General features: G+C 37.9%; 52 protein-coding genes (1 of these 52 cut by a window edge). 22 read left to right on the forward strand and 30 right to left on the reverse strand.

All coding sequences use genetic code 11. The features are described 5' to 3' along the window. From IC007_RS12820 to IC007_RS12835, 4 genes are all read left to right on the forward strand, one after another. Nucleotides 1–277, forward strand: partial view of a helical membrane plugin domain-containing protein gene (locus IC007_RS12820; protein ID WP_054845273.1) — the final stretch only. Its footprint begins 308 nt before the window's first position; 277 of the gene's 585 nt are visible here — the last part of the coding sequence; the start codon falls outside the window, past its left edge; its stop codon occupies nucleotides 275–277. Nucleotides 278–406: 129 nt separating this feature from the next. Then, complete coding sequence (locus tag IC007_RS12825; protein ID WP_054845274.1) at nucleotides 407–799, forward strand: universal stress protein; 393 nt, start codon at nucleotides 407–409, stop codon at nucleotides 797–799. A 54-nt stretch (nucleotides 800–853) separates the two neighbouring features. After that, on the forward strand, nucleotides 854–1819 hold the full coding sequence (locus IC007_RS12830; protein WP_149528873.1) for an ATP-binding cassette domain-containing protein: 966 nt from the start codon (nucleotides 854–856) through the stop codon (nucleotides 1817–1819). Then, on the forward strand, nucleotides 1816–2586 hold the full coding sequence (locus IC007_RS12835) for an ABC transporter permease (RefSeq protein ID WP_054845275.1): 771 nt from the start codon (nucleotides 1816–1818) through the stop codon (nucleotides 2584–2586). Before IC007_RS12830 ends, IC007_RS12835 begins: the two co-directional genes overlap by 4 nt. 118 nt (nucleotides 2587–2704) lie before the next feature. Here the strand turns inward: IC007_RS12835 and IC007_RS12840 are convergent, their stop codons facing one another. Continuing rightward, entirely contained in the window at nucleotides 2705–4765 is a 2061-nt protein-coding gene (locus IC007_RS12840; RefSeq protein ID WP_084739624.1) for a DUF1955 domain-containing protein, read from the reverse strand. A 304-nt stretch (nucleotides 4766–5069) separates the two neighbouring features. Here IC007_RS12840 and IC007_RS12845 point away from each other — a divergent pair, with 304 nt between their 5' ends. The 4 genes from IC007_RS12845 (at nucleotide 5070) to IC007_RS12860 (ending at nucleotide 7628) form a co-directional block, all read left to right on the forward strand. Next, nucleotides 5070–6389, forward strand: coding sequence for a hypothetical protein (locus tag IC007_RS12845; protein ID WP_149528874.1), 1320 nt, complete (start codon nucleotides 5070–5072; stop codon nucleotides 6387–6389). A gap of 76 nt (nucleotides 6390–6465) precedes the next feature. Continuing rightward, on the forward strand, nucleotides 6466–7005 hold the full coding sequence (locus IC007_RS12850) for a hypothetical protein (RefSeq protein WP_054845278.1): 540 nt from the start codon (nucleotides 6466–6468) through the stop codon (nucleotides 7003–7005). 51 nt (nucleotides 7006–7056) lie between these two features. Next, a complete protein-coding gene (locus IC007_RS12855) occupies nucleotides 7057–7365 on the forward strand; it encodes a hypothetical protein (protein WP_054845279.1) in 309 nt (102 codons plus the stop codon). 68 nt (nucleotides 7366–7433) lie between these two features. Next, nucleotides 7434–7628 carry a hypothetical protein gene (locus IC007_RS12860; RefSeq protein ID WP_054845280.1) on the forward strand — a complete coding sequence of 65 codons (195 nt, stop codon included), beginning with the start codon at nucleotides 7434–7436 and terminating at the stop codon, nucleotides 7626–7628. Nucleotides 7629–7677: 49 nt separating this feature from the next. Here the strand turns inward: IC007_RS12860 and IC007_RS12865 are convergent, their stop codons facing one another. From IC007_RS12865 to doxD, 5 genes are all read right to left on the reverse strand, one after another. Beyond that, nucleotides 7678–8571: a 2-hydroxyacid dehydrogenase gene (locus IC007_RS12865; RefSeq protein ID WP_054845281.1), complete on the reverse strand. Its 894-nt coding sequence runs from the start codon at nucleotides 8569–8571 to the stop codon at nucleotides 7678–7680. 53 nt (nucleotides 8572–8624) lie between these two features. Then, complete coding sequence (locus IC007_RS12870) at nucleotides 8625–9671, reverse strand: MFS transporter (RefSeq protein ID WP_054845282.1); 1047 nt, start codon at nucleotides 9669–9671, stop codon at nucleotides 8625–8627. A gap of 124 nt (nucleotides 9672–9795) precedes the next feature. After that, on the reverse strand, nucleotides 9796–10269 hold the full coding sequence (locus IC007_RS12875; RefSeq protein WP_054845283.1) for a DUF2299 family protein: 474 nt from the start codon (nucleotides 10267–10269) through the stop codon (nucleotides 9796–9798). A 31-nt stretch (nucleotides 10270–10300) separates the two neighbouring features. Further along, nucleotides 10301–10804 carry a TQO small subunit DoxA domain-containing protein gene (locus tag IC007_RS12880; protein ID WP_054845284.1) on the reverse strand — a complete coding sequence of 168 codons (504 nt, stop codon included), beginning with the start codon at nucleotides 10802–10804 and terminating at the stop codon, nucleotides 10301–10303. A 6-nt stretch (nucleotides 10805–10810) separates the two neighbouring features. Then, on the reverse strand, nucleotides 10811–11359 hold the full coding sequence (doxD, locus tag IC007_RS12885) for a thiosulfate:quinone oxidoreductase large subunit (RefSeq protein ID WP_054845285.1): 549 nt from the start codon (nucleotides 11357–11359) through the stop codon (nucleotides 10811–10813). Between the two features lie 224 nt (nucleotides 11360–11583). Here doxD and IC007_RS12890 point away from each other — a divergent pair, with 224 nt between their 5' ends. After that, nucleotides 11584–11913 carry a hypothetical protein gene (locus IC007_RS12890; RefSeq protein ID WP_054845286.1) on the forward strand — a complete coding sequence of 110 codons (330 nt, stop codon included), beginning with the start codon at nucleotides 11584–11586 and terminating at the stop codon, nucleotides 11911–11913. Nucleotides 11914–12123: 210 nt separating this feature from the next. After that, nucleotides 12124–13518: an APC family permease gene (locus IC007_RS12895; RefSeq protein WP_149528875.1), complete on the forward strand. Its 1395-nt coding sequence runs from the start codon at nucleotides 12124–12126 to the stop codon at nucleotides 13516–13518. A gap of 83 nt (nucleotides 13519–13601) precedes the next feature. On the opposite strand, the gene IC007_RS12900 is transcribed toward IC007_RS12895, so the two are convergent. After that, nucleotides 13602–14144 (reverse strand): hypothetical protein, encoded by a 543-nt coding sequence (locus tag IC007_RS12900; protein WP_054845287.1) that lies wholly within the window; start codon nucleotides 14142–14144, stop codon nucleotides 13602–13604. Nucleotides 14145–14175: 31 nt separating this feature from the next. Continuing rightward, nucleotides 14176–14724 carry a class I SAM-dependent methyltransferase gene (locus tag IC007_RS12905; RefSeq protein WP_054845288.1) on the reverse strand — a complete coding sequence of 183 codons (549 nt, stop codon included), beginning with the start codon at nucleotides 14722–14724 and terminating at the stop codon, nucleotides 14176–14178. Nucleotides 14725–15199: 475 nt separating this feature from the next. On the opposite strand from IC007_RS12905, the gene IC007_RS12910 reads away from it, so the two are divergent. Continuing rightward, complete coding sequence (locus tag IC007_RS12910) at nucleotides 15200–15925, forward strand: DUF929 domain-containing protein (RefSeq protein ID WP_149528876.1); 726 nt, start codon at nucleotides 15200–15202, stop codon at nucleotides 15923–15925. An 18-nt stretch (nucleotides 15926–15943) separates the two neighbouring features. Here IC007_RS12910 and IC007_RS12915 read toward each other — a convergent pair whose 3' ends face one another. The 3 genes from IC007_RS12915 to IC007_RS12925 all read right to left on the reverse strand — a co-directional run bounded on the left by IC007_RS12915 (nucleotide 15944) and on the right by IC007_RS12925 (nucleotide 18016). Then, complete coding sequence (locus IC007_RS12915; RefSeq protein ID WP_370685238.1) at nucleotides 15944–16321, reverse strand: PaaI family thioesterase; 378 nt, start codon at nucleotides 16319–16321, stop codon at nucleotides 15944–15946. A 73-nt stretch (nucleotides 16322–16394) separates the two neighbouring features. Beyond that, on the reverse strand, nucleotides 16395–16709 hold the full coding sequence (locus IC007_RS12920; protein WP_054845291.1) for a 4Fe-4S dicluster domain-containing protein: 315 nt from the start codon (nucleotides 16707–16709) through the stop codon (nucleotides 16395–16397). 164 nt (nucleotides 16710–16873) lie between these two features. Beyond that, nucleotides 16874–18016, reverse strand: coding sequence for an NRAMP family divalent metal transporter (locus IC007_RS12925; protein ID WP_054845292.1), 1143 nt, complete (start codon nucleotides 18014–18016; stop codon nucleotides 16874–16876). 131 nt (nucleotides 18017–18147) lie between these two features. Here IC007_RS12925 and IC007_RS12930 point away from each other — a divergent pair, with 131 nt between their 5' ends. After that, complete coding sequence (locus IC007_RS12930) at nucleotides 18148–19212, forward strand: DEAD/DEAH box helicase (RefSeq protein ID WP_149528877.1); 1065 nt, start codon at nucleotides 18148–18150, stop codon at nucleotides 19210–19212. A gap of 174 nt (nucleotides 19213–19386) precedes the next feature. On the opposite strand, the gene IC007_RS12935 is transcribed toward IC007_RS12930, so the two are convergent. Continuing rightward, nucleotides 19387–19983: a hypothetical protein gene (locus IC007_RS12935; protein WP_054845293.1), complete on the reverse strand. Its 597-nt coding sequence runs from the start codon at nucleotides 19981–19983 to the stop codon at nucleotides 19387–19389. 532 nt (nucleotides 19984–20515) lie between these two features. Here IC007_RS12935 and IC007_RS12940 point away from each other — a divergent pair. Then, nucleotides 20516–21385 (forward strand): DUF929 domain-containing protein, encoded by an 870-nt coding sequence (locus IC007_RS12940; protein WP_149528878.1) that lies wholly within the window; start codon nucleotides 20516–20518, stop codon nucleotides 21383–21385. Here IC007_RS12940 and IC007_RS12945 read toward each other — a convergent pair. After that, nucleotides 21366–22349, reverse strand: coding sequence for a hypothetical protein (locus IC007_RS12945; RefSeq protein ID WP_054845296.1), 984 nt, complete (start codon nucleotides 22347–22349; stop codon nucleotides 21366–21368). The two genes, IC007_RS12940 and IC007_RS12945, sit on opposite strands and share 20 nt — an antisense overlap. A gap of 218 nt (nucleotides 22350–22567) precedes the next feature. On the opposite strand from IC007_RS12945, the gene IC007_RS12950 reads away from it, so the two are divergent. From IC007_RS12950 to IC007_RS13960, 5 genes are all read left to right on the forward strand, one after another. Further along, entirely contained in the window at nucleotides 22568–23302 is a 735-nt protein-coding gene (locus IC007_RS12950) for a peroxiredoxin (RefSeq protein ID WP_232048938.1), read from the forward strand. Between the two features lie 173 nt (nucleotides 23303–23475). Next, a complete protein-coding gene (locus IC007_RS12955) occupies nucleotides 23476–24198 on the forward strand; it encodes an ABC transporter ATP-binding protein (RefSeq protein WP_054845297.1) in 723 nt (240 codons plus the stop codon). Then, nucleotides 24185–24487: a hypothetical protein gene (locus IC007_RS12960; protein ID WP_054845298.1), complete on the forward strand. Its 303-nt coding sequence runs from the start codon at nucleotides 24185–24187 to the stop codon at nucleotides 24485–24487. The genes IC007_RS12955 and IC007_RS12960 overlap by 14 nt, the downstream gene beginning before the upstream one ends. Before the next feature lie 105 nt (nucleotides 24488–24592). Then, complete coding sequence (locus IC007_RS12965; RefSeq protein WP_149528879.1) at nucleotides 24593–25060, forward strand: hypothetical protein; 468 nt, start codon at nucleotides 24593–24595, stop codon at nucleotides 25058–25060. A gap of 200 nt (nucleotides 25061–25260) precedes the next feature. Continuing rightward, a complete protein-coding gene (locus IC007_RS13960) occupies nucleotides 25261–25407 on the forward strand; it encodes a hypothetical protein (protein WP_162204973.1) in 147 nt (48 codons plus the stop codon). Nucleotides 25408–25520: 113 nt separating this feature from the next. Here the strand turns inward: IC007_RS13960 and IC007_RS12970 are convergent, their stop codons facing one another. The 4 genes from IC007_RS12970 to IC007_RS12985 form a co-directional block, all read right to left on the reverse strand. Next, nucleotides 25521–26177 carry a DUF3834 domain-containing protein gene (locus tag IC007_RS12970; RefSeq protein ID WP_054845300.1) on the reverse strand — a complete coding sequence of 219 codons (657 nt, stop codon included), beginning with the start codon at nucleotides 26175–26177 and terminating at the stop codon, nucleotides 25521–25523. A gap of 250 nt (nucleotides 26178–26427) precedes the next feature. Next, complete coding sequence (locus IC007_RS12975; RefSeq protein WP_149528880.1) at nucleotides 26428–26625, reverse strand: hypothetical protein; 198 nt, start codon at nucleotides 26623–26625, stop codon at nucleotides 26428–26430. Nucleotides 26626–26633: 8 nt separating this feature from the next. Continuing rightward, nucleotides 26634–26999 carry a CBS domain-containing protein gene (locus tag IC007_RS12980; protein ID WP_054845302.1) on the reverse strand — a complete coding sequence of 122 codons (366 nt, stop codon included), beginning with the start codon at nucleotides 26997–26999 and terminating at the stop codon, nucleotides 26634–26636. A gap of 140 nt (nucleotides 27000–27139) precedes the next feature. Then, a complete protein-coding gene (locus tag IC007_RS12985) occupies nucleotides 27140–27553 on the reverse strand; it encodes a hypothetical protein (RefSeq protein ID WP_054845303.1) in 414 nt (137 codons plus the stop codon). A 474-nt stretch (nucleotides 27554–28027) separates the two neighbouring features. On the opposite strand from IC007_RS12985, the gene IC007_RS12990 reads away from it, so the two are divergent. After that, complete coding sequence (locus IC007_RS12990) at nucleotides 28028–29278, forward strand: FAD-dependent oxidoreductase (protein WP_149528881.1); 1251 nt, start codon at nucleotides 28028–28030, stop codon at nucleotides 29276–29278. Between the two features lie 403 nt (nucleotides 29279–29681). Here the strand turns inward: IC007_RS12990 and IC007_RS12995 are convergent, their stop codons facing one another. The 5 genes from IC007_RS12995 to IC007_RS13015 all read right to left on the reverse strand — a co-directional run bounded on the left by IC007_RS12995 (nucleotide 29682) and on the right by IC007_RS13015 (nucleotide 36429). After that, entirely contained in the window at nucleotides 29682–30428 is a 747-nt protein-coding gene (locus IC007_RS12995; RefSeq protein WP_370685215.1) for a hypothetical protein, read from the reverse strand. A gap of 258 nt (nucleotides 30429–30686) precedes the next feature. After that, nucleotides 30687–32288 (reverse strand): APC family permease, encoded by a 1602-nt coding sequence (locus IC007_RS13000; protein WP_054845306.1) that lies wholly within the window; start codon nucleotides 32286–32288, stop codon nucleotides 30687–30689. 139 nt (nucleotides 32289–32427) lie between these two features. After that, the gene (sul7d, locus tag IC007_RS13005) at nucleotides 32428–32616 is read right to left on the reverse strand and encodes a Sul7d family chromatin protein (RefSeq protein WP_054838413.1); all 189 of its coding nucleotides are present in this window, start codon (nucleotides 32614–32616) and stop codon (nucleotides 32428–32430) included. A gap of 819 nt (nucleotides 32617–33435) precedes the next feature. After that, nucleotides 33436–33750 carry a hypothetical protein gene (locus IC007_RS13010; protein WP_232048939.1) on the reverse strand — a complete coding sequence of 105 codons (315 nt, stop codon included), beginning with the start codon at nucleotides 33748–33750 and terminating at the stop codon, nucleotides 33436–33438. Nucleotides 33751–33876: 126 nt separating this feature from the next. After that, the gene (locus IC007_RS13015; protein ID WP_054845307.1) at nucleotides 33877–36429 is read right to left on the reverse strand and encodes an MMPL family transporter; all 2553 of its coding nucleotides are present in this window, start codon (nucleotides 36427–36429) and stop codon (nucleotides 33877–33879) included. A gap of 228 nt (nucleotides 36430–36657) precedes the next feature. Between IC007_RS13015 and IC007_RS13020 the strand changes: the two genes are divergently transcribed. Next, nucleotides 36658–37770, forward strand: a complete 1113-nt coding sequence (locus tag IC007_RS13020) for an RsmB/NOP family class I SAM-dependent RNA methyltransferase (RefSeq protein WP_149528882.1) — start codon at nucleotides 36658–36660, stop codon at nucleotides 37768–37770. A gap of 148 nt (nucleotides 37771–37918) precedes the next feature. On the opposite strand, the gene IC007_RS13025 is transcribed toward IC007_RS13020, so the two are convergent. From IC007_RS13025 to IC007_RS13050, 6 genes are all read right to left on the reverse strand, one after another. Beyond that, nucleotides 37919–38320 carry a rhodanese-like domain-containing protein gene (locus IC007_RS13025; protein WP_054845308.1) on the reverse strand — a complete coding sequence of 134 codons (402 nt, stop codon included), beginning with the start codon at nucleotides 38318–38320 and terminating at the stop codon, nucleotides 37919–37921. A gap of 102 nt (nucleotides 38321–38422) precedes the next feature. Beyond that, nucleotides 38423–40612, reverse strand: coding sequence for a glyceraldehyde dehydrogenase subunit alpha (cutA, locus tag IC007_RS13030; RefSeq protein ID WP_149528883.1), 2190 nt, complete (start codon nucleotides 40610–40612; stop codon nucleotides 38423–38425). Between the two features lie 31 nt (nucleotides 40613–40643). Continuing rightward, nucleotides 40644–41015: a DUF2203 domain-containing protein gene (locus tag IC007_RS13035; RefSeq protein ID WP_054845309.1), complete on the reverse strand. Its 372-nt coding sequence runs from the start codon at nucleotides 41013–41015 to the stop codon at nucleotides 40644–40646. 37 nt (nucleotides 41016–41052) lie between these two features. Next, nucleotides 41053–41559 carry a hypothetical protein gene (locus tag IC007_RS13040; RefSeq protein WP_149528884.1) on the reverse strand — a complete coding sequence of 169 codons (507 nt, stop codon included), beginning with the start codon at nucleotides 41557–41559 and terminating at the stop codon, nucleotides 41053–41055. After that, nucleotides 41556–42317, reverse strand: a complete 762-nt coding sequence (locus tag IC007_RS13045; protein ID WP_149528885.1) for a hypothetical protein — start codon at nucleotides 42315–42317, stop codon at nucleotides 41556–41558. Before IC007_RS13045 ends, IC007_RS13040 begins: the two co-directional genes overlap by 4 nt. After that, entirely contained in the window at nucleotides 42265–43155 is an 891-nt protein-coding gene (locus tag IC007_RS13050; protein WP_232048940.1) for an ABC transporter ATP-binding protein, read from the reverse strand. The genes IC007_RS13045 and IC007_RS13050 overlap by 53 nt, the downstream gene beginning before the upstream one ends. Nucleotides 43156–43195: 40 nt before the next feature. On the opposite strand from IC007_RS13050, the gene IC007_RS13055 reads away from it, so the two are divergent. Then, nucleotides 43196–44479, forward strand: a complete 1284-nt coding sequence (locus tag IC007_RS13055) for a hypothetical protein (RefSeq protein ID WP_054845313.1) — start codon at nucleotides 43196–43198, stop codon at nucleotides 44477–44479. On the opposite strand, the gene IC007_RS13060 is transcribed toward IC007_RS13055, so the two are convergent. Further along, entirely contained in the window at nucleotides 44476–45288 is an 813-nt protein-coding gene (locus tag IC007_RS13060) for a hypothetical protein (RefSeq protein ID WP_054845314.1), read from the reverse strand. The two genes, IC007_RS13055 and IC007_RS13060, sit on opposite strands and share 4 nt — an antisense overlap. Nucleotides 45289–45638: 350 nt before the next feature. Then, entirely contained in the window at nucleotides 45639–46580 is a 942-nt protein-coding gene (gene rfbB, locus IC007_RS13065; protein WP_054845315.1) for a dTDP-glucose 4,6-dehydratase, read from the reverse strand. A gap of 213 nt (nucleotides 46581–46793) precedes the next feature. Here rfbB and IC007_RS13070 point away from each other — a divergent pair, with 213 nt between their 5' ends. After that, nucleotides 46794–47999, forward strand: coding sequence for an NADP-dependent isocitrate dehydrogenase (locus tag IC007_RS13070; RefSeq protein WP_054845316.1), 1206 nt, complete (start codon nucleotides 46794–46796; stop codon nucleotides 47997–47999). The last annotated feature ends 11 nt before the right edge of the window (nucleotides 48000–48010 follow it).

The raw sequence follows: 48010 nt of genomic DNA on the forward strand, positions 1-48010 counted from the left end.
GGACATGGTAAACGACGAGGCCATACAGAAGCTAGGAAACTATATTGGGACAGCTTTAGACTCATTGCCCAAGATAGATCAGTTTCTTTCAATCTCCTTCGACGAAATACCGATGGCGTTAATGAAGGGAATAACGAGCGAAGAGTTAAAAGAAGAGGTGAAAAAGAAGGAAAAGGTAACAAACAAGGATCTGATATCGCTTTTCAATGATCCTGCTACCAAGAAAGGCTTATGGGTATTCCTTTTAGCGATGAGAGAGATGGGAAAGAGGATTTAGCATTTTTCATTTCTAACCCAGAGAGGATGAGCTTTTTTATGAAACCTTTTCATTTTAAGCGTGTTTAATGTTAAATTGTTTTATGTTTACTTCTCTAATATTTTTAAGTTTACGCTCTAACTTAAGTTCATGAAGGTAGTTCTAGGTTTCGATGGTTCGGAACATTCAAAGAAAGCTCTAGGAATGGTTCTAACGCTCCTCAAAAAGGAGGATGAGCTTCACATAGTAAGCGTAATAAAGGAAGCCCCCAGGTCTCCAGAGCAAGTCATAATCGAAAGTGAGGAGAAAGCAAAGAATAGCCTAAACTCTTTGAAGGAAAGCATAAAGGAATTTCCCGTTTTCACTGAAGTTCTAGAGAGCAACGATGTAGCAGACTCAATCATTGAATATTGTAAGAAGATAAATTGCAACATGATAGTGACGGGCAGTAGAGGGCTTTCAGGAATAAAGAAGACCATACTTGGTAGCGTTTCATCTGAAATCATGAACAAATCCGATATTCCTGTCCTCGTCGTGAAGTAGTCCGCCGATATCGAAATCGAAAACTATAAAGGATTAGTTTGTATTTTTTAAAATATGGATGAGCAATCTATTCTAGTAGAGGAACTAGTGAAGAAATACGGAGACTTCACAGCGTTAGATCATATCTCGTTCGACGTAAGGGAGGGAGAAGTTTTCGGGCTGTTAGGACCCAACGGAGCAGGAAAGACGACCACTATAAAGATCATGACGGGCTTAACTTTGCCCACCTCAGGGAAGGTACTCGTATCTAACATTGATGTGACGAAGAAGCCGAACGAGGTGAAAAAGAAAATCGGGTGGATCTCAGCTGATGTGATAGTGGATGACGACTTGACGGCATGGGAGAACCTTGAGTTACAAGCTAAGTTAGAAGGTCTTAAGGAGTGGAAGGAAAGAGCTAAACAACTACTCGATTACTTTGGAATATTTGAATTTAAAGACAGACAACTAGGTAAATTCTCGACAGGGATGAGGAAAAAAGTGGAGATCTCAATGGCGTTGTTGCACTCGCCTGAGATAGTGTTCATGGATGAGCCGACCATAGGCCTTGACGTATCTACCAGGAAGTCCCTTTGGGACATAATTAGGAAAATAAACAAGGACTTCGGAGTTACCGTTCTCCTAACTACACATTACATGGAAGAGGCTGACATGTTATGCGAGAGGATAGCAATCATAAACAAAGGCAAGATAGTCGCTATAGGTTCCCCAGAGGAACTAAAGTCTAAATATGGAGGAGATGTGATAGAAGTACAGTTCTATGGGAGCGTCGACTACAAAATTTTCGAAAAGTACGGCCAAGTGATCGCTAAGGAAAACTCTATAAGGATTAAGGTTGGCAACGCCGAGGACGTTCTCGTCAGCATGCTGAAGGACCTTTCGCAGTTCAGAGTTAAGTCGTTGAGAATTGAAAAGGCATCCCTAGACACGGCTTTCCTCAACCTGACTGGGAGCACAATAGAAGAAGGAGATTTCGACGCTAGGAAGTTCTATGCAATGTTAAGGAGGTCGAGAAAATGATGGAGAAAGTAATTGCTCTCTACAAGAGGGAGCTAAAGAGGACTTTCAGGAGCAAATTCATGTGGCTTACCATCCTCATACAGCCTCTGATGTGGTTAGTGTTCTTCGGAAGTAGCTTCTCTGGTGCTCCAGCACAGTTCTTAGAGTCTTTCTTCCATACCAAGGACTATATTGCCTTCATACTACCTGGAGAACTGTCGATAAGCATGGTAACTGTGGGAATGTTCAGTTCCATGAGTTTCGTCCAAGACAAAAGATTCGGTTACCTACGGAGAGTTCTGGTAACACCGACAAGGAAGTCAGCTATTTTCCTAGCCAAAGTTATGGGCGGAATGACAAGAGGACTTCTTCAGATACCTGTCATGCTTCTAGCTAGCTTAGCTCTCGGAGTTACATTCAATCTAAGTGTAGTCGCACTAATAGAATGGATAATAGGGATGATCTTCCTTGGAATAGGATTCTCGTCACTTTATTCAATAATTACAATCAACTCGAGCGACTGGCAAGCCCCAGGCGTCATATCCAACTTGATAAACTTCCCGCTGATGTTTTCAAGTACTGCTCTGTTCCCTAGAGCATTCTTCCCCTCGTGGTTAAAGATAATAAGTGACGGTAACCCCATCACTTATGCTGCAGAAGTCGGAAGAGACGCTTTGGTTTACGGTGATCCACCCACGATAGATTACATGCTATTCCTTGTAATATTCGGAGTTGTTTTCTTGATTATAGGAACGATTGTAGCAGATAGATACTTAAAGGCAGAGTAAAACAGAGAAATTAGATGATTTAAGGGTCAGTCCTGAAAGATGAAGAAATGTTTTTATGATGATGTGGTTATTCTAGGAAAAATCTTCCTTTTTACTTTATTACCCAAAATAATTAAAACTAGTATGTAATACTCGTGAAGAAATCTCTAACTCTCTCTGCTGTAGGCCTGCTGTTTGGATCAGGTGAAGTCATTGACTTTATAAATTCTATTACTTTGGGTTCAACGACACCGTTAAGTAGAGAATAGTCCCTGCTAGAATATAATGAAGGCGAAAGCAGAGCTGTATCTCTGGTTTTCTCGAACTTTAACATCGAATCTATCATCTCCTTAGAGTTCAAGGGCTCACCTGTAAGGAGCTTAAATGCGGTAGCTCCAAGTGCATAGATGTCTGCAGTCTTTCTAATTCCACCAAAATATAGAGAATTAACCTGCTCCAGCGGTGCATAGTAAGGCGTATAGCTATTAGGCTTGCTTCCATCCCTTACTGCAGAACCCAAATCTGCCAATTTAGGCTTAGCCAGGTTATTTTTAATTTTATTGAAAGCTTCTAACCCGTATGGAGGAAGCTTTTCAGAAAATAGTATATTCTGAGGTTTCACGTCGCAATGTACATATCCTTCAGAATGGACTATCGAAAGCGCATCCGCTATCTTCGCAACTATAGAGTAAATTATAAGTTTCCAATAGTCTGAATTGACAAGGTTAGTAACCTTTCTTAAATCCTCTGACGATCCACCCTCCATTAATTCCATAGCTATCACTGGGGGCCTCTTTAGGTATACTTCTGCATTTCCTGACAATATTTCATTTATATCATTTTTATCGGCATAGACTCCAAATAACTTGACAATGTAATTAGACCGATCTGAAAGCTCACTAAGTTTTGCGGATTCCCCAAGCATATCTACAACGTTAGAAACCATCGAAAGTGTTGGTATTTTGAGGGCGTAATAACCCCCTGATTTATAGGACTTCAAAACGTAGCCTGTGCCTCCAGTACCTATGACATCTATAACTTTATACCCGTATATCTCTTCGTTCTTCCACGCTGCAGGATCCCAGTTAGATAAGCTGACCTTCTTAAATGAAGAAGTAGCATTCAGTTCTACGCAAGCTTGATTCACATTCTTTTGGCATGCTTTTTTCAGGTACTCTAGATATTTTTCTCTCTCTCCTATTTCATTGAATTCCCTCGCTATTAAGAAGAGCCAGTCTGGCGGAAAGTTAGGTAAGTCAGAGACTTGCTTAACCTCGTCAAACTTGTTTTTCTTTATCACCAATTTGGAAACTTCTTGAAATTCCTTAGCTTTCAACCCACTTACAAGACACCTCAGAAGAGGATTAATGCTACAGTTTGAGTTCACAACTAGGTTCAGTAGCTCTTTATCGTCGTATACGAAATTCGTGAACTCACAATTGCCTTTAGAAATAAGTTCACAGCTAAATTTAGCTAATTCCAACTTAGACATTTTGTTCCTATTCTTCTTAATTATTTCAATACTACCCTTGATATTCCCCTTGTTTAGCATTTCTATTGCCTTGTTAAATGGGCTCCTCTTTTTCCTTTGAGGAACAAGAGAAATAGCGGTAAGTAGCGCACCTCCGCCTACGTATTCATAGTTGATCAAGAAAGGTGAAATTTGAACTCCAAACATGATTAAAGGAATGCCTATAGCCATCAGGACGCTCCAGAGTTTCAGATTACCTTTATTAGTCAGAATAATGGAGAATATAGAAATTCCTAGTCCGAATAATGAGAATATAGAATGAAAAGAAAGATAGCTATAGATAAAGAAAACAGACAAGAAAAAGTCCAAGACGAAAAACATGGCGCTGAGCCTAGCTTTCTTGAAACCTAGCTGGAAAAGAGATAGGGACAACGCAAAAGAAATTAGCTTGTATACCAATAATGTAGGATAAAATATTGAAAATAATAGAGAGATAATCGCAAAAGGATATAACAGAGTTTTCAATAAATCTACTTTTCCGCTATATGCATAAGTCAGCATTACCATTGAAGCAAATAATAAAAGTAATGATATAATTAACGAGTATGAGTAAATTGTGCTTACATTTATTAACGATTGACCATACATAAGGCTGAACGATGAAACATATATCGATAGAGCCAAAGCAACTACTCCCAACACCGCCGATAGCACAAGTTTACCTTTCATATCAAAAATTGGAAAAGCTCTTTATATAAGGCTGATCCTAACTAAACTTGTAAAAAATATTAGTTTGGAAATATTAATAACTAGAACTATTGCATATTTGTTAACTATCTATTCTATTAAACAGTAGAAAATGCAGTTATTCACTAATAGACTAAAAAATTTCTTAAAAAAGAGGCTTAGCCCGAGTATAATTAAAATTATCAATTTAATACAATCTAATTCTTTTTAATTACATTTAACTATAATAACTTATCTACTGGTCATCTCACGTTAATCTTAAATCTTATTCATGTTCCTAATAATTATGGAATTTAGAAAGTTAGTGAGGCTTATAACACTATTTTCAATTCTAGTATTGATATCTTTTCCGTTTCAAATAACAACAGATCTGGGTTATAGCACAAACTCCGTGCCTACAATTCAGCATGAGGCTTATTATTCATCATCAGTTAGACATGTCTCAAATTTTACATATATACTTAAATATGTTGTTAATTCTTCATTTTATTCTGAAAAAATTGAGTTTATCCCAAAATATACGTATGAGCAATTCTACGTTAATGTAACATCACTTAGTAATGGTGGATTCATATTGAATTCCTCTCTTCCTAATATCTTTAAGGTAACATATAATCCAGATAACACGTGCTTTACTATATGGAATGGAAATATCACCAATAACTTAATGTGGCTATTTAGAGTACCAATGACGGGAATTGTCAGAATTTTTTATATAACTCCTGACGGGCAACAATTTATTTCTATAAATTTGACAAATATTAGGTTCGAGTCTTCATTTATATCGAAGTTTAATATGATAGATTATAAACCTGAAGTAATTTTCTTGAATACATCAAGAATTATAGTTCCTCAGCTATTAGTAGAATACAATAGAACTATAATAGAAATTCACGAGAACGTGACTAAATATCTATCCCTGGCTCCGTCCGTGATAAATGAGGGTGATAGTATCGCCCCTGTGCTCATATATAACTCGGCGAATATTTTCTTCTCTGAAATATTTGGGGTAAATGGAAAGCTTGTGATGGTTTCATTTCTACATAATCTAAATAACGGCACATTATTATACTGCTTCTCTGATGGAAAACTCTACCTAGGAACTAATGCATATTCAATAAACTACAACGGACAAAAAATTATCATGGTCTCTACAAGTTCAGGCGTGGAGTCTTTAATTCCTTTAAACATGAGTATTTCAGGAAATAATTTTGACATTGTAAAAATAAATAACCTTACAATATCTATCTATCCTAATGGGACTTATAATAAAATTAATATATTCCCTTTAATTGAATATAACTATAGCTTTATTATAAATAGTAATGGAGTTTTTAATGTAGAAGAATACGTTAGTCCTCATAACGGAATAGGTTACATAAAGGGAAACGTAACATTATACTATCAAAATATGACTCAAATAGTAAATACATACCATTACGACAACTTGACCTTAGTCCACGTCACTAAAGGAGAAATTCTAGTAGAGAAGAGCGGGGCCTCAGCTATATCTCATCTGTTACTGCAGAATATTCCCTTCCTCTTTATAGCCTTGTTAGTAGCTATAGGAATTTCAGTTGTGGCTTTCTTTACCTCAAAATCATGATACCACCGTCTATGGTAGCAAGTAGGAATTAAAACAGTGTCAAGAAATTTTTTAAAATAAGGTTCAATTCGCAATTATGGAGTACTTAATCTCAGTGTTGTTTTCACTCACAATAGGAATAGGACACGGTATAGAACCAGACCACGTATCCACTGCAAGGCTGTATAAAAAAGATTATAAAAAGATAATTAAATTTGCTATGTTTCATTCTGCTGGATATCTAATTATTGCAATCCCGCTGGTTTACCTAGCTTCACTCTTCGAAGAAGAGATTATAATATTAGCAGACGCGATAGGAATAATCTTTGGAGCTCTTCTCTTGGTAGAAACTATAACTGGAAGGGAGTTCGACATCGAACCTAAGTTCGCAGGAACGCTTCAAGGAAGCGTCGTTCTCACACCTTCCAAAATACTTACAATAATACTTGCCTTCAGCTCGGCATTCCCGTTTAACGTCTTGATATTGCTGGCTTTCGCTTTAGGATCTATGACTTCAATAATTGCACTAGGCCTACTTACGCTGATACCAGAAAGGTTCTCCTTTATCTTCAATATAGCAGTATCGGTGATCACAATAGCTTACATCCTTTATCAATTAATCACGACAATTACGTGATGGGAAAAAGTCCCTTTCTTTTATTATCTTGTTCCAAAGAATGATAATTACATGGTAAACTGTAATTCTTTCATCAGTAAGTTGCTTGAGCCATCATCTATGACGTTACTAGACGATGAAACGCTACTAAAAGGATTTCTTGAAAAAGCTAAACCTTGTGCTATTTACATAGGGACTTGTATATCTCTACATGAAGAATTTCACGTTCTAGAAAGGGAGTTCGAGGCTAAACTAATAGATACCAAAGAAGGGAAATACGGTGTTCTTGCAATTTATGATGGAATATTAGCAATTTTTTATAAAAATCAGAGTGACCAGATAGTATTCTTCGTTTTTAAAAACATACTTTACAGTAGATAACTAAAAAAATATAAGGAGAATTACAAAATAAAGGAAAGTATTTTAAGATTTCACGAAATCTTCTATTGATGGCATTCTCACCATTGCTCTTCGTTTCAATAATAATGACAGTAATAAGCGTGATAATGATTTTCCTTGGTCTATCTTATACCGTGCTGGACCTACTGGATGCTCCTGGATTTAAAGGCGTAAAATATGTGGGGATGGCGTTAGCTATACTGGGTATTTTCCTTGCTGTAGTGACATTTTATATAATCAGGTAATTAAAATATTTCTTTATATAGATATATCCTGTAAAGAGTTTTTATTTTATTATAAATAATCAGCTACTCTAACCTCATTTGATGCTCTCCCATCCCTCAAAAAGCTCTGCACGTTCCTAATTGCTATCTCCATTGCCCTCAGCATGACTTCCTCGTTTCCATAAGCTCCAGCAGTATGGAACGTACCAAAGAAGTTCTTAAGAGACCATAATGGTGAGGATAGGAAATCCTCTTTACCATCCTCTTTCCTCCAAAACACGTCTGTGGCGAACCTTATGTCGCTCCTCTGAGATAGAAGTTTAAACATATCTTCTTCATCTACAGTCTCTCCCCTTCCTACATTCACTATGATACAGTTATTCTTTACATTTCTCAATAAATTATAATTTAAAATATTCTTTGTCGAGTTATTTAAAGGAAGAGCGTCTACGATTATGTCTGCTTTTTCAACATAGTTATGCAAAGACTCCACGGAGTCAACAGTATCGAAGACGGACTTATCCTTAAACGATCTCGATAGTCCTATGTTGAACGTATGGAAAGCGTTCTTACCTATCCTGGCTGTTTCGATTCCTATTCCTCCTGCACCTAGGACTAATAGAGTCTTGTTACAAACCTGATATGCTATCAACCTTTCCTTAGAGTTCACCCCCTTCGCAGCACCCAGGATAAGTCCCCACGCATGCTCTGCTACAGGAATTGAATAGGCCCCTGCATTAGAAAATACTCTTGCCTCTTTTATCCTTTTGAAATCTAGGTCGTCAACACCAGCAGAGAAAGTCTGTATCACCTTCAAGTTTTTGCACTTGTCCAACAATTTATTTATCTGTTTTGGCCAACCCACTATTATCTCAGCTTCTTCTATGTCTTTTTCCGAGGGTTTATCGTTGATAGGAATGATTTCCTTTAGTTTGCCTGGCAATTCTTGCGTAGATATTATCATGAGAAATCAAAACAACTAAGCAATCAGCACTAAAAAAGATACACAACTATTCGTTAGGCTGCGACTATCACGTCTTTCTTTGAAATGTTAACTCTCCTATTCATTAGGAAAACTAAAAGTACGAACAAGATAGATGATATCGAAAGAATCAAAGACGACATTAATCTGTCATTAAACGCCAGAGATGTTAATTCAGGAAACAGGAGTCCTCCAAAAGATGCAAGGTTCATACTGGGTCCTATTTTAGAAGGTTCCACGTTTACCTTCCTAGCTAAAATAGGCAAGAGCGAATTCAGTCCTAAACCGAACATTGTGAAAACAGCTAAAAACCCTATGTTTAAAGTAAGATAGCCTAGTATAGCCGTAAGAATTATAACTGCATTAATTACGATTATACCTGATAATACTCTCTTAATTGTAGGAAATAGGAGATAAGCAAACAACGAAAGTGAATACCCTATCACGGTCTCCACGAATGCTTTACTCCCTAACATAGACGGAATTAACTGCATTAAATATGCAGGGACAAATCCTAGAAAGAATATTACAAACGCCTTCCATGAAAAAGATAAACTGCCAAGCTTATTAACGTGATATCTTTGGGTCTTCAGTGAAAGTAGGGACAGCGAGAGGATTCCAGGTAGGAACATGTAGGTCCCTAAGCCTAAGTATAGCAAAGCCGACAGAATCCATCCTATTGCCCATCCTCCCATAGTGAGTCCTATTACCTTTCTATTCTCACTAAGGCTAGCCAACTCTATCGATGCAGAAGTGGCTATTCCGAACATTACGCCTAGAGAAAACCTTGTAACTATCAGAAATGGATAGTTAATTAAAAATGAGTCTGCTAAAGATATAATGCTCATTATTATTAGCGCATTTATCATGCCTTTTTCTATTCCAAAAATTCCTGTAAACTTCGAATAAACAAAAGGAGTTAACATCCTTCCTAGAAATGGGACTCCTATCAGAATAATAGAGATCCAAGCAGGTAATTTTTCTAATTCAATGAAGAAAATGTAACCTAATAGGTAAAATGAGGAGAGAGAGTAAGATAAGATTGGAAGGAAAGCTCTGCTTCCGATGTTATACTTGTACATTCTGGTCTATACTTCATACATTACTATCTTTATTTAAATCTTAAGTCAACTAAGTTTAAACATTACTAAAAAAGCTTAAACTCTCCTTTTCTTAAAAAGATAAACTAAAGAAAAACCAACTTTTTTAAATGAAGTGCAGTCCTTTTCCCTGAGATGAAGGTTGCCCTAGCTTAGTTGTAAAACTAAGCATAATGAATATTCCTATGTTTCTGACCTTCACAAAGGTCTCCAGGAAATCGTTCTCATCTGCGACATCAAATATTGCTTTGGTTAACTGAATAACCTGAGGGACTTGTTGACCTAAAGGCAGAGTTGCTATGTCGACACCGTTAAGGAGAGCTTCCTTTTGGATGTTAAGAAGGAATTCTCCTCTTTCCTCAGGTTTCATGGAAGATAATTTTTGCAGGTGGTCTTCTGCAATTTGTATTCCCATAGCTATAATGTAAAAGTTACTGCTTTCCTTAAGTCTTATGACATCAACAACTGGACCTCCTTGAGGAGGAGATACAGATAAATGAAAGAACTCCTGAGCTTGAGTTGGTCTGAAAGTTTTCATATTTAGGGCTTCAAAAAGGAGCCTTACCTTATCGTCATTCATTAGAATAAGAAAGGAGAAAAAGAATTAATTTTTAACTTATAGTGAAAGATGATTTCGCTGCTGCTTTCATTGGGAGTGCAGGTGTTAGAAGATAAATGGTGTAATGCCCAGGGGATAGCATCACAGGAAGCTTCAGAAGAAATACAGCGTCAGTACCTAAGCACATGTAGAGACCACTATAGTCATTATAACCTACCGCTTTCTTCAGATCAAATGACGCTTTCGTTACATTGATCACTGAAGATGCGATACCACTGGTATTAAGAGTTAATTTCATTGTAGAGTTTTCAATTATTATCTCAGTAACTGATGCAGGATAAGCGTCGGGCCCATTCACGTCTGTTATATTGAGAGCAATGTATGTATGACCATCTTTATTGAAAGCGTCAACAGGAGAACAGAATTCAAACTTAGGCTTCTTTGAATCGTTAAATAGGGGACCGTAAACGTTTCCGTACGATATTTGACCTATTGCGAGAATAGCTACTACAACTATTATAGTAAATAGAATTGCACCTGCTTCGAAGGCTTTCATGATTAATCACCATAACCTAATGTACTTTAACAGAGGAGCGTTGATTATTGGTCTGTCCCCATACTTCTTGTAAAGTATCTCGTCGATTCCATATTTCCTCCCTGCTCCGGCTATCATTATCGATACTGCACCAGCGAGTAGTAAAGCTAAAATCTGCCATTCGTCTTCACATGTAGAACCTAACCATGCTGCAGGAGCTAAAGATAATGCCATTCCTCCCGCTATGAAACCAAAGAGCCTCGATAAGACCCCGAAGATCAATGCCAAACCTACTATTATTTCAAACGCGCTAAATATTGTCAAAAAAGTTGCTCCTAATGATGGGTCTTGCAAAAATGATAGCAGAGGACCCTTAAATATTCCTGCATGTGGTAGGAACGTCACTACCTTATTTAAAACAAATGAGGAAGAGCTTGGATCTAACTTTGCGGGCTTAAGTACGGCTTTTCTTAGCCCTCCATCTAACCACATCCAACCTACTGCGAAGCGCAAAGGAAGATAGGAGATCGTCTTTACATTCTCCAGATCCTCCTTTCCCTCTGTCTTACCGCTCAAACAGAATCACTAAAAATACTATGGATTACTAACTTAAAAAAGTTAACCAAATTTTTAGTTTTAATTCTATTACTAAAGAAAAAGTTAATATTATTAATGATTATAAAAATTAATATAAAGTTATCTTTAATTTTGTTATTATCGTTTTGATCGCCTTGTAAACGAGAACAAGATCATTATATTAAGGATTATAAAGGAACTAGAATAAAGATAGATGATTTTACATGACAAGTTTAAACGAAACGTTATGGGAGGTAATCAATAACCTGATTCCTCTATTTCAGGACGACGTTGATACTTTCTTGACCAAGGAAGGATACATTAGCGAAGAAGACAGAGGAAAATGGAATAATGCGGTTAGAATAATAAAAGAGGCCTATCGGAAATCATTCTCTTCAAACTCTGAGGCTATAGAAGATGTGAAAAAGGCATTAAATGAATTAGCTGGAATATCACCTAAGAAACCTCTTCCTCCAGAAATGAAAACTAGGTTTGAGGAAATTAGAACGTACCTCTCGTCTGTCATACCAAAGGAACTAAGCTCTACTCAATAGTTTCATCTCTCTATCTGTTTTTCATATTATGACCTTATTTTCAACAAACCTTTTTTGAAACTACCTTAAATTTGTAAAGAAGTTAAATATTCCTATAAGCTTGGTTAAAAGGTTTTTATGATGTGTGCTTAAAAGCTTTCATGGAAAAATCCCCCTTAATTTAGGATAGTTTTAAAAACAGATCGCAGAGAAAAGCTTATAGGGAGAAATATGACGCTCAGCAAAGCTGTCCTTTCTTTTAAGGAAACATATGGACAAGCAATGGCAGTTACTGCACCTTTAGGAAGTGTAGTTTCAACATCTACTGCAGCAATAGTTTATGCAGGGGATTCGGTAGTTTTCACCACGTTGCTTTCATTGCTTGCAAGTGCGCTGTGGATATATAATCTCACTCTGTACAGTAAGAAACTTGCCAGCGCGGGGGGCTTCTATACCTTTAATTTTAGCGCATGGAGAAGCAAAAAACTCTCCTTTCTTGAAGCACTCACTGAAGTATTTGCATATTCTATGTTGAATGCCGTAAATGCAATAACGACCTATCTCATCGTTAGTATCGGGCTTTCCATTATAGGTATATCAATTCCTCTTTGGGTAGGAGCAATTGTAATTGCAGTTTCAGTTATGTATCCTTCCTTGATATCATTGACTCACATAAAGAAGTTAATGTCGTATGTGATTACAGTCAGTGCAACAGCTGAGGCAGCACTCCTGATAGGAATTTTCATCCTTTCTCTCCATGGTGGATTCCATTATAACTATGTTATCCCTAAGGATGTAAACATGGGGAACTTGGCAACAGCATTCGTGCTAACCACAGTTAGCATTTCGGGGGCTGGTGCTGCTACCTATCTGGGAGAGGAAACAAAGGAACCTCTTAAAAACGTATCCAGGGGAATGTGGTTAGCTCTATTGATTGGAGGAATATCGATGTTCCTAGGCACTTATGCTTTAGTAGCTCTTTGGAACGGCTCGCTCACATCTCTTGCAAACTCCCCTCAACCCCTCCTTTATGAGATGATGACTTACGGTCCCCTATTCATGTTAATAGCCCTCGTACTTTCAATAAACAGTTTGTTAAGCTCCAACATAGGCACTACAATTGGAGCTTCAAGGGTTCTCTTTAATTTGGCAAGGGAAGACGCAGCACCTAAAATTTTCTTAAGAACTAACAAGAATGGAGAGCCAGTGATAGCAACTATAACTATAGCATTAATAACAACAGTTGTAACAATAGGAAGCGTATTTACCTTAGGTTTAGTCACTGCATTCACTGAAGTAAGTGCTGTTACTGGTATACTCTGGCTCTTAGGAAGGCTATTCGATGGAATAGGAGTGCCCGTATTATATTGGAGAATAAGAGAACTCAGTTTCATTTCCCTTATGATCCCTGTAGCTGCAACTGGGATAAATCTCTGGGGAGACATAACCTCTATCATTTCGATGGATCTAAATCAGGCTATAATCCTCGGAATTATCTTGATGATAACTTTAGTATGGTACGTAAAGAAGGCCAGATTTGGACGTCCTGGTAGACTAGTAGTAAACGAACAAAATGAGGTAATGGATGTAGATGAATACTTGAAAAGAAAAGTAAGTGCTAAATAAATCTTATCACTTTATTCTTACAGTTCTTATTAAAGAATTTTATATTTCTATAACTTACTTTTTTAATCGTCTTTTTTATCTTTTTATCTAACTAGAAAGTTCCAAAAAGCTATAGTTACAAGGAAACCTACAAAAGTTCCTGCAACTAATTGCCCCTTAGTATGCTTTTTTAGAAAGTATCTAGATAATATTACCAATAATCCAAAGGGAATAGCAAGAAGAACATCGTAGCCAAGAACTAGGTAAGCGTAAGTTATGAAGCCGGACATTGCTGTAGCATGAATGCTAATTTTCCATTTTAAAGAAATTACACCATCAATAAACGTAACCGCAGAAGTAGCTAAAATTCCTACTGAAGTTATAATATATCTAGAAATAATAAGAGATACTAAAAGATAAACTAGTGAAGACGCAAATAAGATTTTAGGTCTTATCTCACGCAAGTCAGAGTTTTTCCCACGATAAAGAAAATATGGAGTAAGAGAACCTGCAATGATAACTAATATAAAAATCAAGGCAGTTACTATAGCTCCATAGTTGTAAAAAGTTATTAAAGCGACCCAAATAGGTAGTTGAACTAATGGATGGCCGACAAGGGATAGGAACTCCCAGATCCTGTTCTTCACACCATGTACTGAGCTCGTAATCTTATAAGTTTCAACTCTTCACCCTTTCAAATAGAAGTCCAAAATGATAAGGACCCACTTCAAACCTTTCCTTTAGGACATAGTCTGGAAATCTACTAACGTAGTCTTCTTCGCTCATCCTCAAATAGTAAGGTGGTCCTTGTTCAGTTCTTGTATCTTTCTTCCAATCTACTATGAGAATTCTCGAGTTCCTTTTGCTTATTCTCTTTATTTCCTCATAGATTTCCTCCTTATTTTCCATATCATGAAAAGAATTCGCCATCAGGACTAAATCTATCGTATTGCTCGGGACTAGTTTTACGGATTCAAAGAATTGAACCTTGTCATTTTTGCAATTCCTTTTAGCTGTATCTAACATCAGTTGATTGTTATCTATACAGTAGACCTTCAAGGCTATTTTAATTAATCTAATACAATAGAAACCGGGACCACATCCAATATCTACAACTACGTCATTATTTTTTACGAATTTTGGTAAAAATAGATCCGGATCTTCGAACTGTTTACGTTTATCGCTCATAAGAAAGTCAATCATCTTCTCATAATTCTTGAGAACCATAGGTATATTTCGTACCTAAAGTTTTTAACCTTTTTTAAAATGTTGTAAAGACATCTGTAATTATTTTCCAACTATTTTACTTATATTACAGATTATCGCTAAAAGAAGTATAACAACATTAAGTAGATTATTTATATATATAAAATTATTAAAATTTTTCAAGGAAATTTAAGATACCTTATAAGGAAAGCTTTTATGGGAAATCTCCTAGATACCATAACATCATAAGAAATATTTCATATTTCTGCTTAAAATATATATAAGTGAATTAGAATCTATCTCATACATTATATATGAAAAGATAATGAGCAGGACTATCTAAGTCGATAATTTATCAATAACTTAAGTAATAAAGGATGTAAAAGATTATATTTCCATTTTAATAATTTAATTAATGATTCTTTATTTTAATGAATAATTTCATCCAGACTACCTACATTAATTTATAATAAGGAGTCAAGTCTCAAATGATTCTATGATAAAAAAGACCATCAGTTACATAGCAGCGATTCTGTTATCATTAGTTTTCTTCACACTCGTAGTACTTCCTTCTTTACTTCCTAATAATTTATTTCATTTCATAAAGGTGAGCAATAAAGGGTATAGTGAAAATGTTTCAATTTATTTGATAAGCTGGTACGGTTGTCCCTTCGGTGCCTCTCTTTCATGGCCACTTTATGACGTTTTAAGCCATTTTGGAAATGTTACTGTTGAAACACATTATTCAATATATGAATCTGATGTTGGAGGATATGTGCCTGGCCTATTGTTCCTGGGTTTCATTCCGAACTCAACTGTGTCATTTCATTATATCTATTTGTATAACCAATACCTAAACGCCAGTCCGGAAGGAACTCCGATGAAGAATCTAGTAAATGGTGGAATCGAGGAACTAAGGAACGAAGCGCCCGCATGGGTTTATCAGCTAATTTTAAAATATGATATAAATGATTCCGACATATTTACCGGATTTTCTATTGTGTCGCCGGCTTACATGGGGAATCCGCCACACATACCGACTACGCTTATAATAACAGGACCTAACGGAACTTGGATCCTTATAGGTTATCTAAATAGTCTTAACCCATCCTCCTTGGCGGTATCCTCAGAAGGGCAGATCAGCAAAAGCCACATGTTATCACTACCATCGGTAGAGGAATCGGCCTCTACCATCATGTCAATTATAAACTCCGTAGAGTAGAAAATGAGGATAAAAATCCTATTGTTTTGAGGTTATCTTCCTATCCCTTATGATATACCATGTTCCAAGGGATATAGCTCCAACTTTTCCATCTCTATCCGTCAACTCGATAAGAACAACTACCGCAGTCCTTCCTTTCCTCACAACCCTAGCCTTGCACTTGAAAGGTCCATTGAACATGGGCTCAAGGAAGTTGATTTTCATCTCCTGAGTTACTTGATCCAATCCATCGTTTACTGTGCTAACTGCCAACCCACCGGCTAAATCTATCGCAGTGGCCATTATACCTCCGTTCAAAACTCCTCCTCTCCTAGTTAACTCCTCCTTAAAGGGAAACTCTATTTCACTCTCTCCATTTTCCATCCTTAATATTTTAGCATTAAGAAGAGAAGAAATGTTTCTCTCCTTATCCTTGACGTCAGAAATCAAGACTGAACTTGAAAATAAGATGAAAATTACCTAAAAAAGGTTATGGAGGTTTCACATCTATTGCAGCGACAGGACATACGTTGACGCAGGCCATGCAAAATATACACGCTTGTTCATTTATTGGGTCTGCCTTCTTCTCTGAAGCTGGATGACCGGGAGTGTCAAGCCACTGAAACACGTTAACTGGGCAAGCGTTTATACATGAGCCATCTGCAATGCATAGATCGAAGTCCACACCCACTATATTCCCGTGAATTCCGAGCACCTTAGGATTTTCGACCGGACCAAAAACTTTATGCCCCTCATGGTCTCCTGCATCTGGCCTACTTGTCCTGTAGCTAGGATCTATTCCCATTTTTCACCATTAATAACAAGGGCTGTTTCTCTTAATAATCTAACCCCTATCATGTTCGGGATTTAAAGATACATTTAAAGAAATATTAATTGTAAATATTTTTATAGCAAAATATTAGAAAATTTAAACCACTTTGTAGAATTATTGCCTTATAAGGAAGAAATTTAGATCAGAGCTAATAAACCACCAAGAATTATTAATGATACTATAACCCAATACACAACCATTCCTCTCTTACTTGTAGCGTGTTCTCCCATTAAGTTCTTGTTAGATGCTATGAAACCCATCAGGACTATTGGAAAGACTAATGCTAAAACCTCAAATACCATCAAGTTGAGTACTACATTAATCAATGAATCTGAAATTATTGGTATGAGAGCCGCCGGGAGGGACTCCGCTAAGTAAACCTTGAACCAGTTTCTCCTACCTATTCCCAAAGCTTCCGTAACACCCCATGCACTTCCAAGTGATATAATTACAAGGGCAATAAACCCGGATAACACAAGTGCCATCCCAAATACCAATGGAGAATAGGGACCTGCTATAGAAGAGAGAGAACTGGAAATCACGGATGGGTCTTGGAAATTAGCGTTTTTCAGCCCAGTAGAGGCAACCTCTATAGCAACCATGAGAAGCTCTGAAACCAGAGCGCCTACGAAAGTCTCGATCCTCATTGCCTTCACATTATGTATCCTCTTCTCAGCCGTCGCAGATGCCTGATAAAAGAGCATGAACGGCATTACTACTGCACCTATGTTTGCTGCAGCGAGGAATATGAAGCTCTTGGAGGTAGAGAAGAGAAAAGGAGAGGAGTATGGGTCAAATCCTCTAAACAAGGCAGCAAGGATGTATATCGCTATCATTATAATGGAGCCTGCAATTAGATATTTCTCAACTCTCATGTATTCTCTTTTATAGACTAGGAAGAGGTGCAAGAGATAAGCTATAGGAACGGATACGAGGGGAGAAATCCCCACCATTTCCATACCTACAGCTATTCCAGTGTACTCTGCGGCGTAGCTTAGGAAGTCTATCGTCGCCATTGGCATTGCAGATAATAACGCTACTTTAGGTCCCATGTTTTCCCTCAAAATTTCAGCTAAACCCTTACCGGTAGCTATTCCTATTCTCCCTGAGACCTCCTGAACCATGTAAAGGGGAACTACAAGCAGTAGAAGAAACCAGATCAGTCCATATCCGTATTGAACTCCGTTCTGGGCTGCCGTAATCAGGCTGGCTGCGTCCATATCGGCTATCATGACAAGCCAAGCAGGACCCCAACTCCTGAAGACTCCTTTGATACTCACATTTTCATCTTACACTCAGAACTATTAAACTTTACGACTGGGCGTAAAAGTTAGAAAAATAAAGAAAAAAATAATAAAAAGGAAAAAGAAAAATTGCATAAGTTTAAAGTCGTGTGTCATTGAAGTTAATTATGATAAGTTTCGACGAAGGGATTAGAAGAGCGTTGACCGAGGCTGGTTACTCGAAGCTTACTCCCGTTCAGGAGAGAGCTGTTCCTCTTCTTCTTCAAAACAAAAGCGTTATAATTCAGGCTAAAACAGGATCCGGAAAAACTGCGTCCTATGTTCTTCCGTTATTACAATTACGCTATACCTCTCTCGTAGTAACTCCTACGAGAGAACTTGCAGGTCAGGTGTCTGAAGAGTTCAAGAAGCTTGGAAAACACATGAACATCAATGTGGCTACTATAATAGGTGGCGTAGGATACACTTCCCAGTTAAATGAGTTGAGAAATGCCAATGTTGTGGTAGGTACCCCTGGAAGGCTTCTCGATCTATGGACTAAGGACAAAATCGATTTCTCCTCCTTTGAAGGGGTAGTAGTAGATGAAGTGGACAGGATGTTCGACATGGGGTTCGTTGAGGACGTAAGAATGATTCTAGGGCATACGTCCCCTAAGGTTTTCGGGTTCTTCTCAGCTACTGTTCCGCCAGAGGTAGAAAGCTTAGCCAGAGAGTTTGCAAAATGTGCTGAATTGATAAAGTTAGATGAGTACAAGCCGGTGGAGCAAGTGGAGCAAAGGTTTGTTGAAACTAGAAACGACTGGACTGACAAGGTCACCAAGCTGAAAGATCTGATAAGGAATAATAGAGGAAAAATCATAGTTTTCACCAGAACCAAGGAGAGGGCTAGAATGCTCCACAGCTCCCTCTGGGATTTGGGATACAGAGCCTCAGTTATGTACGGAGATTTACCTCAATCGAAGAGGGAACAGAACCTCAGGCTATTCAGAGAAGGAAAGAGAAATATTCTAGTATCTACTGACCTAGCTTCACGTGGAATAGATGTAATAGATGTAGATCTAGTGATAAATTTTGATGCTCCCCGCGACCTGGAAACTTACATTCATAGAGTTGGGAGGACTGGAAGGATGGGACGTAACGGGATAGCTCTGACATTTTACACCGGTAGAGAAAGGTCTATAGTAAGCAGAATGAAAGAACTCGCTAACAAGTTAGAGAAAGAAACAGCTTAATTTATCTAAGTTATAGTTGTAAAATCCTTTTATTATTTTCATTTTTTATGTGATAAATTCAAAATGTCATAAAATCAAATCGCTAATTTACATGAGATGTTTTAGACGTTATCAACATTGGAACTTGTGCCTGAAGGATTGCTATTCTCAAATGTCTTAACTAACTCACTTTCTTTACTGCGTGAAGCACACTCTCGTTCCTTCTTTTTCCTCTATTTTTTTACAACTTAACCTCTTTAAATTCACGAAGGATTGAAGCTTCTTCTTAAGTGCTTGGTCTATGTAAAGACATGTGTACGAGGTAATCATGTACCATACACCCTGCCTTACCTGAACTGTAATTAGTCTGGGCGAGAGTTCCAAGAGACCGTCAACTATCTTCTCGAAGTTATAGCCAGTGCCTACTACTCTTATCTCTTTGATTACGGAATCACCTGACACTCCATCTACATCTATCCCATCCACATAAAGCGTTATAACCGAACCCAACTTGAGGACTGAGGAGAATTCCTTTGGAGATACCTCTATCTTATACTTGCTCAGATAAGACAACCATCTGTCAAGTTTCCTTCCCCTCAATTTTGACCTAATTGCTCCCTGAAGGCTCATGGACGATACAAGATCGTTCATGTTCACAGTTATGTAGTCTGCGTCCCTGAAGATCATGCTTCCGCTACATTTGTTCTCAGTTATCATGTCCCCGCAAATGTATGTATATTCTTGTAATGGAGGAATCAGCATGTCTTCAGGCTCACCGACTCTCAAATCCATAGACTAAAAGAAACTAATCGATTTATATTTCTGCACCATAAAACTAGACTCTATACTAATATTAATATAAAGAATAAAAAATACCTATCCTTATAGGTACGAGGAGAGTTCCTTTTCACCGAATGAGCGCCTCTTGGGTTACAACTTATAAATAAGATCTATCAGCAAATTAAAATATTAAATGCATCCTATACAGCAAGTATGGTAGTGTTCAATTAAATCCATTATAGGTCTTTAAGTAAACTTAAATCTTAAATTATTTATAAATGAAAGACTTTTAGTCATCATTTGTCAGAACTCGGCAAAAACATCACAGATCAGCAATGAATATATATTGAGCCTTGATTAGGTAAAAAATCGCACGTTTTATCGTTACCCGCCCTGAAATCAAGAGGGAACTATATATTCCAAGACAGCTTTTCCTTTTTATAAATTAACATAATTATAGATGTTAAAGAGAAAAACCCATTAATTCAAAGTATCTTTGGATTGTGTGATACACATTTATAACTAGAATGTAACAATCTATTCAATGGCTAAAAGGAAGAACAATGTTAAGACTAAGAACAAAAAACAAGATAGTAAGCTGATTTACATACCGTTCATAGTTTTAGGTGTACTAATTGTAGCTCTAATAGGGTTCACTTCGTTCAGCCATCCAGTGTTTTCGCCCTCAAGTTCATTTTCCAGTTCTCCTGCTCCCTTCAAGTTCTTTCAAGTAAATACTCAGAACTACGCTGGGAACGATTCCGTCCAAGTATTTTTCATTAGCTGGTACGGGTGTCCTTATGGGGCAACAGATTCGTGGGCTCTATATAAGACACTTTCTCAATACGGGAATATACAAGCAACACCAGGTCATTCTATAAGCGAACCTAACATTCCTTACATTCCCTCCCTTTGGTTCACAAGTTTCAAGCCTAATTCTAGCGTATATTTCCATTACCTTTACATGTATAATGAATACCTGAACGCTACTCCTTCTGGGATTCCAATAAATCCAGAAAATGGTAGCGCAGTTATAGTTGGGCTTCAAGAAATCAAAGACAACCTGAGCTATGCTCCTTGGATTTATAACATTATTGAGCAATACGAGGTAGACACTCCACTTGTGAGCAGCTCATCTGGGCTTAATGATTCCATTGCCTATTCAACATCAGCCCCTCACATAGCTACTATGATAATAATAACTGGTCCCGGTGGAACTTATGCATTAATAGGTTATCCAACACCAGCTATGAATCCGGACGAGATAGGACAAAACAGTGCATCCGCAGCCCAAAACTATTCAGAAAACTTACTATCTCAGTTAAAAAACAATGACATTACAGACAGTAACGTGAACACAATGATAAACGAAGGCAGCCAAGTCTTCAACTATATCATTTCAAAGGCTCAATAACCTTGTAACGCTCTTTATCCTCTACTACCTTCACCAAAGACTTCAGAGAGTCCGACATACAGTCTTCTTTACATTTATCAATACTGGGAACTCCCTTGTCAAATAGAAGAACTATTTGTGAGAACTTTCCAATGTTATCCTGAACTAGAATTTCTGCATTTCTAGTATTCCATATAACTGGAAGTGCTTCAAACTCATGATACATAGACTTCTTGTAGAAATCTGAGTTCATCCAGGATTCCTTTATTGAAGAACCGTTTCCATATTTGTTTTGTCCAGTGAAAAGCGGTACTAGAAGCACGTCGGCGCTCTCAACTTGGTTTTTAACATTTCTTCCATTCTTGTCCCTTATTCTTTCAAACATTAGAGACATGTAATGTTTGCCTATGTCCTCGTCATACACGTTATCTTTATCGTATTTAGAATGGAACTCCGAGTTAGCCCAAGAATACGCCTCCACTATCTCGTCCTTATGTTCATAGATCTGATCGTAAAATGGATATTCAGTTACCATGGAAAGTGCAGGAGAAGCTACAAATACCTTCTTGTCCTTAAGTGAAGGTAATTCAAAATATTTATGAGAAATCAGAGGATCTGCCCCTATCCCCGCTACGTATCCATAACTTTCATGGGTAAATGAATAATATGATACCCTATAGTGATTTAGGAAGATTGAATCAGGATACCAACCCTTAAAATATGATAGAGCTTCAGAAGCGGATTCAGATATCGCTTCCTCTATACGAGAAAAAGCGTCCTTAGTGTTGTCGAAATCTCCATCCAGCTCTCCATAAGGCACAAATATTGGCTCTCCCCATTTCGGTATTGCATATCTCATCCCATAACCTTTAGCTATGTCAGGCATAGAACAGTCGATTATAGTTTTTATTGCAGTTTTCATATTTTTGTTCAGTGAATCTATATGATATATTACTTTCTTGCTTCGCTTAAAGAGAAAACTCATGTCTGAAAAAAGCTCTCTCCGCAAAAAAAGTTACCTAAGATTTCCGTGTCAAGATATATCAGACTAGTAGCCTTCATCACGATTCAGTTTCTGGCGGCATCTTCATTGAACTATTCGAAGTTAGAGTCCCTTTTAAATATACCTTATAATTTAGAGTAACTACTAGTTAAATTTAGATCCTAAATAGAGTTAAACTTAAATTAGAAGAAAGATAACGTATGATAGAGATAGAAATGTCATATCAAATAGATCATATACCTTTAATCGGTGAGGAATTTCCCCACCTAGAAGTAGAAACTACTCAAGGAAAGAAAGTCCTTCCTGACGACTATAAAGGAAAGTGGTTTCTTCTCTTCTCCCATCCAGGAGACTTCACGCCCGTTTGCACGACCGAATTTATAGCTTTCGCGAAGAGATCGGAAGACTTTAAAAAAGCGGACGTGGAATTGATAGGGCTTAGTGTAGACAGCACTATAAGTCACATAAAATGGATTGAATGGATTAAAGAGAAGGTCGGAGTCGAGGTACCTTTTCCAGTTATCGCAGACCCAATGGGATATGTATCGAAAAGGCTAGGAATGATTCACGCCCAGTCAGCTACGTCAACTGTAAGGGCAGTGTTCCTAGTGGACGATAAATCCAAGGTAAGGCTCATAATGTACTATCCACTAGAGTTGGGTAGAAATATAGATGAACTTTTGAGAGCAATAAAGGGACTTCAGATGGTCGATAAGTACAAGGTCGCAATTCCAGCGAATTGGCCTAACAACGAGGTAATTGGAGACAATTTCCTTGTCCCTCCTCCAAGAAATATAGCTGACATTGGAAAGAGGTTACAGGAATACAAAGGGCTGGACTGGTGGTTTACCTATAAGGAATCTCCCAAGGAAGACGCCGAGGAAGCCAGGAAATACTTGGAGAGAGTAGCTAAGGCTATACCTAAAGGCCAGTAGGACGGCATTCTCCTAGACTCTCTTATCTCAAATATTTTCCTTTTTTAATTGAAAATAGGAGATTATTTCTCTAAATTTAATAGATAGATTTTCTCTAAAATATTTATAATGTAATCACCTTTTAATAAAAAAATAACGAAAGACACTTAAACTAATATGAGCTAATTTCCTTAATGAGTAGTGAAGTTTGCATTGAAGTTTCCAACGTGATCAAAAGATATGGGGCTGTGACAGCGTTATCTGGGCTAACATTTTCTATACCTTGTGGTCAGAAATTTGCCCTTTTAGGACCTAATGGAGCTGGAAAATCTACTACGTTAAAGCTACTAATGGGTTTTCTAAAACCAGATTCGGGATCCGTTAAAATAAAGGGAATGCCACCTTACGACGTAGAAGTAAGGAAGATAACTGGATATTTACCTGAAAATGCGCAACCCTATAGAACAATGTCTGTAAAAGACAATATACAATACGTTGCAGCGTTAAGAGGAATAGACGTCACTCAAGCTTTGGAGATAGTAGAACTTCTCGACCTGAAGAAGTACTGGAACTATAAAGTATCCCAACTGTCGCAAGGGAATATGCAAAAGCTCTCTATAGTTCTGGCAATAATGCATAGACCTAGCATATTACTCATGGATGAGCCTTTAAATTACCTCGATATTCCAACTCAAGAAGCAGTAATAGAAATTCTTTCAAAGACGGCTTCTACCATGCTTGTATCAACTCACATAATGAGCGTAGCAGGAAGACTAACTGATAACATTATCATGATAAATGGAGGTCAGGTAGTATGGAAAGGAACGTTTAGCGATATAAGAGAAATGGGTAGAGAAGATGAACCTATAGAAAGCATAGTAGCTAAGCTAATGAGGGAGATGCATGGAACTGGTTGAAATAGCAAAGAAACTTAAAGAGTTAGGAACTGAGTATGAAGAGAATCTAGACTTGCTTCTCAATGAACTAAACAAACATGTTACTACAGAGTGCGTGGCGCTAGACATGGAAGACTCCCTCTTTCCCATTTACTCCATTTCCAATGTTAAGGCTGAAGCTATACTAGCTTTACCGTATAAATGTATGGGAAGGATTGGGTTCCTTATAATTAACGAAAGAGGTCTTTTCTTCGAAGATATGCAAGGACAAAGTAAGTTACTCAAAGGTTTTAAAGATGAAAAAATTTAGTAATAAGAAACGATAATCTCTATTGTGCTACCTTTCACTCAGGATAAGAAAAAAGAGGGATTATTCAGCATAGCTTTACCTTTGTTCTCTTGGTGGATTCCGATCATGGGACCTATAATAACGGGATTCTTAATAGGTCTGAATTTAGACAGGAAAAAAGCCTTGAAGTTCAGCATAATAGATTCTATAATAGGCTCTTTGGTTACTACTTCGATCTATTATCTTCTAAAGGAATTTGGAGTCATAAGCAACCTTTTCCTCGTAGCGGTTATAATATTCAATGTATTAGGTTCTATCTTATGTATTAGTGTCTCACTTTTTATCAGCAGAAACATGACTAGAACTATAGTTACGAACAACAGATTAGAGGCAGATTTCTATGTTAAAAGTCTTGATGAAATAGAAGAGAAATTGAAAAATTACCTAGATCCAGCACAGTGTACTCCACCAAAATACGGACTCTCAGAAAATAAGATAGAAATCATGAGAAAATGCGGAAATATGAGTCTTAACTATGAAGTTACTGAAGATAGCCCCAACTTATACAAGGTTCACCTTGTGATCTCCACGTAGCGAAATACCCCGACCTCACGGGCAAGGCTTCCTGCTTCATAGCTCCACCTTGCTCGTAGCTTGAGACTACTGGTAGTGGGAGGAGGTCTACAATGATCGTTCCGACCCTGACTTGAACATTATCTATGTCCCAGACTATAGGACTGCTGGTTGAAACGTAGACATATCACATCAACCCTCGCTTTAATCAAGGCGTCTAGATGGCACTTGCTCCATCGATGGCTGTCGCCAGTATTGATTGCGAACCGATATTTAAACCTATACGAAGGGACTATCTATCTCCATTCTCGCCGATGATGTCTTCCGCCTCCTTTGAACCCACCATTAAGGTGAAGTTTCTTTTATAACGAATGCTCTCTCTATGTTCCTATAGAGAACATAAGTTAAAATGAATTTATCATAAAGAGATAATCTTTATAACTTTATCTGAAAACTATATTCTAAAAAAGAAGAATTCTCTTTAAATTACAGAGGATATTAACTGTTTAAAAGCCATAAAGTCCTTGGGCTTCTCTACTGTTAAGATTGAGTTAGTCATAGTTCCTTTGATAAATGACGGGTCTACTTTCATTGGTAGCTTTGAAGCTACTCTATTTGCAGCTTCCTCAGGGTTCCTCTTAAATTCTTCAATTCCTTTCATATAAGCACTTAAAATCATTTCTTCATTTCTATTTAAATGAACACCGCAACTACCCGGTACTTCAGGTAAAAGCTCTTCAAAAGGTATACCTTTTCCTACAGCAGATGAAACTACTGCAGAATCAACCTGATTTGACTTTAAAAGTTTCATTATTTCACTTTGATCATCTACATATACTATTTCAATGTTTTTACCAGCTTTTGTAATATAAGATCTTAGTAATACATCGGCCGCGCTTCCCTTTCTCCATACCACCATTTTATTACCTAAAGAGGGAAAAACCTGCATCAGACCTTTAACAAGTACTCTATCTATCCTAAGTCCTCTTCTTACTAAGGAAACTGTAGAATCGAAAACTGCATCTGCCTCTCCCTCTTTTCCGAAGTCAACTTTTATTCTTCCATCTCCAGCCGCTAATAAAGGATACACTACTGGACCTGGAGCTGCTATTACATGTGCATGAAATGTGGAACTCATAGATCATTTCTATAACTAAACATTTTTAAGTTTAACTGTTAGAAGGTAAAACAGCTTTAATCTACTACATCTCCTGTCCATGAATATTTGCATGCTTTCCTTTGATTTTTCCATTTTTATCATATATTTTTAAAAACTGCAATTAATCTTATAGTATGAATGGTTTCTTCTTATTACTCTAAAGTCAGAAATCACTTTCATACACTCAATGAAAATATAAGCCGACAATAGCGAAAAGAATATTTTTCTGTCAATTCCTAATTTCTTTAAGATACTTAAGAAGATTAACTTCAAATTCAGTCTTTCTTCCTAAAAATCTCATAAAGCCTTCCTCTGTAATTTTACCCGATAGAAACAATGAGATTGCTGTATAGAGCCTTTCTATGCTACAAGGATAAGCAGAAAGATCCAACTTTTTAATGACATCTTCTGCCTTATTCTCTGGCATATATACCACTAAATCTGAATTATAGCTTTTGCTATATCTCTTATAGAGATTATCCCTACTACCTTTCCCTTATCAGTAACAGGTAAGTGTCTAATCCCTTTATCAATCATTAGTCTAGCTGCATCTTGAAGGTCTGCTGATGCATCTATACCTATTACGTCTTTTGTCATGTAATCAGCTACGGTGGAATTTAGATTCCCATCTGCAGCAGCTCTGGTTATATCCCTTTCAGTTAAGATTCCTATCATCCTTCCTTTTTCGTCAACAACCGCCAATGCACTGATATTTAAAAGGGACATGTCCTTAGCTGAATCAACTAGGAGATCGCTCGGTTTAGCTACGATTACCTTTCTACTAATGTAATGCTGATCCATAATTATAATATAGCTTCCACATTTAAAAGAATAGCTTTTCTTCTAAACATGCTTTATGCATTCATACTAGAAGTGAAAACTCTCTCATTTTTATTTAGCAAAAAGTAACATTAGTATTTGATTCTGGCATGAAGAAGCATTCACTCTGGCTCTGCGTCCCTGTTCTCAGATAAAATAAATTTCTTATTAGATGATTTTATCGAATTACCATCAAATATAAACATTAGTTGATCCAATTTAGGTTTTAAAGGTCTGTTTGTAACTACTATAAGAGGAAATTTCTTTAATTCTTGATTTAACGAAACCAAGCTATTAACGTGAAGAGAAAGTTTCTTCTTATCGGATAGTTTCCTTAGGAACTTCACGTTTTCTATGACATCAGTTACATTATAGAAAGTATGAACTATTTTATGTTCCACTTCCACTAGGCTCTCATCATCCATTATGAAAACAACGTCTAGAGCTCCGAACTTTTCGAACATCTTAACTAGAAACGATTTCAGAACATCATCATCAATGGTGGAATTTAGGTCAATTGCTATCAATGGTTTCATAGTTAAGAGGTCTGTTGTCTGTTTATAAACTTTTGCGTGGCTTTGCTTAAAAGAAAATAATTTATTTTAATAAAAAAATAATTTTTATCTTCTTTTTATACTAAGAAAACTGAGTATCTTTAGTATCAATTAAAATAAAAATAGATAAAAAAGCTTTATAATTAAAATTATAACTTCAAGGCTTCAAAACAAATGGAATGAAATTCGAATCTAAGTGAAGAAGAAAACAATTTCTTATCTACAGTGAGTCCATGCTAATTCTTTTTAACACTAAAAATTTTACAAATATAATACTAACATTTCGAAAGATTATCAAATTAGGCCTTATTCCTCTATCTAAAAATTCTCTACTAGATTAATTTAATAAATTTTTAATATTTCCCAATACAGTTTAGATCATTATTTATAGAAAATTACATTACTTTGTTTAAATGGGACGTGTTACATATATATCTGGTCACCGTATTAAATCACATGATAACAGTTATAGGAGGAGGGCCGGCGGGCATATATGCTTCCATAGAGGCAGCTAAGAGAGGAGCTAAAGTTACCTTAATTGAAAGAGAAGATAGGCTCGGAGGTACGTGTACGCTTTACGGGTGTATTCCAACTAAGTCTATGCTTTATCCTTTGAATATAAGGAACTCCATAGACAAAATTGGAGGAAGCGCTTCTATTTCCACCGATACTCTTCAACAACTTGCGAAAGGATCAATAGAGAGACTAAGTAAGGGAATTGAATCCATACTGGAAAGTATGGACATTAACGTGGTCCATGGAAAAGGTTTTCTGAGATCTGGAAAGGTTAACATAAACAACGAAAGTGTAGACTCTGACGCAGTGATAATAACAACTGGTACAGAACGAAAAAGAGAAGAAGGGTTAATTTATAGTGAAGATTTACATGAAGTAGATCTTTCCTTTAGAAGCATAGGCATAATAGGAGGAGACGTTGGAGGATTGGAATCTGCATGGATGCTGAAAGAACTAGGAAAGGAGGTGTACTTGATAGACAGGTCTCCTTTTCTATTAAGTTACCTAGACAACGACATGAGATCTTCCATTACAAATTTCTTTAAGAAAATAGGTATAAAAGTTATTCTAAATACTGAAGTTAAAGAAATAGCCAAAAAAGGAGAATCGTTTTCTCTTTCATTAAGTGATGGAAGTACAATTAGCGTAGAAAGAGTATTGAAGAGCTTCGGAAGATATCCTGCTACTGAAGGAATAGATCTACCAAAAGAGAGATATATCAAAGTTGACGATTACCTCAGGACTGGAGTAAACAATATTTATGCTGCAGGTGACGTGATTGGAACTCATACGGCTCACTCAGCAATTCACGCAGGGAAAATAGCAGGGTCTAACGCTACAGGGAGCAAGCTTCTATTTAATAGAGAAGCGATCCCCCATGTAGTTTACACCAAACCAGAAATAGCTTATACTGGGATAATGGAAGGTAATTGTGTAAAATTGCAAGCCGCATCCAATGGAAGGGAAATAATAGAAAGGGAAACTCAGGGTTTCCTAAAGCTATGTTCTTCAAATGATAGGTTGATATCAGCAGAAGCTTTCATGGAAGGGGCTGAATACGTAATATCAATAGCGTCATTGATGATTAGAATGCATCTTACCTTACCTCAGCTTATGGACTTCATACCTCCTCATCCATCAACTTTTGAACTTCTTAAAGACGGCATAGAGCTGTTAGCAAACAAGAAATGACTCTATTTTTTATCTTAATGGGTTTAGGGGCGCAAGACCCTAGTGTGAGGATGGATAGCCCTTTGCAGTGAAGGTTGACGCAAGAGTCATATGCGTATTCAATGAAAGTCATAAGACGGGGCAAGTGTCACCGGGACTCCTCTAAGCAAGGGTCTGTATGATATGCCTTTGTCATTAGTGGTCTTCAAGGCACGTGGAATGTTCACTCAAGGTCAGGGTCGGAACGACCCGTAGTGCAAAGCTCCGCCCTATGCCAGCCCTTGGTAAGATGAAGCTAGGAAGCAGGAAGCCACGTCCGCTAGGGCGAGGCAGTTCACCATAAAGCAATTAGAGATCCTAGTCATTCTAATCTATCGCTATAATTATTATTTCTCTCTATATACTAGAGGTGTCTTACAGTCATTTACTGGTTTTGCATAAAGTTAGTATTAACGTCTTCAGGTTCCTCGTACCATTTGACCTTTTCTCCGACCTTTGATCTCATCTTCCACTTCATAGACTTCGGGTGTTTTTCTACATGTTCCATGATCTCATCTAACTTTTTACTTATAGAGCTAAAATAATCTGGATAGCTACTTGAAGCGTACTTTTTGACATTATCTACATTTATAGAAAATGTCTTGTAAAAACCCCAATCATCAGATAAAAGTTTCGCTATATAGTTAACATTCAGCGTATGTTCATCATCTTTATCTCCAATGTTAACATCGTGTAGAAGTGCAAGGATGTCCTTATAATCATTTTCAGTAATTTTAACAATTTGCATTTTACTCAAAAGTAAATCTGAGGTAGGAATAGTATATTTCATCACATTTAGTCTATTCTTTAATATTATTTTATGGCACATATTAAATTCGTCCAAGAATATATCTATTGTAGTCTCCAAAACAGGATCGTAGAACATAAGCCTTACACTACCGTGGAGAGCATTAAATCTCTTGTTAGGTGTCATACCTATTTTCTCTAGTGCTGAGGATATCTTTGAGCTTTGATTCGAAATACCGAAGTAGTCTGCATCCTTATATTGACGGGAGAAGATCTTAGATCCTTCCTCTGCAATTATAGCAATTGCGGCTCCTCCTATAAGCCTAAGTGTAACCCCTTCGCTTTCGCATTTATCTATGACTTCCTTCGCTCGCCCTAAAAGCACCTCCCTTTGAACTGCTATCTCATTTCACCTTGTTATTGTTAGTCAGCAAGGTTTTTATTTTTATTATGTTATAGACTAAACATTATACAGCTAAATCATGTGAAGCTTCTAGGAAATAAAGAAATTTTTCGCTAATTTCTGTAGATTCACAGAAAAATCTTACATGAACTTTTGATGTGGATTGAAAAGGAGAATAAGGAGAAGAAAACTGAATAGAAATAAAATAGAAATAAAAGGAGAAGAAAAGGAACAACATTCCTACTCTGGTGGAATCTCCTCGAAGAGTTTACTCATATCGATTCCTACTCTCTTTTTAGTGTAGAACTTTGCTAGGGCGTAGATTAGAACTCCAGAGCCATAGATCGCAACTAGAGATCCTATTGTAGGAAGATTGATAGGTAAAAGGAATTGATTCCCCCAAGTTATTGATAATGTGTACATTAGGAAGGCAAAAGTCAGGAAACCTACAATAGATATTACAGGCAAACCCATGATCTTCCTCTGGAATGGAACTGCATTTTCATAGACTCTCTTTTTCAGATATGGCATCAATGCAGTAGATAGAGCAAAAACTGCATATCCTATCTGGAATATCACAGTCACATCTACAGTCGAGATGAGAGGAAGATAAGCATACATAATCACTCCAGCCAAACCTATTATGGAAACTAAAATGGTAGCCTTCAGCGGTATGTGATACCTTTCGTTAACGTCTGCCATCCATTCAGGGAATATTCTGTCAAATGACCAAGCGAACATATACCTCGTTAACGCGACTACAAGCGGTGGGTTACTATAGAAGTTAGGAAGCCACAATGCTATGAACATAATCACGTAAATGAAAACGTTGTGATCCACAATTAGAGCAAAGAACGGAGTGAAAGGTCCTATGTCCTGAAACTTAGAGTAAACTGGATCGGAGACTCCGTTGCAATCAATATAAGACCATGAAGTGAGAAACTTTTGACCGAATGCATGGGTATTAAGGAAAGCGAAAAGAGCATAGTAAACTCCTACTAACGCTATCGTTACTATAATCGAGTAGAATACATTCTTCCTCACATTCTTCATTTCACCACTCCATGATGCAGGTAAATTGTACCAGGAATAATAATACCACACAACTGGAAGAGCTAGAAGAGTAGCAGAAAGAGGAGAGAAAAATGAAAGACCATTAGCTTCGGCGTCAGATATGACCTCTGAATATGCGTTTGGATAACCTGATACAGAGCTAAGACTGCTCGCGAATGAAGAAGGAGTTATAGTAGCTAAGCCTACGAACATTATTATCGTTGCTAAGATAGAAATGAACCCACCGTAGACTATAAACTTCCAGTGGTTTTTACCTATTGAGGCTATGACACTGCTAAATACAACAATTATTAGACCTAAAGATACTTCTCCTATTTTACTATTGAAGAAATTGCCTAGAGCAAGAAAAGATGAACTGTGATAATATATTCCTAGTCCAGCGAACAAGTAAGCGAACCATTGTGCACCATAAAAGCTGTATATTCCTAGAGATAGAGCGAAAGCTATCCAGAGACCCCAGTAGTTTACAAAGCCTATGGCAGGGTGTGTAGCTCTACTGTTGAATACATAATCTCCTCCTGCTCTGGGCATTGATACAGAAGAGATAAAAAATAATGATGCCATAGCTAGAGTAGGTAGCAAAGAGATAGCAAATGAGAGCGGCAAATTAGCTCCGGGGGAGAGGAACATCCATTCTATTATTAGAATTGGAACCCCTCCTGTCACTAAACCAAAGGTGGCCAGAGATGAGGACCATGGGCTTACTTCTCTGACTAGACCTGATGATTGTCTTATGAAAAGATTTTTAGAGGGAGTATTTTGGGCCATTCCGCCAAAACTTAAACAATTACTTATCGCTTATAAAGTGAACTCACTCTTCTTTACTAGAATCTTTAAGCTCAGAATAAGAAAAAAGAGCGAAATACAAAAAAGTTGTTAAAAAGAAAAGTTATATAGCTTAAAAATTTCACTTTTTGTCTAGCATATTCTGAAGCTCTTTTGGAGCGTCCTTCTCGGATACTGCTCCTCTTCCAGTTTTTCCTCCGCCTTCATCGTAAGTGAAGCTTATCATTTTGCCTACTTTCCATACTTTCTTTATTTTTGAAGTATCTACCTCTTTCTCTTCTCCCTTATACTTGAACTTTACCATTACCATATTGCTTTCCCTAAATAAGGGTTAAGACACTATCATTAATAAACCTTACGATAGTTACGTAAGTAATACTTATGTTAATTCTTCAAGGTGTACTACAGATAACTCTATAATTCTTTCAATTTAAGTATAGTTCCATTAGCGGTCAAAGTCAGCTAGATGTGGAGATTCAAAGGGAGCAAGATTAATGTGTAGGAAACCTTAGGGAAACCTAAAGAAGGAACGTGAACAGTCATTAAGGCTATTAAAAACTAATTCTTAAACTGCTGATATATACGTGATTATTCTTATGATGCTTCATGGTTTAGCTATCGCCAATAAGGGTGAAACCCAGGATGTTTCCAACTTAGAAGATTGAATATGAGACCGAAGGTCCAACCGAGGATAATAGAGCAGAAGCATGCCGCGTTGATCATTACGTTAACGCATCTAGATAGATCTTACTAAGTTGGTGACTGCTATGCGGAGAAGACACTGCTAAATTCTTGGTGTATCTCTTCAATTTATTTCAAATAAGTAACACAGTATAAGAAAAGAGTTTTTAATAACTAACGTCCCCAGTATCTTGAAGACCACCACGATGATGTCATGGTAGTCCATGCATATAACCCGGCTGAGTATTACTTCCTTGGCCTAAACCAGGAAAGGACTTTGACCTCACAGACTCGTCTAAACTGCCAAAATTATTTTTAAATGAGAAACTTTTACCATTCCACAACTCTTTCGCCCTTTAAACCACGTTAAGACAAGTCTGATAGCGGGATCAAAACATTAATTAAAATATCATAATATGAGAGGGATTGTCTATATAATTTAACAAAATTAGCTTATTAACTGCTTAGCTTCAACGTGATGAGATAAAACGTGCTTGTAAAAATCTTCTGCAGATGAAAAACGTTCCCCACATTTACATATGTAACGGTTCTTAGAATATTTGTCTAAATAGTTTCTACATTCGAAATATAGCTTTTCCAAGGAATTATTCAAATCCCTCTTACTCCTCTTGGAAAGTAAGTCGATATCCTTATCTTTCACGGCGTTGAGAAAAGGATAATATGAGATTCTTTTAGATGTGCTTCCATGTATATTTTTACCTTTCATAAGTTTATTTAGAGCCTCAACCATTGTCATTGCCATCTACTATATTGATTAGGAATTGACGAATTTAAATATTTATTCAAAAACAGTTGTTTGCTAGAAAGATTACGTTAAAGGATTAGATAGGCTGAGGAAAGAGAATTTTATAAGGTTAAAAACAAGTATTTATTCTTTACTTTTTATCTTTGATTTAATTATCTTTGATAGAATAGCGGGATATACACTGAGCCTAATGATAAATGTATCTATTAGAGCTGCTAGTGCTATGGCTGCCCCTAGTTCCGAAATGATAGAGATGGGGTCTGTTACTAATACGCCAAAAGACGCGGCTAATATTACTCCCAACGCAGTCACTGCCCCAGCTGATAGAGTTATACCTCTAATTATTGATTCGCTTCCCTTCTTTTCTTCCTCTCTTATTCTGCTTAAGATGAAAACGCTGTAATCACTGCCTAGTCCCATCATTAGAACGTAAACTATCAAAGGTATGAAAAATATGACTCCAGTAGAGGTATTAATACCATATGCAATATAAACTATTGAGAGTGAAGAAACTATAGTTAAAATAATAGTCAGGATCATTCCTAATCCTATCCTAAACGAACGCATGAATAGTGATAATACCACAAAGAGTACTAGAGGAAGGGCTATTACAATTCCTTCATAATATGGCATTAAATAGCTTTCCAAGTCCATATATGTTGAGGTAGTCCCGCCTATATATCCAATATTAGATACCTCTTTTTCTATGTTTGAAACTAGAGAGAAAGCTTGTTTGCTGTCTGATGGATAGTTCATGATAACAGTTATTAATGCTGTCTTGTTGTCCGTTCCTATATTTTCTTTCATTAGTTCCCTCACCTCCTGGTTATAGGTACCATTGAAATTACTCGGAACCGGTCCAAAGACTTGCTTAACGCCTTTCATATGGGAGATGTTGTTCTCTAGATTCGAAATTCTCATAAGAAATGAAGTGTTAAAATTGTAATTAGAATGGATGACTATTAAGATTGGATTAATGAATGAGTGACCGAATGCATCATCTATAACGTTTAAACCCTGAACTGCAGGATAATCTGGAAGTGCTGAGGTATCATTGAAGTTCATTGGTATGGAAAGAACAAACAAACTCGCTGCAATGCCAACGATTAACACACCTACTAAGATACCGTTTGAGTGCCTCAATGAAAACCTTGATACCTTTTCTATGACTTTATTTGACGATTTAGCTTTAACATGTGAAGGCCAGAAAGTCCTCTTTCCAAGCTTCATGTAAATTAATGGGAGAAGGGTCACTGCAATGAGCAGTGTAAGCGGAATCGTTGGAGTTATAACTAGACCCCATGTCCTTAAATATGGGACGAAGACGAAGGATGAGAAAACCGCAGTTACCGCAGTGCCTGATATAAGTATAGCCCTACCTGAAGTAGAGACGGAAATACTCATGGCTTCTGCTGATGATTTGCCGTTTTGAAGTTCCTCCTTAAAACGCGACATGAGGAAAACACTGTAGTCTGCTCCTATACCCATGATCACTGAAATGAGGGGTTCCACTATCTCGAAGTTCACGCTTCCCTTTAAGATGCCCACAATCGAGATTACTCCGAAACCCATCAGGACTGAGAGTGCTATTAAGGACAGACTGATAAGGGGAGCAACTATGGATCTGAAGTATATGCCTATCACTACAAGAAGGGCAATGAAAACTAGCGCGAAAGTCGTTCCCTGTCTTGATCCCTCAGATGAAGAGAGCTCCTGTATTATAGGAGCTGTACCCGTGACATAAAACTTACCGTGAAAGACGCTACCTATAGCGCTCTGTACCTCGTTCGATATAATTCCGTCAGGATAGGTCCCGTTCTTAAACGAGAAACCCGGAGAGTAACTGGTGTAGACGAAGACTACGCTTACGTTATGAGCTACGTATTGGGAGATCAGAGACGAAGGAGGAGTAATAACTTCATAAAGTAGTGGATCGTTTGCGTTGATAGGTTTAAAAATAAGGAAGCATACGTCCTTCTCTGATATACCAGTCTCCTTTGATACAGAAGCCGCGATAGATGAAATGTTAGTATAATCGCTAGAATTAAGATATTTCAGTGCTACAAGTCCTATTGGGTTCACATTTTTCAAAGACCCCTTAAACGCTAAAGTGTAGGAAAGGGTAACGTTTCCTGTGGACTTGTATTCTGTCACAAAAAGCTTAGCAAAAGAAGAGTAAAACTCAGTGAAATTTACTGTATAGTTAGATACTTTCACTTCCTCTGGGAGTCCCTTAGAGGCTTTCAGTAGTGAAGTTTGGGAATTATTACTTTCAATATAATATTTTATAAAGTGCGACGGAAAATAATATAAGGCATAAGCTGAATCGTTAAGCAGATCCCCTGTTTGATTTGCGATTTTACCTAAAGCCGTAGCGTAGTCTATGTAAACGTTAGCTACACTGGTTGCGTTCTCCACACCTTTAACCTGAAGAATCTTTTGAGATACTATATAGTTATCAAAAGGAGTAGCGTTAATTAAAGCTATATCAATAGAGTTGTTTGCTGAACCGGAAGGAAAATTCTTGTTCAGCAAGTCCTGAGCTTTCACGGACTGGAAATATGATGGAAGAGTGTAATTTTGATTGTACGATAAGTGGTTAGATGACTGAGACGCTAAAACTAAAGACAGCGAAATGACAATTACCCATATCAACACTCTTGCCTTAGCATGCATATTTATCAAACGAATTACAAGACTTAAAAACTGCCATTCTAAATTTCTTTAGCAGGAAACTCAAATTTATAGAGAAATTTAAAAATATTTCACTTTTCTAGAAAAGACCTAAAGACTCTATAGTTACAAAGTCTTCGATGTCGGTTAAACTTGTAAACTGATCCGCTATAATTATGCTGTATGTATGTATGCTCATAATAGATAATCTGTTTTTGAGGTTTTTAAAAAATGGCCATTATATGGAATAGACAGTTGTCTATATTCGTCGAGGCTTTCAAATTGATAGAAAGTGGTAGCTCTACCGAGAACGCCTTTGATACAGCCTTTAGAAGAATGGGTAACAAGATAGATAGAAAGAGGGCATACAAGTTGTTCCTCCTTACACTGAACCAGATAAATTACGTAATGGAGATGTATCCATGCAGGGATCTGTATGAGGTTTTCTCCCTTGCGATGACCTTAGTAAAACAAGGAAACTTCAAGTTGACTCCTTATCACTTCCCAACATGGATTAGAGAGAGACTTGTTCCTCTCCTGGGCGAGACAGGTATAATTGAACTCCATAAAAAAAGCGAATGGATTAGAGTTAATACACTAAAAGGGGATGCTACCGAAACAATAAATTCGTTAAAAAGAAAGGGCATAATCTTAGAGGAGAAGGAATTTCCGATGTATAAAGTGGCCAGTAGTACATTCCCTATTTCAAAGACCCAGGAGTTTAGAGACGGACTAGTGATACCACACGACATGTCCAGCTATTTGGTTGTTAAGGCTTTGAATCCCAAACCCTATGAAAGGATTTTGGAAGTGGGAGGTGCGCCAGGGATCAAGACATCAATTATACAGCAACTTACTAAAAACAAGAGCGAAGTGACATCCATTGATGTGTCTACAAGACGAGTTGCTACACAAAAAGAGCTTCTCAAGAAGTGGAGTGTATCTAATGTAGAGTTGATAATAGCTGACGGGGAGAACATACCCGTAAGAAAGGCTGATAAGATACTTATAGATGCACCTTGTAGTAACAGTGGAACCTTTGCTTCAGATCCCGCTGTTTTCCTGAGATTAAACAGAACAGAGTTAAAGAACCTCATAAAGATACAAGATAAAATCCTTGACAAGGCGTTAAGCTACGGCGTCCCAACCGTCTTTTCCACTTGTTCTCTATTTCCAGAGGAAGGAGAAAAACACGCAGAGAAATACTTGAACTTGATTTCAAAGATAGACTGGGGAGAGTCTTTCTACGGTTACAAGAAATCTAAAGTTTACATGCACGTAGTTAGAACTTACCCTCATATACATGAATCGGATGGATTCTTCATCTCCAGATTTAATTTCTAGAATAGGTCCTTAATAAAATTATTATACTACAAACATTCAAATTACAACATTAGATTTCCTGATCGTTTGTTATGTACTCCATTAGAAGAGATTCTAACTACAAAATTGTTGGAGTTATTCAATAAAGCAGAATCTCTATATGTTTAATTTAGAGCCTTTCTTTAAGAAGCTTTCTCCATAACTTACCGTTATCATCAACACCGCTCTCTACTTCATAGCCCATTGACATCCAATATTCCATACCACCCTGCAATACGTAGGCCTTCTTCTTGTATAGATGTGGCATTCCATAGGTCGCGTATCTAGCTCTGTTACCGTGCTCACAGACTACTCCTACTTCATGGTCTTCAAAAAGATCCTTGAGGTACTCTAAGTAGTCTAATGGAACTAATAGGGAGCCAGGTATGTGGTGATCTTCATATTCTTCAGGAGTCCTCACATCTATCAGCTTAATTTTCCCTTGTTTCCACATCTTTCTTATCACTGAGGGAGGCAACTCAAGCACGTTTTTCACGAAAGGAGTAGTGTACTGCTCTATTACTTCTACCATTTTTGTTTCACATTAAACAATGTTAAACCAGTATAAAAATTCTTTTATTGCGTTAGAAATCTATTAATTACTTCTAGAATATTTATTTTTTATAAAAAATAGTTAATAAATGTTATCCATCTTCACCGGTATAGAGGTTATTCTCTTCCCTACTGCCCTCTCTAAGGCCCTTACTACTGCAGGAGGAGTTCCTATTGTTGCTCCCTCTCCTATTCCCTTAGCAGGTAAGGGCGCGCTAGACATACCTACTTCTACGAAGTCCCACTTTATGTTGAAAGTCTCCATTGAAGTAGGAATCCCATATTCTGCGAAACTTCCCGTAATTAGGTTACCGTTTTCATCGTAGACCATCTCCTCCATCACAGACTCCCCCCATCCTTGAATCACACCTCCTCTAACTTGCCCTTCAGCTAAGAGAGGATTGACAACTTTCCCTATGTCGTCTACTGCGTAGTAGTCAAGTACCTTGGGTTTGCCCGTCTCATCTACAGCTACTAGAGCAACGTGGGAACCGTAAGGGTGCGTCAGGTCATCCATTCCAAAATATGCAGTTGATTCCAGTCTTGGCTCTTCCTTGTAGACCCATGGACCACCCAAGTTTTCCGTTACTTTGCTGGCTATCTCTTTGAGCGAAATCTGTTTACCCGTCTTTGGATTTACGACCTTCCCGTTAGTGTATTCCAGCTCCTGTACGTCAGACTTGAGAAATTGAGCTGCGAGCTTCTTTGCACGTTCTTTGACTTTCCTTGAGGCCAGGAGTGCAGCGTTTCCAGCTAACGTCAAACTTCTGCTACCATAGGTACCAAAGGCTTCTCCTATTATCGCGGTATCTCCCCATATTACATCTACGTCCTCTATAGGTACGCCAAGTTCATCTGCAACTATCTGAGCTACTGCAGTACCATCACCCTGACCGTGAGGTGCTGCACCTATAACGACAAGTATCTTACCGTCTCCTCTTACCCTGACTGAGGCGCTCTCCCAGGGTCCGAAGTTGTTCTCTTCGACGTAAAATGATAGTCCTACCCCTGCCCTAATACCTTTCATTCTAAGCTCCTCTGCCTTCCTCTCAAATTCTCTGTATACATGCTCAGATTTTTGAAGCAAGGAGATGAAATCTCCGCTCTCAAAGTTTATTCCCAATGGGTTTTTGTAAGGTAAAGAGGTAACTAAATTCTTCTTTCTGAAATCTATCGGATCCATTTTTACTTCGTCTGACAATATATCCATTATACGTTCAATTACGAAGGTAGCTTCTGGTCTTCCGGCTCCTCTATATTGATCCAAAGGAGTTTTGTTAGTGTAAACGCCGTAAACGTTGACCTTCACGTTAGCTATTTTATAAGCGGCGGGAAGCATCGTTGCAGCTATATCTGCTAAATAAGTGGAGTGTGACGCTGCTCCCATGTCCAAAATTAGATCATCAATGATAGCTGTTATCGAGCCGTCTTTCTTAGCTCCTGCCTTAACGTGATGTATTTGGCCTCTACCATGATACGTGGATTTCATGTCTTCGCTCCTAGTAGCTATCCATTTCACAGGTCTCTTGGTCACTATGCTCGCATATGCAGTTATGAAGTCCTCAGCGTAAGGGAAGAGCTTTGACCCAAAGGCTCCACCCGTATCTGCCTGAATTACCCTTATGTCATTTACTTTGTCCCCCAGAACTGAAAGAAGAAACTTCCTCATGTAGTGAGGGGATTGAGTTGAAGCATAGACGGTCAAACTACCCTGTTGATAAACTGACAGAATTCCCCTTGGCTCCATTGCGCCGGGGTAAACTCTGGAAATCTCTATCTTTTCGTCTATCACGACGTCTGAATCCTTTATTGCGTTCTCTGGGTCTCCAGCAGAGTAGACTTTCTTGTATCCAACATTGTCCTTGTCCTCTATCGCTCTGATCTCGTTCTTAAGTGATGTTTCTGGGTCTAGAACAGAAGGTAATTCCTCGTAGTCTACTTGTATTAACTCTGCTGCATCTGCTGCAGTATACCTATCCTTAGCTATTATAACAGCTAAAGGTTGTCCTGTATAGAGTATCTCGTCCTTAGCCATGGGAAAGTTTCTGGGTCTATTATCCAGCTTGAAATTCAACCCCGTAATTACTCCCTCTACTCCTGGAAAGTTCAGAGCGTCTCTCACGTCTATCTTAGTCAGCCTAGCGTGCGAAACGTTACTCCTTAAAATGAAGATATCTAATGTACCAGGAAAAGCTAGATCATCAACATATTTCCCTTCTCCAGTTAAAAATTTCAGGTCTTCTTTTCTCTTTAACCTTTGACCTACGTACACATATTATGGTTGAATACAATGAATATAAACCCTATAGCAGGCTCAAAATGTCGTCACTTTTTGTTATTCTTTTCCTTCCAGCGAAGCCCTCGTCCACGTAATGCCAGAAAGAGATATCGTCCTCACTAGTTAACCAACACAAGTATGCAGGCTTTCCGTTTATTATTGCTGGGAAATCGACTAAGCCTATAGTCGGATCCCTGACCAATATTCCTCTCCTAGAGATATCGTCGATTATACCTTTTGTCGCTACAGTATAGAGAGTTATAGCGTCTTTCTCTCCCTTCATTAGAGCGTCCTCTGCCATATACTTAACTCCATTAAGTTCTTCCATTTTCTTCCTTAACCAACTCATCATTGATCTAGCAGTTTGTAAATCATAATAGGGAAACTGGTACTCCATATAATAGTCAATATGTCTATACACCTATTTAAAGAAGCTATAGTTTAATTCCTTTCTTAAGAATGTTAAGAAGCTCAATGATTATCCCTACAACTATCAAAACTATACCTCCGAACGTCCACTGTTCACCGTAAAGGGTAGTCTTCACACCGGAGAAAATTAGCTTCGCGGTGACGTTACTGGTCACGTTAACCGGGACTAGTCTAGTAGTAGAGTTATCACACTTCGTAGGTGGCAAAGTAGAGTTCACGAACTTCACATGAGAGCTTTCCTTCAACACTGATATCTGATAATTGCCCTCGCTTAAAGGAATAAATGCTGGCACAGTAAAATTTTCTGTTCTACCATCATGTTCAACCGAGACCTCAGCTGTTCCTTTATATGATATTGAGAGCTCAGGGTTTATCATCAAAGGACTAACGTCAATTGAGTATGATCTGGAGAAAGATATGTTCTGCTCGTAGTGATGAGTAATTGAAACCGAGGACAAGGAGGCCAGCACTATTCCTATGCTGAGCAACAGAAGTCCTACCCTTATTATCAAACTTGGTACCTCTTAAATAAAATGAGAGAAACAATAATAAAAATTATTCCCAGTGTTAAGTCTATAAGTGAACCGAAGGAGGACATGTTCAGAAGAGATCCGTTGCCAGTAACGTAATACCCCAACAACGAAACGTAGGGATTCATGGCAGACGTAACATACTCCCCCAAGATATTCCTTGAGAGTATCAACTCGTAGCCACCCAAACCTCCGAATATGAACAAGGAACCTAGCACGAAGACTGACACCAAGGCAGTAGCTCCAGGAGATCGTATCTTCAGCGTTGCCATGAGTATGAAAGAAGTGGAGAAGAGGTACCCAGCCGAAAACACTTCGATTATTGCCAACGCAACACCGCTTAAATTAACCCCGAGACTGACCAGATAGAAAAGTGTAGTAAGTACCCAGATTATATATGGGATTCCTATATCGTTGAGGAGGAAAATCAGGAAAAGTTGAGTCCTTCTCACGGGCATCATCAAGAAGGAAACTATTGAGTTATTGAAAATGTGATCCCCAAGGACGAAGATTATGTTCCTCAAAGCTAATGCAAATGCTAAAGTCTCAGATACGTTTATGACGGGAATTCCTGCAAGCACCAAAGCGAAGGGTTTGAAATCTCCTTGTGCAAGAAAGGCTGGAAAGAACACATTAGTCGCTATCATGACAGGGATTATGAGTTGGAGGGTCGGATCCCTATATCTCTCATTGAAGATTATCTTGAAAGTTCCTTCCAGTCCTTTCGAGGAAAGCATCATCTAAAGAAGACCTTCTTATCATAATAATCTTTACTTTAGCTTCATCTATCGCATTAACGATACTCTTAATGTCACCTTTGACTTCTATATAAGCTCCTGAAATTCTAGCCTCATAATTACTCAAAGCCCTCAAGGCCTCTTGAGGCTTGTCTACCAAGATCACAAGTTTATCCTCTTTCTCTTCCCCTAGAAAGGCGTTCACAGAGGAAGAAGCCACGATCCTTCCTCTATCGATCATCACGACGTGGGTGATCACTCTCTCAAGTTCGCTCAATATATGTGATGAAATGAAGAATGTTATTCCTTTCTTCTTGTTCAAGTTCGTTATTATTGAGTTAAACTCGTTTCGAGCAGTAGGATCTAGGTTTGCAGTGGGTTCATCAGCTATTATCAACTCAGGGTCGTTCAAGAGTGCAGACGCTAATTGGACTTTCTGTTTATACCCTGCTGAGAGTTCTGCAAGCTTTCTCTTCCTGAACCTCTCTAAATTGAATTCGTTCATGATTTCTTCTGGGTCTACCCTCTGGTAAAGGGATGCTATATCGTAAAGGAAGTCTTCCACAGTGTTCAGTTGCGGAAAATACAGCTTATCGAAAACTATGCTAATTCTTTCCCTGATCTTCGGATTATCCCAAGGGTTCATGCCTAGGACAGCGACTTTCCCCTTATTAGCTTTCAATAAACCTGAAAGAATCTTTATGGTAGTTGTCTTACCTGAGCCGTTTGGGCCTATGAAACCAGTTATTGACCCCTTTTCTACGCTAAAAGAAATATTGTTGAGTGCTATTGATCGTTTAAAACTTTTCGTTAACCCAAAAACTTCTATAACACTTGACAACGATACTCCTTTTATCTAATTTAAATTTAAATGTTTTCTGATGAAGTACTTACTGGCAGAATTAGAGAGAAAACTGAGGAATGCCCAAGGCGGACTAGTGATAGTTCCAATAGTGGATGAAATATATGAGAAGTTAAAGGACTACAGAGAACTAGTGGTACTAGCTAATTATTATAGAAATATAGAAAATCCTAGAAATACAGTTGTAATTAATGCAATAGCCACTTCTAACCTTCTCAGAAATATGAAAAGGATCGTCCTATGGGAACCTTCGGAGGAATACATGAGGAAGATGAAGATTTCTTTCACAATTACTAGTATTCCCGTGAGAGAAATATCTCCTAGGATTGTATCGAAGGAAAGAGCTGAAATCTTAACCAAAGTTCATGAGCGATTTAACTATCCTGTCATACCATCCAACCCGAAAGAAGGAGAAATTCTCTCACAGAAAGGGATAGAAGTAGTCCACAACATCCATGAGCTAAGGTCTAAAAACGTAATTCTTTCAAGACCTTTGAGGGAATCAGCTTACACTGTGTTGAGGTCTAAAGTCCTCCAAGGAGGTCACTTAGTTGATATAACAAGCACGAGCAGGACGCACGAGGACTGGGAAAAGGTACGCATGGCGGAAGCAGGAGTTTTCTGCCCTCCTTCATTTGAAGAGGTAAACGGATTTGACCCAAGGACGTTTCCAGAGAGGACCAACATATCGTTAAATATGAGAGAAGAAACATGGAAGGAATTCAGAATATTCCCTAGAAGCCAGGAAGTCGATATAAAATTATTTAAAGACGAAATAAAATTTAAGAACAAAAGAATTTTTATTTTATTTAATGAATTTGATAAGATCTCTATAAAGGGACCTGCTAGGAACTTCACTTTCAACCATGACGATGTAAACACGCTAATTAGGATTGCTCTGGGCAAGGATACCGAACCTTTCCCCACCTTGGCTAAAGAGTGTGAAAGACTTTTACAAGACAGACTTACATGCTTCAGAATCGCTGCAGAGACGATGCTCAAGATTTTGTCTCTACCTAGACAAAGGAACCAGGACGTTTACGCCGAAGTATCTAGAGTAATAAACAGACAGCTTACCAACGAGTTAATTAAAGGACAGGAGAAGAAAATAGAATCGAAATACCTCGGGAGGAGGTTCACGCTCTACATAAAGAGTGAAGGAAAGATTTACCTCGTGTTAAGAGGTGAGTCAGAAAAGGGAACCAAACTCAGATCTAAAATTAGAATAGGACCTACTTTAGAAACTATGGTGAAGTTAAGAAAAGTCGTCACGGAATGGATAAGAAGTAGTATAAGTAGCTAGTTTTCCCCTTTGGAGACTACAACATTTCCCTTAAAGCTCAATATGATCTTATCAGCGTCTTCAGCGTACATCTCTGGATCTTCTATAAAGGAAATGGAGTTTAATTCATTTCTTTTAACAAAGAAGTTAAGTATGAATCTGTTCAGAACTTCAGGTTCACAATTATAAACTGGCATCTCCTCACATAACAGTTCATTTCCTTCTACTTTGATCTGTCTTTCCATAACCGTCTCCGTGTAACCTGGCTCGAGTACCATGGAATTAATGAAATCGGCTATCAACCCTAATGTCCTCGGGATACCCGTAGGACTTTCGAATTGAAGGATGGTGAACCTATTAAATGCAGAGAAAAGTCCTACTCTACAAGAAGGGATGAAATAAGGTTTCATTTTCTTTATGCTACTCATGAAAAAAGAGTCTACCACCACAGGACCGCTGACGTCCCCTACCTTTAACTCTGGCTGTTTCTCAACCTCTACTTTGATGTTCACGTCGCTTCCTGCTACTTTCCCCAACAATGTTAACGTATCTGTTGATATCTTGAAAGAGAAATTAAAGTCAAACCTCGAGTTTTCTAATTCTTCTGAGAGCAATTTAGAAAACACTTCCTGCATTTTCGTCTTCCAACTTCCTAGCGGATCCTTTGGATCTAGTCTCCCATAAAGACGGGGCAGTGAATAAGTAGCTTTGAACAAGTAATAAAACGTTCTAGCTATAGCCCTTCTAGAGATGCCTGTCTGTATTACAGTAACTTTTTCCTCTGTGTCTAAGGTGTACGTTTTCCCTTGGTAATTTACTTCAATCTTCATGAAGAATATTATGTTTCATGAGGTTTTATCTTCTTAGGTAGGGAGAAAGGAAGAATTAATTAGACTGCATAAAGACTGAAGCATTATGTATCCAGAAAATGATTAAAAAAGTCTATATTTTGCTGGCATGGACGATTCACGTATCCTTTGTTAATTCAGTTTATTTACCGAAATAGAATGAATTTAATTGAATGCTCTCGCACGGACTGGGTATGGATTCGAGCTTAACAATTTCCTTTATTTAATTTATTCTTACTATAATTACAATCTGCAATGGAAACTTAAATCGCCCTTGACATATTATATATGAAGAAATATAAATATGGAGATATATTTCAAATACTACATAACTAATAACCCTTCTCCCAAGGTACCTCCTCTACGAACGAATCACCTAGCAAGGGCTCCCACCATTCCCTGTTTTCTCTATACCAATCAACGGTTCTCTTGAGACCTTCGTCTATAGATATTGTATCGTATTTGATAGAGGGTTTCATCTTGTAGAACCTATCATGTCCTGGTCTATCCTTGACGAACTTGACCTTAACTTCTTTGCCTAATATGCTTCCTATCTTGTATATTATTTCTATATTACTTATACTGTGACCACCCGGAATATTATAGATCTTTCCTTTCTCTCCATTTTCTACTATTCCCTTTATTATTCTGGCAGTGTCCTCGACGTATATCCAGTCTCTAACTTGCTTTCCGTCTCCATAAACTGGAATTGGCTTATCAAAGAGTGTTCTTATTATAGTCTTTGGTATCAACTTCTCAGGAAATTGCCTTGGACCGTAATTATTAGATGGCCTAATTATCAATGCATCAACTCCATAAGTCCTCACGTAAGCCATAACAAACATATCTGCAGATGCTTTCGATGCAGAGTAAGGGGAAGATGGTCTCAAAGGGGAGTTTTCGTCCGCTTCATTGTCACCATAAACTTCGTCAGTTGAAATGTGAACTAACCTAAGGTTCTTTTCCTTGGATATTTGAAGGAGATTTACGACACCAAACACATTGGACTCCAAGAAAGGCCTTGGGTTCACAATAGACCTGTCGACGTGAGTTTCTGCCGCGAAGTTAACTATCACGTCTACCTTATTCTCCTCCACAACTTTTTTGACTAGCTCATAATCTGTTATATTCCCCTTAACGAAAGTGCAATCGACTCCACGTAAGTTCTCCTCTCTACCAGCATAAGTTAAAGCGTCGAGAACTATTGAATCTTTCAATTGCCTTACAAAGGCAGAACCTATGAACCCAGCTCCACCGGTAACTAGGAACTTCATATATGAACATTATTTCCTACTTTAATATTTTTGGTGAAGCTCTAAACTTATTGTTTCATTTTACCGGGGAGTAAAACGAATCCATGAGGAACAGTTGTAGCAACTTTCCTCGCACGATGACGTACGTTTTTCTCTTGAGGTTTCGAGTCTAACTACGTATCGCGACCTTTTAAATAGAGACAATTAATAAACCCCATTCTAAAATCTTCTTCCATGGCTAAAATCAAATTCTACGATGGAAAATGGGATGTACCTTCTAACCCTACTATACTCTACATAGAAGGTGATGGAATAGGGCCTGAGATAACGAGGGCAGCCATTAAGGTAATTAATACAGCGGTTAAGAGAGCGTATTCGGGATCGAGAGAAATAGAGTGGAAAGAAGTGCTGGCAGGAGAGAAAGCCTTCAAAGAGAAAGGAGATAGATTTCCTCAGGAAACCAAAGATAACATTGAGGAGTATAGAGTAGTCCTGAAGGGACCTCTTGAGACGCTAATTGGAAAGGGATGGAAATCCATAAACGTAGCTATAAGGTTAATGCTGGATCTTTACGCAAACATAAGGCCGGTGAAGTACATAAACGGAATAGAAAGCCCATTGAAAAATGCGGAGAAAGTAGACATGATGATATTCAGGGAAAACACTGACGACCTCTACAGGGGGATAGAATATACGTATAACAGCAGCGAAGCTAAGATGATCAGAGACTTCCTGAAAGAGAAGCTCAACGTGGAAATAGAGGACGATACCGGAATAGGAATCAAGGTGATAAGTAAAGCCAAGACACAGAGGATAACCAGATTAGCTACAAAATACGCAATTGAGAAAAAGAGAAAGAAAATCACGATAATGCATAAGGGAAACGTAATGAAGTACACTGAAGGAGCATTCAGGGAGTGGGCATATGAGACTATCTTAAGTGAGTTCAGGGAAAGTGTTGTAACAGAGGATGAAATTAACCGGGGAGTAAAAGGGGAAGGTAAGGTAATAATCAATGATAGAATAGCCGATAACATGTTCCAGCAGATAATTCTGAGGCCCGACGAGTACGATGTAATCCTAGCCCCTAACGTGAACGGGGACTATATTTCAGACGCTGCCGGAGCTTTAGTAGGAAATATAGGCATGCTAGGAGGGGCTAATATAGGAGATAACGGAGGAATGTTCGAAGCAATCCACGGAACTGCACCAAAGTACGCAGGGAAGAACATGGCTAACCCTACCGGAATAATAAGGGGAGGAGAGCTTATGCTGAACTTCATGGGATGGTACGAAGCTTCCAATCTGATAGAGAAGGCGATAGAGAAGGCGATAGAGAAAAAGAAGGTTACTCAAGACATCGCAAGGTTCATGAACGTGGTTCCTCTTTCCACGTCAGATTTTGCAGATGTTTTGTGTAAAGAGATAGAGAGCATATAGAAAAACAGGGA

This window comes from Sulfuracidifex tepidarius (assembly GCF_008326425.1).
Lineage (GTDB): Archaea > Thermoproteota > Thermoprotei_A > Sulfolobales > Sulfolobaceae > Sulfuracidifex > Sulfuracidifex tepidarius.

Coding starts and splice junctions, on each gene's coding strand:
- IC007_RS12825 (WP_054845274.1), top strand. CDS start 407: ATGAAGGTAGTTCTAGGTTTCGATGGTTCGGAACATTCAAAGAAAGCT.
- IC007_RS12830 (WP_149528873.1), top strand. CDS start 854: ATGGATGAGCAATCTATTCTAGTAGAGGAACTAGTGAAGAAATACGGA.
- IC007_RS12835 (WP_054845275.1), top strand. CDS start 1,816: ATGATGGAGAAAGTAATTGCTCTCTACAAGAGGGAGCTAAAGAGGACT.
- IC007_RS12840 (WP_084739624.1), bottom strand. CDS start 4,765: ATGAAAGGTAAACTTGTGCTATCGGCGGTGTTGGGAGTAGTTGCTTTG.
- IC007_RS12845 (WP_149528874.1), top strand. CDS start 5,070: ATGGAATTTAGAAAGTTAGTGAGGCTTATAACACTATTTTCAATTCTA.
- IC007_RS12850 (WP_054845278.1), top strand. CDS start 6,466: ATGGAGTACTTAATCTCAGTGTTGTTTTCACTCACAATAGGAATAGGA.
- IC007_RS12855 (WP_054845279.1), top strand. CDS start 7,057: ATGGTAAACTGTAATTCTTTCATCAGTAAGTTGCTTGAGCCATCATCT.
- IC007_RS12860 (WP_054845280.1), top strand. CDS start 7,434: ATGGCATTCTCACCATTGCTCTTCGTTTCAATAATAATGACAGTAATA.
- IC007_RS12865 (WP_054845281.1), bottom strand. CDS start 8,571: ATGATAATATCTACGCAAGAATTGCCAGGCAAACTAAAGGAAATCATT.
- IC007_RS12870 (WP_054845282.1), bottom strand. CDS start 9,671: ATGTACAAGTATAACATCGGAAGCAGAGCTTTCCTTCCAATCTTATCT.
- IC007_RS12875 (WP_054845283.1), bottom strand. CDS start 10,269: ATGAATGACGATAAGGTAAGGCTCCTTTTTGAAGCCCTAAATATGAAA.
- IC007_RS12880 (WP_054845284.1), bottom strand. CDS start 10,804: ATGAAAGCCTTCGAAGCAGGTGCAATTCTATTTACTATAATAGTTGTA.
- IC007_RS12890 (WP_054845286.1), top strand. CDS start 11,584: ATGACAAGTTTAAACGAAACGTTATGGGAGGTAATCAATAACCTGATT.
- IC007_RS12895 (WP_149528875.1), top strand. CDS start 12,124: ATGACGCTCAGCAAAGCTGTCCTTTCTTTTAAGGAAACATATGGACAA.
- IC007_RS12905 (WP_054845288.1), bottom strand. CDS start 14,724: ATGGTTCTCAAGAATTATGAGAAGATGATTGACTTTCTTATGAGCGAT.
- IC007_RS12910 (WP_149528876.1), top strand. CDS start 15,200: ATGATAAAAAAGACCATCAGTTACATAGCAGCGATTCTGTTATCATTA.
- IC007_RS12920 (WP_054845291.1), bottom strand. CDS start 16,709: ATGGGAATAGATCCTAGCTACAGGACAAGTAGGCCAGATGCAGGAGAC.
- IC007_RS12930 (WP_149528877.1), top strand. CDS start 18,148: ATGATAAGTTTCGACGAAGGGATTAGAAGAGCGTTGACCGAGGCTGGT.
- IC007_RS12935 (WP_054845293.1), bottom strand. CDS start 19,983: ATGGATTTGAGAGTCGGTGAGCCTGAAGACATGCTGATTCCTCCATTA.
- IC007_RS12940 (WP_149528878.1), top strand. CDS start 20,516: ATGGCTAAAAGGAAGAACAATGTTAAGACTAAGAACAAAAAACAAGAT.
- IC007_RS12945 (WP_054845296.1), bottom strand. CDS start 22,349: ATGAGTTTTCTCTTTAAGCGAAGCAAGAAAGTAATATATCATATAGAT.
- IC007_RS12950 (WP_232048938.1), top strand. CDS start 22,568: ATGATAGAGATAGAAATGTCATATCAAATAGATCATATACCTTTAATC.
- IC007_RS12955 (WP_054845297.1), top strand. CDS start 23,476: ATGAGTAGTGAAGTTTGCATTGAAGTTTCCAACGTGATCAAAAGATAT.
- IC007_RS12960 (WP_054845298.1), top strand. CDS start 24,185: ATGGAACTGGTTGAAATAGCAAAGAAACTTAAAGAGTTAGGAACTGAG.
- IC007_RS12965 (WP_149528879.1), top strand. CDS start 24,593: ATGGGACCTATAATAACGGGATTCTTAATAGGTCTGAATTTAGACAGG.
- IC007_RS13960 (WP_162204973.1), top strand. CDS start 25,261: ATGGCACTTGCTCCATCGATGGCTGTCGCCAGTATTGATTGCGAACCG.
- IC007_RS12970 (WP_054845300.1), bottom strand. CDS start 26,177: ATGAGTTCCACATTTCATGCACATGTAATAGCAGCTCCAGGTCCAGTA.
- IC007_RS12975 (WP_149528880.1), bottom strand. CDS start 26,625: ATGCCAGAGAATAAGGCAGAAGATGTCATTAAAAAGTTGGATCTTTCT.
- IC007_RS12980 (WP_054845302.1), bottom strand. CDS start 26,999: ATGGATCAGCATTACATTAGTAGAAAGGTAATCGTAGCTAAACCGAGC.
- IC007_RS12985 (WP_054845303.1), bottom strand. CDS start 27,553: ATGAAACCATTGATAGCAATTGACCTAAATTCCACCATTGATGATGAT.
- IC007_RS12990 (WP_149528881.1), top strand. CDS start 28,028: ATGATAACAGTTATAGGAGGAGGGCCGGCGGGCATATATGCTTCCATA.
- IC007_RS13000 (WP_054845306.1), bottom strand. CDS start 32,288: ATGGCCCAAAATACTCCCTCTAAAAATCTTTTCATAAGACAATCATCA.
- sul7d (WP_054838413.1), bottom strand. CDS start 32,616: ATGGTAATGGTAAAGTTCAAGTATAAGGGAGAAGAGAAAGAGGTAGAT.
- IC007_RS13010 (WP_232048939.1), bottom strand. CDS start 33,750: ATGGCAATGACAATGGTTGAGGCTCTAAATAAACTTATGAAAGGTAAA.
- IC007_RS13015 (WP_054845307.1), bottom strand. CDS start 36,429: ATGCATGCTAAGGCAAGAGTGTTGATATGGGTAATTGTCATTTCGCTG.
- IC007_RS13020 (WP_149528882.1), top strand. CDS start 36,658: ATGGCCATTATATGGAATAGACAGTTGTCTATATTCGTCGAGGCTTTC.
- IC007_RS13025 (WP_054845308.1), bottom strand. CDS start 38,320: ATGGTAGAAGTAATAGAGCAGTACACTACTCCTTTCGTGAAAAACGTG.
- IC007_RS13035 (WP_054845309.1), bottom strand. CDS start 41,015: ATGGAGTACCAGTTTCCCTATTATGATTTACAAACTGCTAGATCAATG.
- IC007_RS13045 (WP_149528885.1), bottom strand. CDS start 42,317: ATGATGCTTTCCTCGAAAGGACTGGAAGGAACTTTCAAGATAATCTTC.
- IC007_RS13055 (WP_054845313.1), top strand. CDS start 43,196: ATGAAGTACTTACTGGCAGAATTAGAGAGAAAACTGAGGAATGCCCAA.
- IC007_RS13060 (WP_054845314.1), bottom strand. CDS start 45,288: ATGAAGATTGAAGTAAATTACCAAGGGAAAACGTACACCTTAGACACA.
- rfbB (WP_054845315.1), bottom strand. CDS start 46,580: ATGAAGTTCCTAGTTACCGGTGGAGCTGGGTTCATAGGTTCTGCCTTT.
- IC007_RS13070 (WP_054845316.1), top strand. CDS start 46,794: ATGGCTAAAATCAAATTCTACGATGGAAAATGGGATGTACCTTCTAAC.